This window comes from Streptomyces sp. NPDC055254 (genome assembly GCF_053606025.1).
The window spans coordinates 1-56,529 of the sequence record NZ_JBSGQV010000035.1 but is presented as its reverse complement, the minus strand read 5'-3'; the positions used below and the strand labels follow the sequence as shown (position 1 = coordinate 56,529).

Below are 56,529 nucleotides of genomic sequence, written 5' to 3'. Positions count from 1 at the left end.
CACCACCGACGCGGATGTCCTCGGCTCCCCGGCCTGGGCCCGCTCCTGGCGGCAGGCGCGGGCCGTCGCCTACCACCCGGGTGGAGCCGGCCTTACCGTCGTGGACCTCGACAACGCCGACGCCGTCACCTGGGCCCGTCAGATCCTCCCCGCCACGCTGGCCGTGGCCACGTCACGTGGGGAGCACTGGGTGTACCGGGGCGCGATGCAGTCCTCCAACGGCGTGAAGCGCGGCGTGGATATCAAGTCCCGGATGTCGTACGTCCGCTGGTACAGCACCGGCACGGGGACCATGGCCACGTTGCCGGATACGGTCCGCGCTCTCGTCATCAGGGAGGCGCGGGCCTACCGGCCCGCTGCGCACGCAATCAGCGTGCCCGCGGGGGCCGGGGGCGGGGAATGCCCCCACCGGTCCCCCGCCTACCTGGAACGCGGTATCGCCATGGCGGAGCAGTCCATTACCGGGGCTCAGGAAGCGATCCACACGAGCGTGTACCGGGTGTTCCTCGCGGTCCTGTCCAAGCACGGCAGGTGCGGCTGCCTCACCGAAGCCCACGTGAAGCGGCTTTTCACCGCCGCGCACGCCCAGGGCGAGTCGGCCCGTCACTGCACCGCGGCCTGGGCCAACGCCCGCGCCGCATTGGGGGTGTGAGCCATGACCGACGACGAGAAGACCTCGGGCCGGGAAGTCATCACCGGCTACGCGCAGGACAACTTCCGGTACTTCCGCACCGCTGACGGGACCGTGTACGCGCAGAAGAACCGGCACCCCGTCGCCCGCCCGATCCGCTCCCAGGGCACCTCCGGCAGTCACCGGCAGGAACTCATGGTCGGCCTCTACGAGAACGGACACGGCGTGTTCAACGGCACCGCGCTGAAAGAAGCCCTCGACCTCATCGAAGCCCTTGCCCTGACCAAGGAGGTCCAACCCGTGCACATCCGCGTCGCTCCCGGCTTCGACGGCGCCACGTGGCTCGACCTCGGCCGCAACGACGGGCAGTCCGTACGCATCCGCCCCACCGGATGGGACATCCTCACCCCCGAGCCGGCAGAGGTCTGCTGGCGGCGGACGCAGCTCACCGGGGAACTCCCGCTCCCGGCGAAGGACACCGATGGCAAGGGCATCGACCTGCTCTTGCGGTTGTGCAACTTCGCCACCGCGGAGACAGAGTGTCTGGCTGTGGCGTGGCTGATCGGTTGCCTCGGCCCGTCCGTTCCCGTCCCCGCCCCGTTCCTCACCGGCCCCCAGGGCGCCGGCAAGTCCACCGCGGGAAGGATGCTCGTGCGGATCATCGAAGGGATGAGCGGTGACCTGCGCCGCCCCCCGAAGGACGAAGAGAACCTGACCGCGGCCGTCGCCGCCGGATGGATCACCGCCCTCGACAACCTGTCCCACCTGGCCGCAGACCTGTCCGACCTCATGTGCTGCATCGTCACCGGAGCCGAGAACATCAAACGCGCCCTCTACACCGACGGCGACGTCGTCCGCGCCCGCTACCGCCGCCCCCTCCTCCTCACCGGCATCGACGTCGGCGTCATCCGCCCCGACCTCGCCGAACGCCTCCTTCCGCTCCGCCTGGAACGCCCCCGCGTCCGGCGGACGGAGGCGGAGCTGTGGCGGGAGTTCGAAGAGATCCTCCCCGTCATCCTCGGATCCCTCCTCGACCTCACCGTCAAGGTCCGCGCCGCCGAAGCAGACATCCCCACCGACCTGCGCATGGCCGACTTCGCCCACCTCTGCGCGCAGCTCGACGCGGCGACCGGCTTCGGCGCGCTGAACGCCTACCGGGCCAGCCTGGACGAGCTGAACGACGACGTCATCGAAGGCGACCTCCTCGCGCAGACCGTCCTCAAGCACGCCGCCACCCTCGAACCGGGCGGGGAAGCCCGGATGACGTCCTCTGAGTGGCTGCACGCGCTCACCCAGCTGTACGCCGGCGAGGACTTCCGGCCCCTGCCGAAGGGGTGGCCCACCACTGGCAAGGTCCTCTCCGACCGCCTCAAGCGGCTCCAGCCCACCCTGGCCGCCCGCGGTGTCCTCATCGACTGGGGCCGCACCAAGGCCGCCCGGTACATCGAGATGACCCGGCCCGCCGCGGCCACGTCGGAGCAGCAGCAGACCGCGTTCTAAACAGCGGGCCATTCCGGGGCGCGGGAACAAGCAAGAGGAGCACGCACCACGGGTGGGGTGCTCCTCTTGCTTGTCCGGCGGCTTGCCGCCGCTGCAAGGGTCGTGCCGCGCAGCGGCTCCGCTTACCGCTTTGAACCTGTCGCACTACAACAGACACCCCACCCTTCTTGTCCGAAGAGAAGAGACCCTGCGTCACCCACGTCACGCGACACCGAAACCGGCACTTCACCTGCTGCTTTACCGGTGACGCAGACGCCCGGGGCTCCGTCATTCCACGTCACCTGTGTCACCAGCCGATGACACAGACCGGCCGCACGATGACAGACCCGCCGACGGCTTGTGTCACCGAAATTCGCAGGTCAGACGGTATGAGCGACGCAGGTGTCGCGGTGACGCAGAATCCCGCGCCTCGGACAGCACGGCCCCCGACATGTGACAGCTCTAGCTCAACGAGACGGCTCAACCTGCCGTCACACAATCCGGTTTCCCCACAACAAGCCGCTGAACTGCGGCTTTTCGGGATGGCGGGTGCTGCGGACCCCCATCAGGATGGATCACGAGGAGAGCACGTGCCCGCCTCTTCTGACCCTCGCGCCGCCCTTCGGCGCGGGCTGCCCGACCGATACCTGACGCCCGACGACATCGCCGACCTCTTCGACGTCCCGCTGGAGACCGTCTACCAGTGGCGCAAGAAGCGCACCGGGCCGCCCGGATTCCGTGTCGGCAAGCACGTCCGATACGACCCCGGCGCCGTGCACATCTGGATCTCCGAGCGGATGGAGGCGGACATCAGTAACGCCGCCTGATCACGCACCACTACCACCGAGGGTGGGCCCCTGCGGGCCCACCCTCTCTCCGTACGCCCTGAGAGGCACTTCACATGGCAGGCCACATCCAAGACCGCTGGTACAAGGCCGAACGCGGCCCCGAAGGAAAGTCGGTCCGGGTCAAGACCGACAGGTACGGCACCGGTGCGCGGTACCGCGCCCGGTACGTCGGTCCCGACGGCACCGAGAAGAGCAAGTCCTTCCCGGACAAGCAGAAGCGCCTCGCTGAGCTGTGGTTGAACGAGACCGCGGCGGACATGTCCCGGGGCCAGTACGTGGACCCGCGCGCCAACCGAATAACCTTCCGGCAGTTCGCCGAGAAGTGGGTGAAGACCCACACGACGGAAATCAACAGCCGCGAGGCGGCGGAGCGGCGGCTGAGGCTTCACGCCTATCCGTACATCGGCACCCGCCCCATGCCGTCGTTTCAGCCGGGCCACATCCGGACCTGGCTGGGTGAGCTGGAGCAGAACGTCCCCGCCTCCTCGCACCGCCGGATCATCTTCGGCACGGTCAACGCCGCATTCGCCGCCGCCGTGGATGACGGGCTCCTCCCCAAGAATCCGTGCCGGGCCCGGTCCGTGCAGGTACCCAAGCCGACCCCACCGCGCGTCACTCCGTGGACCACCGCGCAGGTGTTGACGGTGCGGGCCGCCCTGCCCCGGCATCTGCGTACCGCCGTTGACATCGCCAGCGGCTGCGGCCTGCGACAGGGTGAAGTGTTCGGGCTGTCCGAGGAGGAGATCGACTACGAGGGCGAGTGGCTCCGTGTGGAGCACCAGCTCAAGCGCATCCGGGGGAAGTATGTCTTTGCCCCGCCGAAGGGCGCCAAGGCGCGCTCCGTGCCCCTGCCGGGGTCCGTTGCGGCGGCACTGCGCAGGCACTCCAAGCTTCACCCTGCCAAGGCGGTCACCCTGCCCTGGCGGACGCCGGACGGCCCACTCGTGACGAGGTCGCTCATCTTCCCGGGCCTGGGCGGCACGTTCGTCCGGGTCAGCCACTTCAACGACCACATGTGGAAGCCCGCCCTCGCGGTCGCAGGCATCATCCCGCCAGCCGAGGATGGCGAGCGCTACGCCTCCGCGCCTCACCACGGGATGCACGCCCTGCGGCACTTCTACGCTTCGGTCCTGCTGGACGCGGGCGAGAACATCCGGGCGCTGAGTCAGTACCTGGGGCACGCCGATCCGGGCTTCACATTGCGGACCTACACACACCTGATGCCCAGCAGCGAAGGCCGCACCCGCAAGGCAGTCGATGCACTCTTCGGGGAGACGCGGAGCGCCAACGACAGGTCCTAGCGTCAGTGGCCCCGCGGGCGGCGGGGTGGCTCTGGATCATGAGGCGACCGCATGAAGTGCCGGCCGGGCGGTACGCGATCACGGACCCTCCGCGTGGGATGTCCCTGCTGTGCTGCCTGCCGCTGCGCAATCCGGGCTGCCTTGTGCGAGGAGTAGGCGCTCCAGAGACCGCCAAGTGCTCCGACGGCCGTGATCGCCAGACCTGCCCAAGCCTTGCTGTCGCTACCTCCCCCCTCCACGGCTGTCTGCCCGTCGTACTGCACCGGCAGCGCGAGGAGTAGCAGGCCAACCAGAACCAAAATCACCGAGAGGGCCGCCACGAGGAGGACACGTCGCTTGCGCCATACGTGAGGATCCATCTTGAGCGCCTCCATGAGTAGTTCCAGTATGTCCACGCTCAGCTCCGCTCGCGATTGCGCGCGGTTCGCGCGGGGGCCAGCGGTAGTCGGACGTAGCGACCCGCGGACGGGCTCTGGCCTCCCAGGGGATGCGCCCAAACGCCACCCACACGGCCCAGAGACGGCCCAGTGGGGGTCAGGCGTTCTGGATTGGCGGGAAACCTGCTGGTCGGAGTCCCGGGCGCCCCGAAGGATGGAACTTCATCTACTTCTGGCCCATCTACACGGGCCAGACCCTCCCGATGGAATCCTGGCGCAACCGGATGTGGCTGGACACCTGGGTCTAGCGGCCCGGCCGGGGGGGGGCCGGCAGCGGGCCGTCCCGGGCGGGCTTGGCATGTCCCGGTCCGGTAACAAACTCGTGTCGGTTCCCTCGCGCAGAGTAAGGTCCGCACCAAGGGTTCTTTGAACGTGTTCAGGGACCGTGGTTCGGGGGAAGGGCACACGTGAACGGGGCAGCGAAGGGCGCCGTCGTCGGCGGGGTGTTCCTGGCGATGCTGGGCGGAGCCGGGTACGGGGTGTACACCGTGGTGGGCGGGAGCGGCGACGGCGCGAAGGGCGACGCGGGCGCCGTGAAGGCCGGCCGTCCGGAAGCGGGCAGCGGACCGGTCGGCGAGAAGGACGCGGCCGCGACGGCGAAGGCCTTCCTCGCCGCATGGGCCGCCGGGGACCACCGGACGGCCGCCGACCTGACCAACAACCCCGCCGCCGCGCAGACCGCGGTGGGGGACTTCAAGACCAAGGCGTACGTGTCGAAGGCGGTGATCACCCCGGGCACGCCGAACGGCACCGCGGTCCCCTTCCGGGTCGACGCGGAGATCACGTACGAGGGCGCCACCAAGCCCCTCGCGTACGACTCCCAGCTGACCGTGGTGCGCGGACTGACCAGCGGGAAGCCCCTGGTCGACTGGCAGGCCTCGGTGATCCATCCGCAGCTCCAGAAGGACGAGAAGCTGCGCGCGGGCGCGCCCGCCAACCCGCCGGTCAAGGCGGTCGACCGCAACGGCGAGGAGCTGAGCGCGGAGAAGTACCCGTCGCTGCGACCCGTCCTGGACCAGCTGCGCGCGGCGTACGGCGCCAAGGCGGGCGGCAGGCCCGGCGCCGAGGTGTGGATCGAACCGGCCGCCCAGGACGCGCCCAAGCGGACCCTGCTGACCCTGGTCGAGGGCGAGCCGAGCGTCCTCAGGACGTTACTGGACGCGAAGGTGCAGGCCGCGGCCGAGCAGGCGGTCGTACGGTTCCCCGAGGCCTCCGTGGTGGCCGTCCAGCCGAGCAGCGGGCACATCCTGGCCGTCGCCAACCACCGCAAGGACGGCTACAACGCGGCGATGGCGGGCAACCGGGCCCCCGGCTCCACCATGAAGATCGTGACCGCCGCCATGCTCATGGACCGGGGCCTGGTCGCGGCCGGCAAGCCGGCGGAGTGCACGAAGGAGGCGGTCTGGGGCGGCCGCACCTTCCACAACCTCAAGAACTTCGAGCTGCCGGGCGCGAACTTCGCCACTGGCTTCGCCCGTTCCTGCAACACCGCCTTCATCAAGCCGATCGACGACGTGAAGGACGACGCGGCCCTGTCGAAGGAAGCCAAAGAGGTCTTCGGCATCGACCTCGACTGGAAGACGGGCATCGCCTCCACCGACGGGAAGGTCCCGGTGGCGACGGGCGCGGAGGAGGCCGCCGGGTACATCGGGCAGGGCCGGATCACCATGAACCCGCTGAACGTCGCGTCCATCACCGCGACCGCGCGCAGCGGGGTCTTCCGCCAGCCGCTCCTGGTCCCCGCCGACCTCGACGGCCGGACGATCGCGACGGCGCAGCGCAGGATGAAGCCCTCGGTGCACCAGCAGCTGGTGTCGATGATGCGGCTGACGGCGACCGAGGGCACCGCCAAGGCGGCGATGGCCGCGGTCGGCGGCGACAAGGGCGCGAAGACCGGCTCGGCGGAGGTCGACAACGCGGGCAGCCCGGACAGCTGGTTCACGGGCTTCAGCGGCGACGTGGCCGCCGCGGCCATGGTCGAGGGCGGCGGCCACGGCGGCGACGCGGCGGGCCCGATCGTCGCGGCGGTCCTCAAGGCCGGCTGACGCAGCGGAGCGCGCCGCCGCCGGCGGCCTCAGGCGGCCGTGGCGAGCGCCGGGCGCAGCGCCCGGACCAGGGACTGCGCGCGGGGGTCCGCGGTGACCGACGTGGCCAGGGCGTTGGTGACGTAGCCGAAGCCGACGCCGGCCTCCGGGTCCGCGAAGGCCAGGGAGCCGCCGCGCCCGGGGTGGCCGAACGAGGCGGGGGAGAGCAGGGGCGAGGCGGGGCCGTGCAGCATGTAGCCGGCGCCGAAGCGGGTGTTCACCACCAGGACCCGGTCCGGTCCGGCCGACAGTTCCCGGGCGGCGAGCGCGGTGGTGGCCGGGGTGAAGATCCGGCCGCCGTCCTCCACCACCCCGATCGCGGCGGCGTAGAAGCGGGCCAGGGCGCGCGCCGTGCCGATGCCCGCCGAGGCCGGGAGTTCGGCCGCGCGGTAGGCGGGGTCGTTCTCGTCCGGCAGGGGGTCGATGGCCGCGAAAGCGCGCCGGGTGAGCGAGTCCGGGTCGGCATAGGCCTCGGAAACGTTCCTCCTCGGCCGGGTCCGCAGCAGGCCCGCGCTCTGCGGCGGCTCCACCGGGGCCACCCGGCCCACCCGGTGCGCCTCCTGGTCCGGCAGCCCGATCCAGAAGTCCAGCCCGAGGGGCTCGGCCAGGTCCTCGGCGAGGATGGCGCCCAGGCTGCGGCCGCTCACGCGCAGCACGAGCTCCGACAGCAGCCAGCTGAAGGTCTGCGCGTGGTAGCCGTGCTCCGTGCCCGGTTCCCAGAAGGCCCGCTGCCCGGCGACCGCGCGCGGGCCGGACACCCCGTCGGCGGCCTGCTCGGCGGTCAGCCCGCGGTCCAGGGCCGGTACGCCGGCCCGGTGCGCGAGCAGGTCGCGGACCAGGGTCTTCTCCTTGCCGCCCGCCTTGAACTCCGGCCAGTACGAGGCCACCGGCGCCTCCAGGTCCAGCAGCCCGCGCTGGTGCAGCAGCAGCGGCACCGCCGCCGCCACGCCCTTGGTCGCGGAGCGCACGATCTGCGCGGTGTCGGCGGCCCACGGCCGCGTACCGTCCGCGTCCTTCGTACCGCCCCACAGGTCGACGACCTTGCGGCCGTCGCGGTACACGGTCACGGCCGCGCCCCGGTCCCCGAGCACCTCGAAGTTGCGTACGAATGCATCCCGGACGGCCTCGAAGCCCTCCGCCACCTCACCCTGAACGTCCACGAGCGGTCCAACACCGGGCGGCGCCGGCTTATGCCAGGTCACGGCGGTGGGGCCGGGGGCCGGGGACCGCGGGTCACGGGGCCGCGGACACCGAGCGCGGGTCGAAGCCGAACGGCAGCTCCAACCGGTGGGACCGCATCAGCTTCTCGTCGCACAGCAGGTCGTGGGTGCGGCCGTCGGCGGCGATGACCCCCTCGCTGAGGATCACGGCCCGCGGGCACAGCTCCAGGGCGTACGGGAGGTCGTGGGTCACCATCAGCACGGTCACGTCCAGCGAGCGCAGGATGTCCGCGAGCTCCCGCCGCGAGGCCGGGTCCAGGTTGGAGGAGGGCTCGTCGAGGACCAGGATCTCGGGGCGCATGGCGAGCACGGTGGCCACCGCGACCCGGCGGCGCTGGCCGAAGGACAGGTGGTGCGGCGGCCGGCCGGCGAACTCGGCCATCCCGACCCGGTGCAGGGCCTCTTGGACCCGCGCGTCCAGCTCGGCGCCGCGCAGTCCGGCCGACGCGGGGCCGAAGGCCACGTCCTCGCGGACGGTCGGCATGAACAGCTGGTCGTCGGGGTCCTGGAAGACGATCCCGACCCGGCGCCGGATCTCGGCGAGGTTGCGCTTGCCGACGGGCAGCCCCGCGACGGTGACCGAGCCGGCGCCGCCGGCCAGGATGCCGTTGAGGTGCAGCACGAGCGTGGTCTTGCCGGCGCCGTTCGGCCCGAGCAGGGCCACCCGCTCGCCGGGTCCGACGGTCAGGTCTACCCCGAAGAGGGCCTGGTGCCCGTCGGGGTAGGCATAGGCGAGGCCGGTCACTTCCAGGGAGGGCGCTTGCGCGGGGGATGCGGTCACAGGGTCCATCCCATCAGACATACGGCGAGGGCCGTCACCGGGAGCGCGGCCGCGTACGCCCACTGGGCACGGGTGGCCGCGATGTCGTCGATCACCGGCATCGAGCCGGTGTAGCCGCGGCTGACCATCGCGAGGTAGACCCGCTCGCCGCGCTCGTAGGAGCGGATGAAGAGCGCGCCGGCCGTCTTTGCGAGCACCCCCCAGTGCCGCACACCGCGCGCCTCGAAGCCGCGCGAGCGGCGGGCGACGGACATCCGGCGCAACTCGTCGGTGATCACGTCCCCGTAGCGGATCATGAAGGTGGCGATCTGTACGAGAAGCGGCGGCAGCTTGAGCCGTTCCAGGCCGAGCAGCAGCGCCCGCAGCTCGGTCGTCGAGGCGAGCAGGACGGACGCGGCGACGCCGAGGGTGCCCTTGGCCAGCACGTTCCAGGCGCCCCAGAGGCCGGAGACGCTCAGCGACATGCCGAACACGTCCACCCGCTCGCCCTCCGCGACGAAGGGCATGAGCACGGCGAAGGCGACGAACGGCACCTCGATGAGGAGCCGGCGCAGCAGGTAGCCGGCCGGGATCCGGGCCAGGGCCGCGACGGCCGCGAGGAGGACGGCGTACAGGCCGAAGGCCCACACCGCTTCGCGCGGTGTGGACACGACGACCAGGACGAAGGCGAAGGTCGCGGCGAGCTTGCAGTGCGGTGGCAGCGCGTGGACCGGCGAGTGCCCCGGCCGGTAGAGCTTGTGGGCGTGGCCGGCTCCCACGGTCAGCTCACCGGGGGTGCGGTGGAGGCGGCGGTGGAGGCGGCGGCGCCGGCGCCGGCCGTGGAGGCGGCGGTGCAGTCGGCGGCGCGGCGGCGGCGCACGGTCCAGAAGACGCCGGTGCCGACGGCGACGGTCGCGCCGACGCCGATGATCCCGGCGAGGCCGCCGGACAGGCGTTCGTCGTCCACGTCCTTGACTCCGTAGTCGGCGAGCGGGGATTCGGCGGCCGCGTGGTCCTCGGCCTTCTGGTCGAAGCCCTGGTCCGCGGCGACCTTCTCCAGGCCGTCGGGGCTGGCGGAGGCGTAGAAGGAGACGAAGCCGGCCAGGACGAGGGCGGCGCCCAGGCCGGTGGCCCACACCTTCTTCGTCGAACGGGCGGCAGCGGGCGCGGTGATCGGCGCGGCGCCGGTCACCGGGGCGTCGACGAGCTCGCCGTCCACGCGGAGCTTGAGCGGGGTGGTGAGCCCCCGTGCCCCGTGCACCAGGTCGGGCCGGACGGCGATGACGGCGCCGACGGTCGCGGCGGTGATGAGGCCCTCGCCGATGCCGATGAGCATGTGCACGCCGACCATGGCGGTGAACACCTTGGCCAGGGCGACGTCGGTGGTGCCGCCGACCGCGAAGAGGGCGGTGAAGGCTGCGGCCGAGGCGGGCACCGAGACGAGGGCGGCCGCGAAGGCGGCCGCGGTCACGGAGCGGCGGGTCGTGGGCAGCAGCCCCAGGAGCCCGCGGAAGAGGGCGTAGGCGAGCACCACGGTCACGACACCCATGACGGTGATGTTCACACCGAGGGCGGTCAGCCCGCCGTCGGCGAAGAGCAGGCCCTGCATGAGCAAGACCACGGACACGCACAGCACCCCCGTGAAGGGGCCGACGAGTATCGCCGCGAGCGCACCGCCCAGCAGGTGGCCGCTGGTGCCGGCGGCGACCGGGAAGTTCAGCATCTGCACGGCGAAGATGAAGGCGGCGACGAGGCCGGCGAGGGGCGCCGTGCGCTCGTCGAGCTCGCGGCGCGCGCCGCGGAGGCTGACGGCCACCGCCGCCGCGGCCGCCACTCCGGCGGCCACCGAGACGGGTGCGTTGATGAAACCGTCGGGCACATGCATGGAGTGGGCTCCGCTCTTCACAAGTCTTCAACGTTCAAGAATATTGCCCAATTGCAAACCATTGGCAAGAGCGTCCGGCACACAAAAAGCGCCTCGCGCTTTCGTCGGGATGTGCGAGGCTGGACGGACAAACGGACTCATATGTGCCGATTTCGAGGAGTCTTGTCGATGTCTGCCACCGCCGAGAATCCAGCAGCGACCGCGACCGCCGTCGAGGAGCGCGTACGTGCCCGCGTGATCACCGACGACCCGCTGTACCGGACCATCCCGGTGGCCCTCCGCTTCGCCTCCGCCGAACCCCTCGCCGTACGGATCGTCTTCCCGGCGGACCTGTCCCCCGAGGGGACCGACAACGAGTGGGTCTTCCCCCGCGCGCTGCTGGAGGCCGGCCTCCAAGCGCCGACGGGGACCGGCGACGTACGCATCTGGCCCTGCGGCCGGGTCCAGGCGGTGGTCGAGTTCCACTCCCCCGAGGGAGTGGCCGTGGTCCAGTTCGACATCGCGGCCCTGCGCCGCTTCCTGCGCCGCACGTACGCCCCGACCGCCTCCGCCCGCTGACCGCGCCCGCGCCCGACCGCCTCCGCCCGCTGACCGCGCCCCGACCGCGGGGACGGGCCGGGGCCCGGTCCCGTACCGCCGGACGGGCCCGGCCCCGTACCGCCCTGTCGGGTGCAGGGGGTACGGGGCCGGGCCCGTCAGCCGTACGGAGCAGTGCCGGGTCAGGCGTCGACCAGCTCGCGGTCCTTGTCCGGGCCGTCCGAGTCGGCGCCGCCCGCCAGGTGGCGCCGCAGGCTCTCGCCCTCCACGTCCACGTTCGGCAGCAGCCGGTCCAGCCAGCCCGGCAGCCACCAGGCCTTGTGCCCGAGCAGCGCGAGCACCGCCGGGACGATGGCCATGCGGACCACGAAGGCGTCGAAGAAGACGGCGACGGCCAGACCGAAACCGATCATCTTGACCATCTGGTCACTGGCTCCCATGAAGCCCGCGAACACCGCGATCATGATGACGGCGGCGGCCACGACCACCCGGGCGCTGTACTGGAAGCCGGTCACCACGGCCTGCCCCGGGCGCTCGCCGTGGACGTACGCCTCCCGCATCCGGGTGACGAGGAAGACCTCGTAGTCCATGGCCAGACCGAAGACGACGCCCACCATGAAGATCGGCATCATCGACATGATCGGGCCGGTCTGCTCCACCCCGAAGACCGAGCCGAGCCAGCCCCACTGGAAGACCGCGACGACGGCGCCGAGGGCGGCGACCACCGAGAGCAGGAATCCGAGGGCCGCCTTGAGCGGGACCAGGACCGAGCGGAACACCAGCATCAGCAGCAGGAAGGCGAGGCCGACCACGAGCGCCAGGTACGGCAGCAGCGCGTCGTTCATCTTCTGCGAGAAGTCGATGTTCATCGCGGTGGCGCCGGTGACGAGGACGTCGTCCCCGCTGCCGTCGCGGATGTCGTGGACCAGCTGCTCGGTCCGCGCGGAGGAAGGTCGGTCATCGGGGATGACCGTGATGACGGCGGCGTCGCCCCCCTTGTTCGGGGTCGGCGGGGTGACGGCGGCGACGCCGTCCAGGCCCTTGATCCGCTCGACGGTCCGGTCGGCGAGCTCCTGGTTCCCGTCCACGACCACCATCAGCGGGCCGTTGAACCCGGGACCGAAGCCGTCCGAGAGCAGGTCGTACGCCTGCCGCTGGGTGGTGGAGACCGGCTGGGCGCCGTCGTCCGGCAGGCCCATCTCCAGCTTGCTCGCCGGGATCGCGATGACCCCGAGGCCGATCACACCGGCCAGCAGCACCATCACGGGGCGGCGGAGCACGAAGCGGGCCCAACGGGTGCCGCCGTTGGGCTTCTTCTCGGCGGTGGCGTCGGACCCGGCCTCGGCCGCGCGGCCCTTGCCGAACAGCTTGCTCTTCTCGCCGGCCGGCAGGACCTTCTTGCCCGCGAAGCCGAGGATGGCCGGGACCAGGGTCAGGGCGACGAGCACCGCGATGACGACGGTGCCGGCGGCCGCGACGCCCATCTTGGTGAGCATCGGGATGTTGACGACGGCCAGGCCCACCAGGGCGATGACCACGGTCAGACCGGCGAAGACGACGGCGGAGCCGGCGGTACCGGCGGCGCGGCCGGCGGCCTCGTCGCGCTCCCGGCCCTCGGCGAGCTCCGCGCGGTAGCGGGAGACGATGAACAGCGCGTAGTCGATGCCGACCGCGAGCCCGATCATCATCGCGAGGGTGGAGGTGGTGGATCCGAGGTCCAGCACGTTGGCGAGCGCGGTGATGGAGGAGACGCCGATACCGACGCCGATCAGCGCGGTGAGCAGCGGAAGTCCGGCCGCGATCAGCGAGCCGAAGGTGATGACCAGGACGATCGCGGCGACCAGGATGCCGATGATCTCGCCGGAGCCGGTCTCGGGGGCCGCCATCAGGGCGTCGCCGCCGATCTCGACGGTCAGCCCGGCGGCCTCGGCCGCCTTGCCGGAGTCGGTGAGCGCCTCGCGCGTGGCGTCCTGCAGCTCCATGCCGCTGACGTGGTACTTGGCGCTGATGTAGGCGGTGGAGCCGTCCTGGCTCACGGCCTGGCTCTGGTACGGGTCGGCGACCGAGGAGATCTGCTCCGCGCCGGGCCCGGTCTTCAGCTCCGAGACGATCTTCTCGACCTCGGCCTTCGGGCCGGGGTCGGTGACCTTGGCCCCTTCCGGGGCCTTGATGACGATGCGGGCCGTGGCGCCGTCGGCGGCCATGCCCGGGAAGCGCCGGTCCAGCAGGTCGAAGGCCTTCTGGGCCTCCGTGCCGGGTATCGAGAACGAGCCTGAGGTGGGCGCGGACGCCGACGCGGCGCCGAAGCCGGCGACGAACAGCAGCGCCACCCAGACGAGGGCGACGAGCCGGCGACGGCGGAAGGCGCCCCTGCCGAGTCGGTAGAGGAAGGTGGCCACGTCGTGGTTCTCCCGTTCGGGTCGTGGGATGGATGGGGGGTGCCTTACGGGTCCGGCCGGATCAGCGAGCGGCGGCGGGCGCCGTGCATCGCGAGGCGGACGGGGAGTCCATGCCGAGCACCGGCGACCGAGGACGACGCGGCGAGGCGCGGCGCCCGGTGCCGGGAGCCCGGCCGGACCCGTAGGGCACCCCCCTTGGGCACAGGAAGCCGGCCCGACGACGAGAGCGGCGTGTCAGGAGCAGCGGGGAGCTGTGGGGACGGTTTGGGGCGGGGCGGATCAGACGCCGAGGGCGGGGAAGACCACGGCGTCGATGAAGTCACCGAGGAAGGCCCGGTCCACCGGGCGGTCCTCGATCAGCGGGAGCGCGATGAACGCCCCGATGAGCATGTGCGGCACGAAGTCCAGGGCCGGGCAGCCGGGGACGATCTCGCCCCGGTCCACCGCGCGCTGCAGCATCACCTGCAGTCCGGTGATCTCCGGGTCGACGAGCAGGTCCCGCAGCGCCTTGTGGAGCTCCGGGCTCTCGTGGACCGCATGGGCCAGACCCCGCATCAGCGCGGTGTCCTTGGCCATCTGCACGTCGTCCGAGTGCTCCACCATGCGCGCGAAGTCCCCGCGCAGGCTGCCCGTGTCGATCTCCCGCAGCGAGACGGGCTGCGTACATCGCAGGGCCTTGGCGACCAGCTCCGGCTTGCTCCCCCACTGGCGGTAGAGGGTGGCCTTGCTGGACTTCGTACGGGCGGCGACCGCGTCCATGGTCAGCGCCTCGTAGCCGACGTCACGCAGCAGGTCGAGGACCGCTTCGTGCAGTTCGGCTTCCCGTTCGGGGGTGATCCGGCTGCGCCGGGCCGCCATCGCCTCGGTCATCTCCGTGCCTCCGTCCGAACGAAACTGTTCCGTACGCTTGAGACCATACCCCGCGCCCTAGCGAAACGAAACCGTACCGTTTCGCTTCGTAGAGTGGCATGGATCACCTGTACGAGTTGCCGCGCCCCCTCCGCGCGGAAAGCATTGGGGGGTGAGTCACGACGTCGCGTACCTCCGCTTCCCGCACCTGCACGACGACCTGCTGTGTTTCGCCACCGAGGACGACCTCTGGGTCGCTCCGCTGGTCCCCGACGGGCAGACGCCCGGCCGGGCCTGGCGGATCACCGTCGACCGGACCCGGGTCAGCCACCCCCGCTTCTCCCCCGACGGCCGGCACATCGCCTTCACGACCTGGCGCAGCCTCGATCCCGAGATCCACCTGGCCCCCGTCGACGGGGGGCCCGCCCGGCGCCTGAGCTACTGGGGCGCCACCGACACCCGGGTCTGCGGCTGGACCCCGCCCGACGAGGACGGGCGCAGCGACATCCTGGCCGTCTCCTCGCACGGCCAGCCCTTCTCCTACTTCGCCTGGGCCTACTGCCTGCCGACCGACGGCAGCCCCGGCGGCCGGCTCCCGTGGGGGCCCGTCTCCGACATCCAGGTGCACGCCGGCGAGGGGGGCGAGCGGCGCACCCTGCTGCTCACCGGCAAGCCCCCGCACGAGCCCGCCGCCTGGAAGCGCTACCGCGGCGGCGCCACCGGCCGGCTGTGGCTGCACGGGCAGCGGCTGCTGGAGGACATCGAGGGGCACCTGGACGCGCCGATGTTCGTCGGCGGGCGCATCGCCTTCCTCTCCGACCACGAGGGCATCGGCAACCTCTACTCCTGCCTGCCCGACGGCACCGACCTGCGCCGCCACACCGACCACGAGGAGTTCTACGCCCGGCACGCCTCCAGCGACGGCTCCCGGGTCGTCTACCAGTGCGCCGGGGACCTCTGGCTCGTCGACTCGCTGGAGCCCGGCGCCGCCCCGCGCAAGCTCCGGGTCCGCCTCGGCGGCCCGCGCGCGGGCCGCCGTGCGTACCAGGTACCGGCCGCCCACCACGTGGACTCGCTCTCCGTCGACGCGACCGGCCGGGCCAGCGCCGTCGTGGTGCGCGGCAGCCTCTACTGGCTGACCCACCGCGACGGGCCGGCGCGGACCATCGCGGACACCCCGGGCGTGCGGGTGCGGCTGCCGGAGATGCTCGGCAGCGGCGGACAGGTCGCCTACATCACGGACGCGGAGGGCGAGGACGCGATCGAGATCGCCTACCTTCCGCGGGCCTCCGGGGAACGGGAGCCGCGCCGGCTGGCCTCGGGCGAGCTGGGCCGCGTACTGGAGCTGCTGTCGGACCCGGACGGGGAACGGCTCGCCATCGCCTCCCACGACGGGCGGCTGCTGCTGATCGACGCCACCGAGGAGTCCAACGGCGAGGTCACCGAGCTGATCCGGTCGGTCAACGGTCCGGTGACCGACCTGGCGTTCTCCCCCGACGGGGCCTGGTTGACGTGGTCGCACCCGGGCGTGGGGCGGTCGCTGCGGCAGATCAAGATGGCCCGGATCGCGGGTCCCGGCGCGCGGACGGTCGTGGACGTCACCAACGGCCGCTTCGAGGACGAGAGCCCGGTCTTCACCCGCGACGGCCGCTACCTCGCCTTCCTGTCGTGGCGCGGTTTCGACCCGGTCTACGACGTGCACACCGGCGACCTGTCCTTCCCGCTGGGCTGCCGCCCCTACCTGGTCCCGCTGTCCTCCGCGACCCCCTCGCCGTTCGCGTTCTCGGCCGACGGGCGCCCGGCGGCCGGCGGCCTCGACCCCGTGGAGGGGGACACGGAGTCGGGCGACGGCGCGGTGACCGTGGAGGTGGAGGGGCTGGAGAGCCGGGTCACCCCCTTCCCCGTCTCCGCGTCCAAGTACTCGGCGCTGTACCCGGTGAGCGGCGGCGGACTGGTCTGGTTGCGCTGGCCGATCTCCGGCGCGCTCGGCGAGACCTTCGCCAACCCGGCCGACACCAGCGGCAAGCCGACGCTGGAGCACTTCGACATGACCAAGGCCCGCAAGACCGAACTGGCCTCGGGCCTCGACTGGTTCGCGGTCAGCGGGGACGGCACCCGGCTGGTGCTCAACGACGACGGGGACCTGCGGGCCGTCCCCGCCACCGAGTCCGGGGACGGCGACTCGACCGTCCACCTCGACCTGCGGCGCATCCTGCACGAAGTGGACCCGGCGGCCGAGTGGCGCCAGGCGTACGAGGAGGCCGGCCGGATCATCCGCTCCTACTTCTGGGAGCCGAACATGTGCGGCGTCGACTGGGACGCGGTGCTGCGCCAGTACCGCTCCCTGGTCGAACGGGTCGCCTCGCCGGACGAGTTCGCCGACCTGCTGCGCGAGGTCCTCGGGGAACTGGGCACCTCGCACGCCTACGTCTCCCCCGCCCGCCGCAACGAGGGCCCCCCGCACTACCAGCGGGCGATCGGCCTGCTGGGCGCCAACCTGGTCCCCCGGGACGGCTCCTGGGCGGTCGGCCGGATCCTGCCCGGCGAGTCCTCCGACTCCAAGGCCCGCTCCCCGCTGGCCGGCACCGGCATCCGCGAGGGCGCCGTGCTCACCCATGTGGACGGCCGGCCGGTGGACCCGGTGACCGGCCCCTACCCGCTGCTCGCGGCGGCCGGGGGCACCACCGTGGAGCTCACCTTCCGGCCGGCCGAGGGCGAGGGCCGGGCCCGCCGGGTCGCCGTCGTCCCGCTCGTCGACGAACGGCCGCTGCGCTACCAGGACTGGGTGGCCAAACGACGGGCCGTGGTCCGGGAGGTCAGCGGCGGCCGCTGCGGGTACCTGCACATCCCGGACATGGGCGGCTCGGGATGGGCGCAGTTCAACCGCGACCTGCGGATGGAGATGTCCCGGCCCGCGCTGCTCGTGGACGTACGCGGCAACGCGGGCGGCCACATCAGCGAGCTGGTCGTGGAGAAGCTGACCCGCTCCATCCTCGGCTGGGACCTGACGCGCAACGCCCAACCGGTCTCGTACGCCTCGAACGCGCCCCGGGGGCCGATCGTGGCACTGGCCGACGAGGCGACCGCCTCGGACGGCGACATGATCACGGCGGCCTTCAAGCTGCTGGGGCTGGGCCCGGTGGTGGGCCAGCGCACCTGGGGCGGGGTGGTCGGCATGACCGGCCGGCACACCCTCGGCGACGGCACGGTGATCACGGTGCCGATGAACGCGGCCTGGTTCCCCGAGTACGGCTGGTCGGTGGAGAACCACGGGGTCGAGCCGGACCTCGCGGTCCTGCGCACGCCGCTCGACTGGGCGGAGGGACGGCACGCCCAGCTGGACGACGCCGTGCACCTGGCGCTGGAACTGCTGGAGCAGGACCCGGCGGCGGTGCCGCCCGGCTACACGGACGTACCGGACCTGCGGCGGCCGAAGCTGCCGCCCAGGTCGTAGGGCATGCGGAAGGGGCGCCACCCGCAGGACGGCACGGGTCGCGCCCCTCGGCCGCCGGGCGCTACTTCTCGAAGTGGTCGTCGAACGTCTCGCGGGCCTTGCGCGCCCGCGCCCGCACGTCCTGCGGGACCGGGGCGGGACGCTGCCGTTCCTCGTCCTCGGCACCCCGCTCCGAGGTCTCGGCCTGCTCCGAGAGTCTCTTCGCCTTGTCCTGGAACTGGTCCTTCAGACCCATGCTGTTCCCTCCTGAAAGGGGTGTCGGGGCTCGGCCCCGACCAGCCTGGCACGGAGGGACAACTCTCGCATTTCGACTAGGTTCGCCGGGCCCGCTCCTGCTCGTCCGCGACCCCGCCGGCACCCACAAGTCCCTTGGACACGCTCGCCAGTCGCGGTTCGAACCGCTTCATCTCGCGCTGCCCGACCGTCGCGATGATCCCCGGCAGGTACCCGCGCATCCCCTGCATCCCGCGCAGCCACCACTGCGCGTACACGTGCGGCGAGCGGCGCTCGATGCCCGCCACGATCCGGTCGACGGCGGGCCCCAGCGGGTACGTCCGGTTCGACGGCCAGGGCAGCCGCCGGCGCAGCTCCCGCATCACCTCGTCCCGGTCGGCGCCGCGCACCATGTCGGTGTCGGTCCAGGAGAGGTAGCCGACGCCGACCTCGACGCCCTTGTGGCCGACCTCGGCGCGCAGGCAGTGGGCGAAGGCCTCGACCCCGGACTTGGACGCGCAGTACGCCGTCATCATCGGCGCCGGGGTGATCGCGGCGAGCGAGGCGATCTGGAGGAAGTAGCCCCGACTCTCCGTCAGCACCGGGAGGAAGGCCCGCGCGGTGACGGCCCCGCCGATCAGGTTGACCTCGATCACCCGGCGCCAGGCCCCGGGGTCGGAGTCGGCGAACGGGCCTGCGGAGGCCACGCCGGCGTTCGCGACGACGACGTCGACCTTGCCGAAACGCTGCTTGACCTCCTGGGCGACCCGGGCCATGGCCTCGTGGTCGGTCACGTCGGCGTACCAGTGGTCGCTCTCGGTGTGCAGCCGCTCGGACACCTCCTTGAGGGCCGCCGGCTCCAGGCCGACGAGCGCGACCTTGGCGCCGCGCGCGGAGAGCTTGCGGGCGAGCAGCTCGCCGACTCCCCGGGCCGCGCCGGTGACGACGGCGACCTGGCCTTCCAGACTCCTGCGAGCGCTCACGGGGTCCTCTCCTTCTCGGTGGTGGCGGGGGTGGTACCGGTCGTCGCGGGCCGGGGGTCGGGCGCGGGCCCGCTCTCGACGAGGTACCGCGCGGTCAACTCGCGCACGGCGGCGGTCACGGCCTCGGGGGCCTCGATCGGGGTCATGTGGCCGACACCGGTGAGCTCGGTCAGCCCGACGCAGTGCGGCAGCGCGGCCGCGAGCCCCCGGGCGTGCGCCACCGGGGTGAGCCGGTCGCTCCCGCCGCCGATGACGGCGGTGGGCACGGCGAGCCGGGCGACGTCCGCGTCGAGGTCCAGCTCCGCCAGCACCCGGGACCAGGCGTGCCGCACCCCGGTCGGGCAGGCGTGCACGATGCGGGCGCAGGCCTCGACCTTGTCGGGTGCGGAACCGGGGCCCATGGTGGCGTACTTGAGGACCTTCCGGGCGACGGGCGTGACCGGCCCCAGCGGGGCGCGCGAGCCGAGGACCGCGCCGGTGACCCGGGTCCGCAGCCGCCCGGCCCGCAGCGGTACGACCCGCGCCTCGGCGACCAGCCGGCCGCTGCCGGTGCTGCACAGCAGCGCGGCGGCGACGTGCTCGGTGAACTCGGGCCGCCCGGCCGCCGCCATGACCGTCATCCCGCCCATGGAGTGCCCGGCGACGACCGCCCGCTCGCCGGGGGCGAGGGCGGCCGCGAACACGGCGACCAGGTCGTCGGCGAGGGCCGCGGCGGTGCAGTCGCGGGATGCGGGACTGCGCCCGTGCCCGCGCTGGTCGTAGGCGATGACCCGGTGGTCCCGCGCGAGCTCCCTGATCTGCGCGGCCCAAAAGGCGGTGGAACAGGTCCAGCCGTGCACCAGCACCACGATCGGCGCCTCCTGCGCCCCGTGCACCTCGACGTGCAGCCGGGCCCCGTCGGCGGAGACGGCGACGAGCTCGCGCCGCGGGGCGGGAGGCGCGTACGGGCCCGCCGTGACATGCGTCAGCCGGCTCACGCGGCGCCCTCCCCGGCGGGGGCGGGCGCCTGGGCGGCGGGCCGGGCCGCGGGGGTCCCCCCAGCCTTCCCCCGCGCGGCGGCCCCGGCCGGGGCGACCGTGCGCACCTCGGCGGCGGCCGGGGCGGCGACGGCCGCCCGCTCCCGGTCCCGCAGGCGGAGGACCTCGTACTCCGCGAGGTCCACGGTCCGCGTCTCCTTGCGGAACTCCCCCGTCGTGCCGGGCCACACGGTGGTGTTGCGGCCCTGCGCGTCCAGGTACCAGCTGGTGCAGCCGCCGGTGTTCCACACCGTCCGCTCCATCCGCGCCTGCACCTGCCGGTTCCACTTGTTCACGGCCGACGGCCGGGCGGCGAGTGCGACCCGCCCTCCCGCGCCGCCGCCGTCGAGGAGGGCGAGCTGGCGCATGTAGTCGGCCATGTAGTTGAGCTGCGACTCGATCATCAGGATCATCGAGCTGTTGCCGAGCCCGGTGTTCGGGCCGATGATCGTCATCCAGTTGGGGAAGCCCGCCGCGGTCGCCCCGCGCAGCGACTGCATGCCGTCCTTCCACTGGTCGGCGAGGGTCTTGCCCTCCGCGCCCACCACCCGGTCGGCGATCGGCATGTCCGTGACGTGGAAGCCCGTCCCGAAGACGATCGCGTCGACCTCGGTCTCGGTACCGTCGGCGGCGACCAGCACCGAGCCCCGGATCTCCTTGAGCCCGGAGGCGACCAGGTCCACGTTGGGCCGGGCCAGGGCCGGGTAGTACTCGCTGGAGAGCAGGATGCGCTTGCAGCCGATCCGGTAGGACGGGGTCAGCGCGGCGCGCAGGGCCGGGTCCTTGATCGACCGGGCCATGTTGGCCTTCGCGAGCGCTTCGAGGAGTCCGAGCTGGTTCGGACGCTTGGTGAAGGCGCTGACCTGGAGCTCCCGGATGCCCCACAGCAGCCCCCGGCGCGCGGCGCGGGTGAAGGGCAGCTGCCGGTGCAGCCAGCGCTCCGCCGCGGAGATCGCCCGGTCGGTGCGCGGCATCACCCATGGCGCGGTCCGCTGGAAGAGCGTCAGGCGCTGTACCCGGGGGGCGATGGCCGGCACGATCTGGATCGCGGAGGCACCCGTACCGATCATGGCGACGCGCTTGCCGCCGAGGTCGTAGTCGTGGTCCCAGCGCGCGGAGTGGAAGACCTTGCCGGGGAACTCGGCGAGTCCCGGCACCTGCGGCAGCTTCGGGTCGGACAGCGGTCCGGTCGCCGACACCACCACGTCGGCGGTGAGCGATCCGGCGGAGGTCTCGATCTCCCAGCGCAGCCCGTCCGCGTCCCAGCGCATCATCCGCACCTCGGAGTCGAGCCGGATGTGCCGGCGCAGCCCGAAGGTGTCCGCGACGTGCTCCAGGTACTCCCGGATCGCGGGCTGGCCGGAGAAGGTCCGGGGCCAGTCCGGATTCGGCGCGAAGGAGAAGGAGTACAGGTGCGACGGGACGTCGCAGGCGCATCCCGGATAGCTGTTGTCGCGCCAGGTGCCCCCGACCGAGTCCGCGCGCTCCAGGACGACGAAGTCCGTGATCCCCTCGCGCCGCAGCCGCACGGCCGCCCCGAGTCCGCCGAATCCGGACCCGATCACCGCCACTCGTACGTGCTCGCTCCGCTCGCGCCCGTCGCGCTCGCCGATGCCGCCCATGCCCGCCGCCTTCCGCTCCGTCGCAGTCCCAGCCACGCCCACGCCCACGCCACACACCATCGAAACACTGCCAGCAATTACTGGCACAATCGGGAGGGTAGAGCAGCACCGTACTCATGGGTAGGGGTCGCGCCCGGAAAGTTACCGCTGGTACGCCATAGGCTGCGCCCGTGGCGATGGAAGAGACGCGAGCGAAGACAGTGCGCGAGTACCGCACGGAGGAACTGGCCGAGGCGGCCGGCATCCCGGTCCGCACCCTGCGCTTCTACCGCGAGCGCAAGCTGCTCCCGCCGCCGCGCCGCGAGGGCCGCATCGCGTGGTACGACGACCACCACCTGGCCCGGCTGCGGACCATCGCCGCCCTGCTGGACCGCGGCCACACCCTCGGCGGAATCGCCGAACTGACCGCCGCCTTCGAGAACGGCCGCGACGTGGGCCAGCTCGGCGAACTGCTCGGCATCGGTGGGTCGGAGGAGACCCCGGTACGGCTGACCCCGGAGGCGCTGGCCGACTACTTCGAGGGCGAGGTCACGCCCGAGAACCTGGCGGCCTCGCTCGACCTCGGCTACCTCGCCACCGACGGCGACGAGATCGTGCACGTCAGCCGGCGCCTGCTGGACGTCTCCTCGGCCCTGGTGCGCGAGGGCGTGCCGCTCTCGGCCGTGCTGGAGACGGGCCGCCGCGTCCGCGAGCACGCGGACGCGATGGCCCTGCTGTTCGCCGAGCTGACGGCCGCCCACATCGCGCCGGACGCGCTCCAGCGGCTGCGCCCGCTGGCGAAGAGCGTGGTCGAGGCGGAGCTGACGATGGCGATGGATCGGCTGCTGGCGCCCGGGGCGGCGCCTGGTTCCGCCCCGGCGCAGGCCCCGACCGGGGCCCCGGACCCGGACCCGTCCCGGTCGCCGAGCAGGGACCGGACCGCGGAGCCGGACCCGGCTGCGACTGTGGATGCGGCTTCGGACGCGGCTCCGGCCTCCGGTCAGGGAGCCAGTTCGTAGACCACGGTGACGGGGGCGTGGTCCGACCACCGCTCGGGGTGGGTCTCGGCCCGCTCCACGAACGCCTTCACGGCCTTCGCCGCCAGCCCCGGCGTCGCCACCTGGAGGTCGATCCGCCAGCCGGCGTCGTTGTCGAAGGCCCGACCGCGGTAGGACCACCAGGAGTACGGCCCCTCGGTGTCGGGGTGCAGCGCCCGGACCACGTCGACGTAGCCGGCGTCGGTGTACACCTTCCCCAGCCACTCCCGCTCCTCGGGCAGGAAGCCGGCGTTCTTGCGGTTGGTCTTCCAGTTCTTGAGGTCGGCTTCCTCGTGGCAGATGTTCCAGTCCCCGCAGACGACGACTTCGCGCCCGTCGGCGGCGGCCCGCTCCCTGAGCCCCTGGAGGTAGACCATGAACTCCGCCATGAACCGGTACTTCTCGTCCTGCTTCCCGGTACCCGCCTCCCCGGAGGGCAGGTAGAGGCTGGCGACGGTCACGCCCGGCAGGTCCACCTCCAGGTAGCGCCCGGCGGCGTCGAACTCGTCGCTCCCGAAGCCGACCCGCACCTGCTCGGGCGCGCGGCGCGTGTACAGCGCCACCCCGGCCCGGCCCTTCACGGCGGCGGGGGCGAACACGGTGTGCCATCCCTCGGGACTGCGGACCTCCTCCGGGATCTGCCCCTCCTCGGCCCGTACCTCCTGGAGGCAGACCACGTCGGCGTCGGAGCCGGCGAGCCACGCCCCGAAGCCCTTCTTGGCGGCGGCGCGGATCCCATTCACATTCACGGAGGTCACGATGAGCATCCCAGCACCTTAGCCCGAGCGTTCCGTACGATGTTCGGATGTCTCACGGGATCCAGCTCCGCGTCGTACCGTTCGATCACCCGGACGCGGTCAAGCTCAACGACCAGGTCCAGCTCGAGTACCAGGAGCGGTACGAGGGCGAGGGCGACGAAACGTTTCTCGACCCGGCCATGTTCTCCCCGCCGAACGGCCTCTACCTGCTGGCGTACGACGCCGCGGGCGCGCCGGTGGCCAGCGGCGGCTGGCGCCGCCAGGACCGCAACGAGGAGGGCTACGCGGACGGAGACGCGGAGTTGAAGCGGATGTTCGTCGTCCGCGAGGCCCGCGGCATGGGCCTCGCCCGCCGCATCCTGGCGGAGCTGGAGAAGGACGCCCGCGCGGCGGGCCGCGTCCGGATGGCCCTCGAAACGGGTGACCAGCAGCCGGAGGCGATAGCCCTCTACCTCTCCTCGGGCTACACCCCGGCCACCAAGTTCGGCTACTACCGCTTCCACGACGCCAGCCGCTGCATGGCCAAGCTCCTGACCGACTGACGCGACCGGCCCTCCCCCTCGGGCGGACCGGCGGCCTACGCCGCGAGCCGGACCCGGGCGGTCCGCGCCCCGGCGGGGCGGGCCGTCGGCCGGTCGCCGAACGGGCTCGCGGCGTGGCGCGGCGGCCCGTACCCCGACGCCGACTCCCGCAGCTCCGGCCCCGGCCCCGGACCGTACCCCGCGGCCGGGGCCCCGCCGAGGGGAGACACCTACCGGACCGGCCCCGGGCGCGCAGGTGACGCCCGCTCACGAACGCCGTCGCGACCGCACCTTCGGCCGCCGCCGGGACGGCCACGTCCCGCGGCGCCGCCGCCCACCCGCACCGGGCCGAGCTCCGCCGCCGCCGACGCGCACACCCCGGATCGCTCGCGCCCTCGCCCCTGTTCAGGCATGAGCCCGTGGTGAACACCCGCAAACGCCGAAATCCCGCCCGGTCTTTACGACCGGACGGGATTTCATGACGCCCGCGAGAGCTACTCGCGAACTGTCGTTTGTGGACCTGTGGGGATTTGAACCCCAGACCCCCTCGATGCGAACGAGGTGCGCTACCAGACTGCGCCACAGGCCCTTGCGACGTGTGAAACATTAGCATCCCCGCGCGGGTGCTCCAAAACCGGTATCCGGGAGCGTCCTCGCAGGTCACCGATCACTCGTTCGCGGCCCGGGGGCGGTCGTCGCTCTCGTACTGGTCGAACAGCGGAGTGCGGCCCCGGTCGCGGCCCCGGGGACGCGGGGTCGTCGGGGGCTTCGCGTCCGGCTCGGCCTCCGGCTTCGGGTCCGTCCTGGGCGCCGCCGGCTGGGCGCGCAGGCGCGGTTCCGTCGGCTCGGCGGTGCTGGAGCGGGTGGCGCTCCAGGCGTCCGGGGCCGCCGGCCCGGTGGCGCGCGGGGCGACCGGGGCCGTCACGTACGTCGGAAGCGGGACCGGGACGGGCTCCCAGCTGTCGCCTCGGGCGGGACCGCGTTCGCGCTCGCGCTGCTGGTCCACCCACTCGGCGTGGTCGGTCTGCTCGACCAGCGCGCGCCGTCCGGCCTCCTGCGGGGAGACCGGTGGTGCCGGGTCCGGTTCGGTGCCCGGCGCGGCTTCCGGCTCGCGGCGGCGCGGGCGGTTCTCGCGCAGGTGGCGCGCGGCCGCCTCGGCGCGCCGACGGTCCATGGTGAACTCGTAGCGCCGCCGCTCCTGGACCCTCAGGTGCACGATGTACGTACTCAGCAGCAGGGCCGGTGCGGCGGGAGCCCACAGGAACGCGAGGCCGCCCACGGCCGCGACGACCGCGCCGAGGGTGAAGACCAGGAACAGGAGCGCGGTGGTGCGCCGACGTCGGGCGAGGACCTGGAGGCGCTGCTCGCGCCGGGCCCGCTCCGCACGCTGCTCCCGGTGCTCCCGGTGCTCCCGGTCGCCGACGGCCGGTCTCGGCTCAGCCCTGGTCGGAGGCACGACGACGACCCGGACGTCGGCGTCCACGGAATTCACCGTTTCCGTCGCGGCGTCCGGGTCCGCGTGGGGCCGGGGCTGCGCCTCCTCGTCACCGCGCTCACGCAGTCCCTTGGCATAACGGCGCTCCATTCCCGCCCGGCCGGAAAGCAGCCGGATGGCGGTGGAGAAGCGTTCCGTCGGACGGGCCTCGTTCAGCTCGTCCTGCCTCCGGAGCCACATGGGCACCAAGTAGGCGGCCCAGGCCCCGACAATGACTGCGTAGATGAGGCCGCTGCTGCTCACACCTCACACCGTAGAGGGACGCGGCCGAGGGGATCGGCCAATTGGGCCGGTGTGTCGCACGATCTCGCTGATATCACGGACTTTTTTTGTGGTTCTTCGGATCAGCTTATGGACGAATCGGTTCGCCGTGCGCTCTAAATCGAACGCATATTCGCTTTTCTATTTCGACGGGGTCTCCCGGTGCCGGGCCCGGTGCCAGCGCCGCAGCAGTCCCTCCGGCACCTCCTCCACGGTCACCGCGTACACGAGGTGGTCCCGCCAGGCGCCGTCGATGTGCAGGTAGCGCGGCCGCATCCCCTCCTCGCGCAGCCCCAGCTTCTCCACCACCCGGCGGCTCGGCCCGTTCTCCGGACGGATGCACACCTCGACCCGGTGCAGCCCGACCTTCCCGAAGCAGTGGTCCACGGCGAGCGCCACGGCCGTCGGCATCACGCCCCGGCCCGCCACCTCGCGGTCCACCCAGTAGCCGACGTGCCCGGCGCACATGGAACCCCAGGTGATGCCGGCGACCGTCAGCTGGCCCACCAGCCGGCCCCGGTACTCGATGACGAACGGCAGCATCCGGCCGGCGTTCGCCTCCGCCCGCAGGTGGCGGACCATCTGGCGGTACGTGGGCCGCTGGACCACCGGCCCCCAGGGGGCGGGCGGCGGGATGGTGGCCTCCCACGGCCGGAGCCACTCGCGGTTGCGCCGGTTGACCTCGCGCCAGGCCTTCTGGTCCCGCATCCTTATCGGCCGGAGGGTCACGTCGCCGTCCGTCAGGACCGCCGGCCAGGAGGGACCGTTCAGCTCGCGCTCCCGGCAGGTCTGGTTCCCTCGCCGGGCCGGGGATGGTCTCCACCCCGGATCTGGTCCACCGCGTGCGTCAGGATGCGGGACAGCACCGCGAGGCCGTCGCGCACACCGCCCGTCGAACCGGGCAGGTTCACGATCAGGGTGCGCCCGGCCACGCCCGCCAGACCCCGCGAGAGCGCCGCGGTCGGCACCTTGGCCAGGCCCTCGGCGCGGATGGCCTGCGCGATGCCCGGGACCTCGTAGTCCAGCACCCGCGCGGTGGCCTCGGGCGTGCGGTCGGACGGCGAGATGCCGGTACCGCCGGTGGTCAGGATGACGTCGTACCCGGCGGACACGCCCTCGCGCAGCGCCCGCTCCACGGGATCGCCGTCCGGGACGACCCGCGGGCCGTCCACGGCGAACCCGAGCTCCGTCAGCGCCTCGGCCAGGAGCGGGCCGCCCTTGTCGGCGTACACGCCCTGCGAGGCCCGGTTCGACGCCGTGACCACCAGGCCGCGCAGCGCGGACCCGGGACCGGCCGGGGAAGCCGGGGACGTCAGCGGCGCCGGCTCCCCGGATGCCGCCGGGGGCACGTGGCTGTGCACCTCGCCGCCGCGCGGGGCGTTCACGAGCGCGTCCAGTCGCCGGACTTGCCGCCCGTCTTCTCCTCCACCCGGACGTCCGTGACGACCGCGCCCTTGTCGACCGCCTTGACCATGTCGATGACGGTGAGCCCGGCCACGGCCACGGCGGTCAGCGCCTCCATCTCGACCCCGGTGCGGTCCGTCGTCCGCACCGTCGCGAGGATCTCCACCGCGTCGTCGGTGACGGACAGGTCGACCGTGACCCCGGAGACGGCCAGCGGGTGGCAGAGCGGGATCAGGTCAGGGGTCTTCTTCGCCCCCATGATGCCGGCGATCCGCGCGGTCGCGAGGGCGTCGCCCTTCGGCACGCCCTCGCCCCGCAGCAGCTCGATCACCCGGGGGGAGACGAGGACGCGTCCGCTGGCGCGCGCCGTCCGGGTGGTGACGTCCTTCTCCGAGACGTCCACCATCCGGGCCGCACCGGCCTCGTCGATGTGGGTCAGCCTGCTCTGCGTACTCATACTCTGCGCGCCGCTTCCGTCCGGGCCCCTCAAGGGCCTGTGTGGTGCAACACGCTACCCGCACCGGCGGGACTTCAGCCGAGCAGGACCACTTCCAGCTCGGCCCCCGGCTCCACCGAGGTGACGTCCTCCGGTACGACGATCAGCGAGTCGGCGTGCGCCAGCGCGGCGATCAGGTGGGAGCCCGATCCGCCGACCGGGGTGACCGTCGCGGTCGCGGCGTCGTAGGTGCCGCGCAGGAACTGCCGGCGGCCGGCCGGAGAGCCCAGGGCCCGGTCCGCCTTCAGCACCGCGCGCACGGTCGGCCGGCTCACCTCGGAGTCCGGCAGCCCCATGAGCGCGCGGATCGCGGGACGCACGAACAGCTCGAAGGAGACGTACGAGGACACCGGGTTGCCGGGCAGCGCGAGCAGCGGGGTGCGGTCCGGGCCGACGGAGCCGAAGCCCTGCGGCTTGCCGGGCTGCATGGCGAGCTTGCGGAAGTCGATCCCGCCGCCGTCGACCTCGGCGTCGTCGCCCGTACCGGGGCCGGTGGACACCGAGCTCAGTGCCTCCTTGACCACGTCGTAGGCGCCGACGCTGACCCCGCCCGTGGTGACGAGGAGGTCGGCCCGGATCAGCTGGTCCTCGATGGTGGAGCGCAGGGTGTCGGCGTCGTCCGCGACGGCCCCGACCCGGTAGGCGATGGCTCCGGCGTCCCGCGCGGCGGCGGCCAGCGCGAAGCTGTTGGAGTCGTAGATCGTGCCGGCGGCCAGGGCCTCGCCGGGCTGGACCAACTCGCTGCCGGTGGACAGGACGACCACGCGCGGGCGCGGCCGGACCCGCACGGTGCCGCGTCCGATGGCGGCCAGCAGGGCGATCTGCGGTGGGCCGAGCACCGTGCCGGCGGCGAGCGCGAGGTCGCCGGCCTGGACGTCGCTGCCGCGCGCGCGGACGTGCGCCCGCGCCCCGGCGGGCCGGTGCACCCGCACCTCGCCGCCGGCGCCCTCGGGGGCGGCGCTGGCCGGGGTCATCCCGGAGGCCGCGCCACCGCCCGTACCGCCGTCGGTCCACTCGACCGGTACGACGGCCTGCGCACCCGGCGGCAGCGGGGCGCCGGTCATGATGCGGGCGGCCTGGCCGGGGCCGACGGTCGGCAGCTCGGCGCTGCCGGCCGCGACGTCCCCGACCACGGTCAGCACCGCGGGGAACTCCTCGCTCGCGCCCTGGACGTCGGCCGTACGGACGGCGTAGCCGTCCATGGAGCTGTTGTCGAAGGGAGGGAGGGCGACGGGCACGGTCACGTCCTCGACCAGGACACAGCCCTGGGCGTCCAGCAGCTGGAGCTCGATGGGCTCCAGCGGCCGGACGGCGGCGAGGATGTCCGCGAGGTGCTCGTCCACCGACCAGATGCGCTGCTCGCGCCGGAGCCGGGCGGTGTCCTGCGGTGCGGAACTGCTCAAGGTGCTACATCTCCTCCGTGACGTAACGGTGAAGCCAGGTACGGAACTCCGGGCCCAGGTCCTCCCGCTCGCAGGCGAGGCGGACGATGGCCCGCAGGTAGTCCCCGCGGTCCCCGGTGTCGTAGCGGCGGCCCCGGAAGACCACCCCGTACACCGGGCCGCCGATGGTCTCGTCGGCGGCCAGCTTCTGCAGGCCGTCGGTGAGCTGGATCTCCCCGCCGCGGCCCGGCTCGGTCTCCCGCAGTATGTCGAAGATCGCGGGGGTCAGGACGTAGCGTCCGATGACCGCGTAGTTGCTGGGCGCGTCCTGGGGCTCCGGCTTCTCGACGAGACCGGTGATGCGGACGACGTCCTCCTCGTCCGTGGCCTCTACGGCGGCGCAGCCGTAGAGGTGGACGTTGGCCGGGTCGACCTCCATGAGCGCGATGACGGTGCCGCCGGTGCGCTGGTGGATGTCGGCCATCTGGCGCAGCAGCGGGTCGCGCGGGTCGATCAGGTCGTCACCGAGCAGGACGGCGAAGGCCTCGCGGCCGACGTGCGGCTCGGCGCAGAGCACGGCGTGGCCCAGGCCCCGCGGGTCGCCCTGGCGGACGTAGTGCATGGTGGCGAGGTCGCTGGACTCCTGGACGCGCTTGAGGCGGTCGTCGTCGCCCTTGGCCGTGAGCGCCGACTCCAGCTCGTAGTTGCGGTCGAAGTGGTCTTCCAGCGCGCGCTTGTTACGCCCCGTGATCATGAGTACGTCGTCCAGGCCGGCCGAGACGGCTTCCTCGACCACGTACTGGATGGCCGGCTTGTCCACGACCGGGAGCATTTCCTTCGGGGTGGCTTTGGTCGCCGGAAGGAACCGAGTACCGAGGCCCGCGGCCGGAATGACGGCCTTCTTGATCACGGGGTGCAACATAGTCATGGCCAGAACGATAGTGGGTCCCGCCGACCGCGAGACCGGGCCCCGGTAGGTAGATAAACATATGTCCAGGTTCGCAAGGATATTTGAGGCCGCTGTGACCGAGAACGCACCGACCGTCTCCGCGAAGGCCGCGCTGCGCCGGGAACTTCTCGCCGCCCGCCGCTCCCTGACCCCCGACGCCTGCCGCGCGGCGGCCGCGGCGCTCGCCGAACGGGCCGTGGAACTGCCCGAACTGGCCCGCGCGCACACGGTCGCCGCGTACGTCTCCGTCGGCACCGAGCCCGGCACCCGTGCGCTCCTCGACGCCCTGCGCTCGGCCGGCACACGCGTCCTGCTGCCCCTGTTGCTGCCCGACAACGACCTCGACTGGGCCGTGTACGAAGGCCCGGACAGCCTCGCGGAGGCGGCCCACCCGGGCCGGATGCGGCTGTTGGAGCCCACCGGGCCCGCGCTCGGACCGGAGGCGGTGACCGGCGCCGACGCCGTACTGCTGCCCGGTCTCGCGGTGGACGGGCGCGGGATGCGGCTGGGCCGCGGCGGCGGCTCGTACGACCGGGTGCTGGAGCGGCTGGAGCGCGCGGGCGCGCATCCCGCGCTGGTCGTGCTCCTCTACGACGACGAGGTGGTCGCGCGGGTCCCGGAGGAACCGCACGACCACCCCGTCCAGGCGGTGGCCACCCCGTCCGGGGTGCGCCGCTTCGGCCCGTAGGCCCTCGGGCCCTACGGGCCGCCGGGCGTGAGGGTCAGGGTGTCGACCGTGGAGCGGTCCACGGCCTCCTTGCCGAAGGGCCACTCCAGCAGCTCGCCCTTGGCCCACATCGTCGTCTGGTCCGTGTAGTTGCCGTGGTACGCGTGACCCGATGCGCCCGTCAGGTTGATCCAGCGGGACTTGTCGAGGTCGTTGAGGTTCACGACCATCCGCATCGACGGGACCCAGGTGACCCCGTACCCGCTGGAGGCGTTCCAGCCGGTCGCGTTGACGGTGGCCTCGCCGCCGCCCAGGTTCCACGGGCCCCGGTTGAGGAGCCACTGCATGAAGCCGGGGCCCTCGGTGCCGATGGTCTGGTTCTTCAGCGTCAGCTGGTGCAGCCGGCCCCAGCTCCAGGTGGACTGGTCCTTGCCGAGCCGGGCGGTGAGCTCCCAGCGGGCGTCGTTCATGGCCCGGGCGAAGAGCTCGTCGCGGGTGGTGGTGGCCGGCTGGTTGAGCGTCCTGGGCGAGGTCCACCACTGCGACTTCTCGTCCTTGACGAGGCGGCGGACCACCTCGAACCAGCGGTCACCGCCGTCCGGCTGCGCCGAGTCGGCGTCGCGGGCACCGCATTCGCGCACCGTCTCGGCGAGGTCGTCGGCCGGGCCGGTGCTCTCGCGGACGTTCATGCAGCTGCCCTCGATGCGCAGTTCCTTCGGCATCTTGTCGCCGAAGGACAGCTTGAGGATGTTGCGCCAGACCGCGTTGAAGTACGCGGCCGCCGCGGAGTCCGGCTCTTGGGTGTAGTTCCAGCCCTCCAGGAGCTTCTGCGCGGAGCGCACGTCCGGGTCCGAGACCTCGATCTTGGCCAGCATCGGGGTGAGCAGCGCGGCGATCTCGCTGCTGTTGTCCATCTGCATGGCGCGCATGTCGTCGGTGGAGATCTTGCCGCTGTCCTTGATCTTCGCCTCGATGAGGTCGTTGATCCGCTGGCTGCGGGCGCCGTAGCCCCAGTCGGTGGTCAGCAGGTTCGGGTACTTGCCCGCGCCGGTCCCGTTCTCCGCGACGGCCTGGTTCGCGGTGACGATGTAGCCGCGCGTCGGGTTCTGGTCCCACGGCAGCGCTTCCTGCGGGATGTAGCCGCCGTTGCCGTCCTTGCCGCCCTTCCAGGCGTACTTGGAGTCCCAACCGGGGGCGGGCATCCGGCCGTCGCCCTGGCCGCGGACCGGGATGCGGCCCGGGGCCTGGTAGCCGATGTTGCCGTAGGCGCCCTTGCTGTCGGCGTAGATCAGGTTCTGCGAGGGGACCTCGAAGTCCGCGGCCGCCTGGCGGAAGGTCGGGAAGTCCTTGGCCCTGTTGAGCTTGAAGACCGCGTCCATCGACTTGCCCGGGTCCAGGGCGGTCCAGCGCAGGGCGACGGCGTAGCCGTTGCCCCGGTCGGGGGCCGAGGGGGCGACGGGCGCGCGGGCGCCGACGGAGGCGAGCTCCTCGCTGCGGTCGGAGACGAGCGGGCCGTTGTTGGTGACGCGGACGGTGATCTTCTTGCTGGTGCCGCCCGCGATCTTGATGACCTCTTCGCGGGTCTCGAAGGGGAGCACCCTGTTGTCGTAGACGTAGCCGTCGGGCCGGATCTGCTCCAGGTAGAGGTCGGTGACGTCGGCGCCGAGGTTCGTCATCCCCCAGGCGATGTCGGCGTTGTGGCCTATGACCACGCCGGGCATGCCCGAGAAGGTGTAGCCGGCCACGTCGTACTGGCACTGGGCCGAGACCGCGCGGCAGTGCAGGCCCATCTGGTACCAGACCGAGGGCAGCTGCGGGGACAGGTGCGGGTCGTTGGCGAGCAGCGGCTTGCCGGTGGTCGTGTGCTTGCCCGAGATCACCCAGGAGTTCGAACCGATGCCGCTGCCGTTGGGGCCGAGGATGGCCGGGATCTCGTCCAGGGTCTCGGCGAGCGCGCTCAGCTGGGTGCGCAGGCCCACGGTCGCGCCCTGGGCGGTGGCGTTGTCGGCGAGGCCGGAGGCGCCGGAGCCGGAGCCGGCGCCCGCGGAGACCGGGGACCCCGAGGCCGTACCGCTGCCGCTGCCGGAACCCGAACCGGAGGGCGTGGAGCCCTGCGGCGTGTACTTGCCGCCGTCGGTCCGGCCGCCCTCGACGATCGGCTTGTTCCGGTCGAAGGGGTACGGCGGGTAGAGCTCGTCGATCTGCGCCTGCGTGAGCTTGTTCGACATCAGCGCGCGGTCGATCTCGTCCTGCATGTTGCCGCGCAGGTCCCAGGCCATCGCCTTGAGCCAGGCCACCGAGTCCACGGGCGACCACTGCTCGGGCCGGTAGCCGTCGCTGAGCTTGAGCGCGGCGTGCTCGACGGAGAGGTCCTTGCCGGACTTCCCCTTCAGGTACGCGTTGACCCCGTCGGCGTAGGACTGGAGGTTCTTCTTCGTCTCTTCCGAGAGCTTCTTGTCGTACTCGGTCTGGGCGACCTGGCGCCAGCCGAGCGTGCGCAGGAAGGCGTCCGTCTCCACCTGCCCGGCGCCGAACATCTCCGAGAGCCGGCCCGAGGTCATGTGACGGCGTACGTCCATTTCCCAGAACCGGTCCTGCGCGTGCACGAAGCCCTGGGCGCGGAAGAGGTCGTCGTCGTTGTCGGCGTAGAGCTGGGGGATGCCGTGGGCATCGCGCTTGACGTCGACGGTCCCGGTCAGGCCCGGCACCTTCAGGGATCCGGTCGTCCGGGGGAAGGAGGCGCGCACGCTGTCCACGCCCCAGTACGCCCCGTAGCCGAGGCCCGCGAAGAGAGCCAGGACCAGGACGAGCACGATCAGACGGGCGCGTCGTCCCTTCTTCTTGACGGGAGGAGCGGATTCGTTGGCGGGCATCGCTGTCCTTAGAGGGGCAGGGTGGTCCTGGGTGCTGGGAGCAACCATAGGCGCAGGACCCCTCGCGTTGATCCGCCAGGGGGCCCGCCCCCTGAGGACAGGGGCGAACAGGCGTTTCACAATGTGAGGAGCACGTCAAGAAAGCGTCAAAGATTAGGTAAAGTAACGAAGTGCTTGTGATGGCGCGCCGCGGCCGGGAAGAACGATCCGCCGGGCGCTACGAGGAAAGGGCCGCCCGCTGACTGTCCACACGCTCAATGAGCTCATGCTGGTCTGCTCGCTCGTGCTGCTCGTCGCGGTAGCGGCGGTACGCGTCTCCTCGCGCAGCGGTCTGCCCAGCCTGCTCATCTACCTCGGCATAGGTATCGCGATAGGCCAGGACGGCATCGGCAACGTCGTGTTCGACAACGCCGAGCTGACCCAGGTGATCGGCTACGCGGCACTCGTCGTGATCCTCGCCGAGGGTGGTCTGGGCACCAAGTGGAAAGAGATCAAACCCGCCCTGCCGGCCGCGATCATACTGTCGCTGGTGGGCGTCGCGATCAGCGTGGGCGTGACGGCGGCGGGTGCGCACTACCTGGTCGGGCTGGAATGGCGCCAGGCCCTGCTGATCGGCGCGGTCGTCTCCTCGACCGACGCGGCGGCCGTCTTCTCGGTCCTGCGCAAGGTGCCGCTGCCGGCCCGCATCACGGGCGTCCTGGAGGCCGAGTCGGGCTTCAACGACGCCCCCGTCGTCATCCTCGTCGTCGCCTTCGCGACCGTGGGACCGGTGGACGACTGGTACGTCCTGCTCGGCAAGATCGCACTGGAGCTGGCGATCGGCGCCGCCATCGGCCTGACCGTGGGATTCCTGGGCGCGTACGGCCTGCGGCACGTGGCCCTGCCGGCCTCGGGCCTGTACCCCATCGCCGTGATGGCCATCGCGATCACCGCGTACGCGGCCGGCGCCATGGCGCACGGCTCCGGCTTCCTCGCCGTGTACCTGGCGGCCATGATGCTGGGCAACGCGAAGCTGCCGCACTGGCCGGCCACCCGCGGCTTCGCGGACGGGCTCGGTTGGATCGCCCAGATCGGCATGTTCGTCCTGCTCGGCCTGCTGGTGACCCCGCACGAGCTGGTCCACGACTTCTGGCCCGCCGTCGTCATCGGGCTGGTGCTCACGATGGTGGCGCGGCCACTGGAGGTCTTCGTCAGCCTCCTGCCCTTCCGCATCCCCTGGCAGGAGCAGGCCCTGATGTCGTGGGCGGGCCTGCGCGGCGCCGTCCCCATCATCCTGGCGACCATCCCGATGGTGTCCGGCATCGAGGGCAGCGACCGGGTCTTCAACATCGTCTTCGTGCTGGTGGTCGTCTACACCCTGGTGCAGGGACCCACCCTGCCCTGGCTGGCGCGCAAGCTGGAGCTCGGCGACCGGGACGAGGCCGCCGCCGACCTCGGCATCGAGTCCGCGCCGCTGGAGAAGCTGCGCGGGCACCTGCTCTCCTTCTCCATCCCGCCGGCCTCGCGCATGCACGGCGTCGAGGTGAGCGAGCTGCGGCTGCCGTCCGGGGCGTCGGTCACGCTGGTGGTCCGGGACGCGAAGAGCTTCGTACCGGCGCCGTCGACCGTGCTGCGGCGGGGGGACGAGCTGCTGGTGGTGGCCACGGACCCGGTACGGGACGCGGCCGAGGCCCGGCTGCGTGCGGTGGCCCGGGGCGGCAAGCTGGCCGGCTGGCTCGGCACGGGCGGCGAGAGCGCGCACTGAGGAAAAGGGGCCGATCGCGGCCGCCCCGGGCGGACTTTTCGGGACGATCTGACGGACTTTCTGATTAGAGTGGCGTTCTAATTCTCTGATTTCGGTGATGTCTGGGCTCGCTTGCCCTGATTTCCGAGCTCTCGAATGCGAAATTCCGGTTAATCGCAGGTGAGGACATGAGTTGTCACCGTAATCACAGGGCGTGGTAGCGACCTCCCCTGTATGATGAAGGCACACCAGATCGAACCAACTCTGCCTGACGCAGAGCTGGCGCGACCGCAAAGCGGCCGTGGCACCCTCCGCAGTGGGCGCCCAGGTATCACTCGGTTCTGCGCAAGAGGACAGCTCTCGGGGCTCCCACATGTACGGGTGCGGTCGCTCACAAGGCGGCGCACCGTCCGCAGACGGGGACGCTCTACCAGGCAGCGGAAAGGCCAGGCCGTGACATCCGCGGTCACGACCGACACGTCCGCCCGCCCGGGTTACGGGCAGCTCCTGCGCACGCCCGGCGCCCTCAGCTTCCTGCTCCCCGGCTTCGCCGCGCGGCAGCCCTTCGCGATGCTGACGATCAGCATCGTCCTGCTGGTCCAGCACACCACCGGTTCCTTCGGCAGCGCCGGCATCGTCGCCGCCGTCACCGGTGTCTCCATGGCGCTCTTCGCCCCCCAGATGGGCAAGCTCGCCGACCGGATCGGCCAGAGCCGCGTCCTGGTCCCGGTCGTCCTCGCGCACGCCGCCGCCGTGAGCGCCCTGACGGCGCTCGCCCTGCTCGGCGCGCCCCTGTGGGCGCTGGCGCTGGCCGCGATCCCCGCCGGCGCGTCCGTCCCGCAGGTCGGGCCGATGGTCCGCTCCCGCTGGGCCGCCAAGCTGGAGGGCTCCCCGCTGCTGCCGACCGCGGCCGCCTTCGAGTCCGTCACCGACGAGTTCACCTTCGTGGTGGGCCCGGTGCTGGCCACCTTCCTGTGCACCGCGATCCACCCCTCCGCGGGTCTGATCACCGAGGCCACGCTGACGATCGTCGGCGGTCTGCTCTTCGCCGCCCAGCGCGGCACCCAGCCCGAACCGGTCGCCCGCGCGGCGAACGGCGAGAAGCACGCCTCGGCGCTGTCCTTCCCGGGCCTGCGCGTCCTGATCGTCGCCTTCATCGGCATCGGCGCCGTCTTCGGCGGCATGCAGGTCTCGCTCGCCGCCTTCTCCGAAGAGATCGGCAACCCGGGCGCGAACGGCATCCTGTACGGCGTCTTCGCGGCCGGCAACATGATCGCGGGCATCGCCTGCGGCGCCATCGCCTGGAAGATCGGCCCGCGCCGCCGCCTGATCCTCGGCTACGTCGGCCTCACCGCCGCCGCGTCCGTGCTGTGGGCCGCGCACTCCGCGATCCTGCTCGGCGCCCTGGGCCTGGTCGTCGGCCTGTGCATCGCCCCGGCTCTGATCACCGGCTACACCATGATCGAGCAGCTGATCCCGGCCACCTCCCGCACCGAGGCCTTCACCTGGCTGACCGGCGCGGTCGCCTTCGGGCAGGCCGGCGCCGTGACCCTGGCCGGCCGCCTGACGGACGCGCACGGGTCCTCGTACGGCTTCCTGGTGCCCATGGGTGCCACCGCGCTGGCGCTGGTCACCCTGCTGGCGCTGCGCTCGAAGCTGGCCCCCAAGACCCCGAGCCGCATCGTGAACTCCTCCCCGCAGACGGCCGCCCCGGCCGCCCGCAACCGGGTGAGCGAGCGTGGGATCGGTCACCGCACGCCGGTGACGGTGGACTGATCCGCCGGAATACGTCACCATGGAGCGTCGTTAGCACTCATTGAGTGAGAGTGCCAGGAGGAAATTCGTGCCGACCTACCAGTACCAGTGCACCGAGTGCGGCGAGGGCCTTGAGGCCGTGCAGAAGTTCACCGATGACGCCCTGACCGAGTGCCCGAGCTGCGACGGACGCCTGAAGAAGGTGTTCTCCGCGGTCGGCATCGTGTTCAAGGGTTCCGGTTTCTACCGGAACGACAGCCGCGGCTCCTCGTCGAGCAGCACCCCGGCGTCGAAGCCCGCCCCGTCCACGACGTCGACGCCGGCCGCCGCGCCCGCCGCTTCGTCCTCCTCGACGTCGTCGAGCACGAGCAGCAGCTCCACCTCGGCCGCCTGACGCTCTTCCCGAGGCCCCGCCGCCGATCCGGCAGCGGGGCCTTCGGCATGCCCGGCCGCGGGACGTGCCGGGCGGCCCGGGCCGGTGATCCGCCGGAGCCCCCTTAGGGTGGGCTCCATGGCGAACGCAGAGATCGGTGTCATCGGCGGCTCGGGCTTCTACTCCTTCCTGGAGGACGTCTCCGAGGTCCGGGTGGAGACCCCGTACGGACCCCCGAGCGACTCCCTCTACGTCGGCGAGCTCGCCGGTCGGCAGGTGGCCTTCCTGCCCCGCCACGGGAGCAGCCACACCGTCCCGCCGCACAAGATCAACTACCGGGCCAACCTCTGGGCGCTGCGCTCGGTCGGCGTCCGCCAGGTGCTGGGCCCGTGCGCGGTCGGCGGCCTGCGGTCCGAGTACGGGCCGGGCACGCTGCTCGTTCCCGACCAGCTGGTCGACCGTACGAAGTCCCGCGCCCAGACCTTCTTCGACGGGGAGCCGCTGCCCGACGGCAGCGTCCCCAACGTCGTGCACACCACCTTCGCGGACCCGTACTGCCCGGTGGGGCGGTCCGTGGCGCTGGCGGCGGCGCGGGGGCGGGACTGGGAGCCGGTGGACGGCGGGACCATGGTCGTCGTCGAGGGGCCGCGCTTCTCGACGCGCGCCGAGTCGCGCTGGCACGCGGCGGCCGGCTGGTCGGTGGTCGGCATGACCGGGCACCCGGAGGCGGTCCTGGCCCGGGAGCTGGGGCTCTGCTACACCTCGATGGCGCTGGTGACCGACCTGGACGCGGGCGCGGAGACGGGTGAGGGCGTGTCCCACACGGAGGTGCTGCGGGTGTTCGGCGAGAACGTGGGGCGGCTGCGGCAGGTCCTCTTCGACGCGGTGGCGGCGCTGCCCCGAACGGAGTCCCGCGCCTGCCTGTGCACGCACGCGCACGACGGCTGGGACCTGGGCATCGAGCTGCCGTAGGCGGCGGGTGCGGGGAGGGATCCCCGGCGCGGCGCCGTCACATCCCCGGCGCGGCGCCGTCACACCCCCGGCGCGGCGCCCTCACACCTCCCGGAGCTGTCCGGTCCCGGTCGGTGAAGGGCCGCCGCGGCCCTTCGGGCTGACGGGTCAGGACTTCTCGCAGGCGCGCGCGGCGCGGCCGGGGCGCTGAGCGCACGCCTTGCGCGGGGCCCGGGGCGCGGGTCTCCCTCGTGGGGGTGACGCGGTTGTCCACAACCTGGGGATCGTCCACAGGGGCGAGCGGGAAGCCGCGGGGGGCCGGATCGTGAGGGGTGTCCGGGCGCTGGGTCCGGGCTCGGCACTCCTCGGCTGGTGGTGGTCCTCATGTCCGTGAGCCCTTCGATCCGTTCTTCCTGTGCGGCTTCTCCGTGTCCCCCCGCGCGGACGGTGCCGCAGTTCCCGCCGCTGCGCGTCGGGCGGGGCGGGGACCGGCTGCGCCGGGCGGTGCGGCGCCGGCGGCGGGCCGGGGCGGCCGGGCTGGCCGTCGTGGCGGCGGCGCTGGCGGTCGGCGGGACCGAGGCGCAGGCCTCCCGGGGCGCGGCGCCGCCCGTGGCGAAGCGGCCGCCCGCGGTGGTGCGGTTGGTCTCGGCGCCGGTGCGCATCGCGGACGCGGCGACCGTGCGGCTGCTGCGCCCCGGGGACCGCGTCGACGTGGTCGCGGCGGAGCGGTCCGGGCCGCACCGCGTGGTGGCGGCGGGGGCCCTGGTCGCCGAAGTACCCGTCTCTGAAAAGGAAGTTGGGGACGGCGGGGCGCTGGTGGTCCTGTCCGTGCCCCGGGACACCGCCCGGGCCCTCGTGGGGGCGGGCACCACGGCACGCCTGGCGGTGACACTGTGCTGAATCGCACGCGCGAGCAGGCAAGTCACCGTGTGACGGGCCCCGATTGGACATGCCGGGTCCGGACTGCCGTAGCTTTCGGAACCGTTGACTCCGAGTTCGGCACATGCAAAGAAAGGCTCATCGGTGAGCGAGAAGAAGAAGGAGAGCGTCCTGGCGGGCTTCAAGGCCTTCCTGATGCGCGGCAACGTGGTCGACCTCGCGGTCGCCGTGGTCATCGGCGCGGCGTTCACGAACATCGTGAACTCCATCGTCAAGGGGATCATCGGTCCGCTGGTCGGCGCCATCGGGACGAAGAACCTCGACGTCTACAAGTCGTGCATCAAGAACCCCTGCCGCCTCGACGCGAGCGGCCAGCCCACGGGTGTGGAGATCCTCTGGGGGTCGGTCCTCAACGCGACGCTCACCTTCCTGATCACGGCGGCCGTCGTCTACTTCCTGATGGTCCTTCCGATGGCGAAGTTCCTCGCCAAGCAGGAGGCCCGGCGCAAGGCCAAGGAAGGTGTCCAGGAGACGATGGAGATCACCGAGCTGGAGCTCCTCAAGGAGATCCGGGACGCCCTCGTGGCCCAGCAGGGTCCGGGCGGCGCGGGCGGTCAGGCCGGCTCGCGGGACGCGTTCTAGAGCGGCTCCGCGCGGCGGCCCCGGCGCGGGCCCGGGGCGGCGGCGGCGCGGCGGCGTCCGTCGGGCCGGTCAGATGTGGTGCGGGGGCTTCTCGTCGAGGAATCGGGCCAGATCGGCCGCACTCCCGCCGGCCGCCGGCCGCTCGCCCCAGCCCCGGTCGGTGTCGTCCGAGGACTGCTGGTCCAGCGGGTCGTCGAAGACCAGCCTGGGCTTCGGGCGGGGCTTCTCCCCGGGCTGCGGGGACTGCGCCGGCTGCGGGTCGGAGGCGGGGGCGGTGCTCATGCCTCCAGGGTACGGCCGCCCCCGCCCCCTGTCGGTCGGCGTCACCCTGCACACCCGCACCGCCGCGGCCGCCGCGGTCCGAGGCCTCCCCGGCAACGGCGGCGCGCCGGACCGTCACTCCCGTGCCGCCCCGGCCGTTCTCCAGCGCAGGACGTCGCGCAGCAACTGGAGGCAGACATGACACTCCCGGCACCCCGCACCGGAACCGACCCCGGAGGGGATCTGGCCGATCCGGGGTTCTGGACGGGCCCCCCCGCCGACCGTCTCGCGGCCTTCGCCCGCCTGCGCGCCCTCGGCGCCCCCGTGTTCGTCCCCGAGGGGTCCGGCCCCGGGCACTGGGCCCTCGTACGCCACGCCCAGGTCCAGGAAGCGAGCCGGCTCCCGAAGGTGTTCGCGAGCGCCCCCGGGGTGACCACGCCCGAGCCGGCCCGGTGGGTACGGGCCCTGTTCGGGGACTCGATGGTCAATCTGGACGGTCCCGACCACGCCCAGCTCCGCAAGATCGTCCAGCGGGCGTTCACACCCCGCCTGCTGGCGGCGGCGGAGGAGGACGTCCACGCCGTCGCGGCCCGCATCGTCGACGACGTACTGGCCGAGCGGCCGGACGAGTTCGTCGCGTCGGTGGCCTCCCGGCTGCCCCTGGAGGTCATCTGCAACATGATGGGCATCCCGCAGCGCTACCGGGCCGAGATCGCCGACCGCGTCAACCACGCCTCCGAGAACATCGGCGTGGAGCGGGGCCTGGCCGCCCGACTGCGGGTGCCCGGCCGCGGGCTGCGGGCCCTGGCCCGGATGCAGCGGATGGTGGCGGGGATCGGCCGGGAGCGGCGCAAGCACCCCACCGACGACCTGATCTCCGCGCTGGTGTGCGCGAACGTCGACGGGCAGGCTCTCGGTGCCCGGCAGTTGGGCGCCTTCTTCTCCCTGCTGATGGTGGCCGGGGTCGAGACCACCCGCAACGCCATCACCCACGGGCTGACCCTGCTGACCGACCACCCGGACCAACGGGACCTGCTGCTCTCGGACTTCGAGGCGTACGCCGACGGCGCGGTGGACGAGATGATCCGGCACTCGACGCCGATCATCCAGTTCCGCCGGACGGTCGCCGCCGAGCACACCATGGACGGGCACCTCTTCCGCCCGGGCGACAAGGTGGTTTTGTACTACGCGTCCGCCAACCGCGACGAGGCGGTCTTCCCGGACCCCGACGCCTTCGACATCACCCGCTCGCCCAATCCCCACCTCGGCTTCGGCGGCGGCGGCCCGCACTACTGCCTGGGCGCGCACCTGGCCCGGGTCGAGATGAAGGCGCTGTTCCGCGAGCTGCTGACCCGGCCGGTCGGGCTCCGCGCGGTGGGGCTGCCGGACCTGGCCGGGTCGAACTTCGACAACCGGGTCCGCTCGCTCGCGTTCACCTTCGAGCGGCCCTGACCCGACCGGCGCCCACGGGGACGGCAGGGGGACCGGCCACCGGGCGGGCTGGGAGCCCGGCGGCCGGGGCGGGTGGTGTGGCGGACACCCGCGGCCCCCGGACGGGTCCGGGGGCGTGCGGCTACTTCTGCAGGCGCCGCACGGACAGGACGCAGTGCGCGCTGCCGGTCAGGACGGCCTCGTCGCCGGCGAAGTCCTGCAGGGTCTTCGCGTCCACCGGCCGGCCCGGAACGGCTTCGGGCCAGGCCCGCGTGGCGAAGAGGAAGTACGCCTGGCCGCTCTCGTCCGCCGCGGCGACCCACTCGTCGGGCGCGGTGCACTGGGCGTTCATACCGGGCAGCGTGAGCGCGATCTGGTTGCCTTCCAGCAGGACCTGCACCGGGAAGGCGGCCGGGTTGCGAGTGCCGTCCATGACGACGTCCCCGATGGGCAGGCCGATCTCCTCCAACAGCCCGCGGGCCGCCGCCTCGCCGGCCTCCCTGCCCTGCGGGCCGTCACCGAGGGTGTAGGCGAGGAGGTACGGGATGTCGTGGGCCTCGGAGGGGTCGCCGATCCAGGCGAGCACCGAAAGGGTGCCGAGCTGGGACCGGTCGATTTCGGCTTGAGTAGAAGTCATGCGCCGCACCCTAGTGGTCTCTCCCCGGGGCCCTTCACGGCCTTTCACCCGCGCGGGCTAGACGGTCCAGAATCCCTCTCCGGAATTCGCTTGCACGTTCGCGTCACTGTACTGGAGCCGTTCGATGCGAGCGTTTTCCGGGATTTCGAACACCACCCATCCCTCGGCCCGCTCACCGACCTCCAGCGAATCGAAGACGAGCGCTTTGCCGGTCGTGAGTTCACCCGTGGACGCCACCTCGTGGCGCTGCCCCGCACTGTCGTGCGCCCACATGCGCCCGAGTTCCCCGTACGGGGCCCCGCCCACGTTGACGAACGACATCGAGGCGGCCACCCACCGCGTACCGGCGGACGGGGCGAAGTCCTTCTCGACGCCGACCGCCGGGTCCACGTACGCGTTCAACACGATCTGGAGGTGCCGGCCGACCTGGCGGCCGCGCACCCGTACGGCCTCACCCACATGGGCGTACTTCGCGCCCGCCCGCGCCGGAGCCCCCTCGGACGCCGGCGCCGCCCCGGCCCCGGGAGCGCCGTCGTCCACGACGACGGCGGGCGCGGCGGCGGGCGCGAGCGCCGCGCCCTCGGGGGTGTTCTGGCAGGCCGTGGCACCGAGCAGGAGGAGCGGCAGGAGAGCGGCGGCGAGGGCGGGGAGGCGGCCGGGGGCGGCGTGCTGGCGCATGGGGGGAACCCTTCGGAATGTATTTCGGCCAGTCTCACGCGCCCGAGCGGGCAATTGCACACACCGACACGAGCGCGCGGAGCGAGTTGCCCGTCGTGTGCCAGCACAATGCGTTCCGGCGGAATCCCGCCGCCCGCACTCACCCGGAGGAACGATGGGTATTCACGGAAGCCGTATCGCCCTTGCAGCGCTCTCGGCACTGGCCGCCGCGGCGGTATTCCCCAATCCCGCCCAGGCCACCGTCTTCGACCAGGGGATCTCCGTACAGTCGCACGGTCACTTCGACGAGGACGGCACGGTCACCCTCTCCGGCACGTACCACTGCACCAACCCGTCACCCGTCGGAGCGAAGCTCCAGATCGCGGCGGCCGTCGAGCAGGGCGGCACCCGGCTCGCCTTCGGTGGCGGGGAGGCTCGGTGCGACGGGAAGGAGCACGCGTGGAAGGCCACCGGCTCGCTCAGGTTCACCCCGCGGATCCACCCGGGCGAGGCCCTGGCCGAGGCCCAACTCAACGAGATCCACTTCTCGGGCCTGATGCCGCGTTCTGTCGACACGGTCGCGGAGGACCGCAAGAAGATCCGGCTGATCACCCGGGGCTAGGTGTACTGCCCTGTGAGCTTGGGGGCGGCCGGTCGGACCGGACCCGTCGAGCCCGGCCGGTAGCCGCCGCTACCGGCATTCGGGCGACACGTCCGTCATCGACATGAACGCCACCGCCTGGCACCCGGGGTCCGCGTGCGGGCGGCCCGTCGTCCAGTCCACGACCGTCGGTACTCCGGCAGCCAGGAGGAGCACGGCCAGGATGCCCGTCGCGGCGCGTCCGCTCAGTCTGCGCACAGCACGATCCGTTCCATAGCCCGCATCATCACCCCGCCCGGGCCCGGCCACAATTCGGCGTGAGCGGGTGGTCACCCGACGCTCCGCGGCCAGCTCCTGGCGTCGAACTCGCACCACACGGCCTTGCCGTCGCCCCGGGACTCCACCCCCCAGTGGCTGGCGAGCGCGTCCACCAGCAGCAGTCCGCGGCCCGTCGTGGCCGACTCGCCCGGGGTGCGGCGGCGCGGCCACACGCTGGAGCGGTCCTTGACCCACAGCCGGATCCGCCGCACCGGCTCGGGCAGCACCTCCATGGTCAGCACCGCCCCGCCGTCGGTGTGCAGCAGGGCGTTGACCAGCAGTTCCCCGGCCGCCAGCTCGATGTCGTCGGCCAGCTCCGGCATCCCCCAGTCGCGCAGCGCCTGCCGCAGCGCGTACCGGGCCTCCGAGAGGCCCTCCGGGTCCGCCTGGTGGACGTACTGGTGGATGCGCGGGGCCCGGTGGGTTCCCGGGTCGGGCGCCCGGCGCAGCACCAGCAGGGCCACGTCGTCCCCGGAGCCCCAGCGCTCCCACAGCCGGTCCAAGAGGTGGTCGGCGAGCTCCCCCGCCCCCTGCGGGCCGCTGCGCACGGCCTGGGCGAGCGCCTCCATGCCCTGGGTGATGGCCGTGCCCGGCTCCTCCACCAGGCCGTCCGTGCACAGCACCAGCGTCTCCCCCGGCACCAGGTCGAGACGGGTCTCCGGGAACTCCTCCCGTTCGAAGAGCGTGGCCAGACCGAGCGGCAGTCCGCCGCGCACGTTGGGCCAGCCGGTACGCCCGTCCGTGTGCCGGATCAGCGGGCCGAGATGGCCGGCGCGGACCGCCCGTACCCCTCCGGTCTCCAGGTCCACCTGCGCGTACATGCAGGTGGCGAAGCGCTCGGTGTCCAGCTCGGCGAGGAAGCGGGAGGCCCGGGCGAGGACGGTGGACGGCGGGTGCCCCTCCCCCGCGTACGCCCGCAGCGCGATGCGCAGTTGGCCCATGATGGCCGCCGCGTGCGTGTCGTGGCCCTGGACGTCGCCCACCACGATCCCGACGCGGCCGCGCGGCAGCGAGATCACGTCGTACCAGTCCCCGCCGACCTCCCGCCCGCTCCAGGCGGAGTGGTAGCGGACCGCGATCTCGCCGCCGGTGATGTCCGGGATCCGGCGCGGCAGCATGGCGGCCTGCAGGCCCGTCGCGAACTCCCGCTCCTGGTCGAACAGCAGCGCCCGCTGGAGCGACTGGGCCACGATGCCCGCCAGGCCCAGGCAGAGGTTGCGCTCCTCCGGGCTGAACTCGCTGCGCCGCCGGTAGAACAGGACCAGCCCGCCGATGGCCTGGGCCTGCGCGATCAACGGCAGGTAGGCGGCCGCGTCGTACTGGATGCGGTCGAGGTAGTCGCTGAGCAGCGGGAACTCGTCGCCGAGCGCGGCGAGCGAGGTGACGAAGCGCGCCTGCCTGCTGATCACTGCCTGCGACAGCGGCAGCGAACCGTCCAGCCGGGTGAAGCGCCGCTCGCTGAGGATGTCCAGCGACTCCCCGCTCAGCGCGATGATCTTCATGGTGCCGCCCTCGACCAGCCCGAGCGCCAGCCCGTCCGCGCCGAGCCGCTCCAGCGCGCCGGCCCCGGTGAGCGTGGCCGTGACGTCGTCGACCGTCACCGCCCGCGACAGGGCCTCCGTGGTCCGCTGCACGATCGTCGTCTGCTGGGCGCGGGCCGTCTCCAGCTTGCGCAGCAGCGTGGCCTGCGCGAGTTCCGCCGTCGCGTCCCGGACGATACCCACGATCCGCCGGGCCTGTCCCGTCCCCTCCCGCAGCACCCGGCCCTGGGTGTGCGTCCACTGGTCGCGGCCGTCGCGCCGGTGCACGGTGAAGTACGAGCCGTACGTCTCCTCGCCGCTGTTCAGGACCGTCGCCACGGCCTCGCCGAGGCGCGCGCTGTCCTCGGGAGGGATCCGCAGCCCCAGGCCCTCGGGGGTGCCGTCGAACTCCTCCGGCTCCAGGTCGAACACGCTCATTCCGGCCGCGTCCAGGGTCAGTGTCCCGGCGAGCAGGTCCCACTCGAAGCTGCCCATGCCGTTCAGGGCGAGCCGCTCCGCGGCCCCGGTCACGGGGGCCCGCCGGTCCTGCTCGGGTCTGTCGTGCTCCGCCGCTGCCAAGACACACCACCTATCGGCCGGGCCAGCACGGCTGGGAGACCAGCCGCTCCCACTCCTCGTCAGGATGCCCCGGAAGGGTGCGACCGGCCTCCCGCCAGCGCCTGACGAGGGAGAGGTAGATCGCGGGCTGCGCGGAGTGCGGGGCGCCCGCGTACGGGGCGTGGTCGTACGCGGCCGTCCTGACCGGGGCGGGCTGCTCCGTGCGGCTGGCGGGAATGCGTACCCAGCCGCGGCCCTGTGCTCGCTCCGCGCTCATCCCGGACCCCTCTCGCCGCGGATCTCGCCGCGGATCTCGTCACGGATCTCACCGCAGATACGTCTTCGGATGCCCGGCCGCGGCCCGGAGGCACCGGGTCGCCCCGGTGGAACCCGGCCCCGGGCCCCGGGCGCGGAGGCGCTTGCGGACTCCTGCCACCAGTCTCCCCGCCGTGAAGCCCGCGCCGTGCACGAATCGCATGGAAGGGCCGAATGAGGGAGCCGCCAGCAGCCCCGCGAAGAACAGTCCGGGCCACGAGGACTCGAAACCAAGGCTGAGCTCCGGTGCGCCGGTGCTCCCCACGGTCGCCAGCCCGTCCCGCAGCCCGGCGTCGAGCAGCTCCAACCGGGCCAGGTCCGGCGCGAAGCCGGTGGCCGCGATGACGTGCGCGGTGTCCAGGACCACGGACTCACCGGCCGGTGCCCTCAGCCCGAGCCGGATCCGCCCGCCGACCGCCACCGCCCGGTGCAGCCGGTGCCCGAGCAGCGCGGGGACCTGCCGTTCGAAGCGGTCCCGCAGCCACCAGGCGCCGGCCGGGCCCAGCGCGGTCGCCACGATGCGCTCCCGGGTGGGGGCGGGCAGCCGCCGCACCGCCCCGGGCAGCTCCGACCAGGCCCAGCTACGCCAGCCGGTGCCGAGCCCGCTGTGCGGTGCGCGCAGGGACCGCAGCGCGGGCCGGGCCAGGGGCTCCGGGACGGTGTTCCAGTTCAACCGGGAGCTCCGGGCCACCAGGCTGGGCAGGGCGCCCGCCTCCGCCAGCAGCACGGCGGTCTCCAGGGCCGCCTGCCCGGCGCCGAGCACGGCCACCTCGCGGCCTGCGAAGCGGGACAGGTCCTGGTGGCCGGTGCTGTGCGAGGAGTGGTCGGGGGGCAGGTCGCGCAGCGCCCGGGGGATGTGCACGAACGGCATCACCCCGACCGCGAGGGCCACCGTCCGGGCGAGCAGCGGCGGTCCCTCGGCGGTGCGGATGCGAAATCCCTCGCCCTGCGGGGTCACGTCCGTGACGGTCACCTCCTCCACCTCCGGCGCTGCGTGCCGGGCGAACCACGTCCCGTACGCGCTGAACGTGCCGATCGGCAACGGAGTGCCGTGTTCCGCCGCCAGTCCGCGGGTGGCGCAGTACTCGGCCAGGGTGTGCCGGCCGTCGGGCGCCGAGAGGTTGGAGGACCAGGGCTCCGACTTCAGGAACATGCCGCGGGGCATGTGGTCCCGCCAGGAGGCCATGGGCCGCCCCAGGACCCGTACGTCGAGCCCCGCGCCCGCCGCGTGCGCGGCGATCGACAGCCCGTACGGGCCCGCACCGACCACCACGAGGTCGTCCATCCGGGTCACACCACTCCTTCCGCTCCGACGGTCAACGGGTCACCAACTCGTCCGGCTCCGCCGGCGTCTCCGGCGCAGCCGCCGACGCGAGCGCGGCGGACCGCGGTTCGGGCCGGGGCTGGTCCCGCCCGCGCTGCCGGGGCGCCCGGACCACCGCGCGGGCGGTGCGCCGCCCGCGCGCCGGGACGCCGCGCAGGATGCGCAGCCCCTTGCCGAGCCCGCGCAGCAGGAAGGCCCCGAGCATGGCCAGGAAAGGCAGCGGATCGTCGGCCGCGAACCACGCCGCCTCGACGCCGGCGCGGCGCCGACCGGCCGCCCCGCCGCCCCGGCTCCGCCCCTCGGCGTCCCCCGGCCCCGGCCCGGCCACCGCAGGGCGGGGCGCCGCAGGGCCGGGCGCCGGGGCCGCGCCGGCGGTGGGACGCACCCGGTCCGCCGCGAGGCGCACGGCGGCCAGCAGCGCGTAGTTCTCCGCGACGAACACCCGGCCCGGACCGCCCGAGGGCTCGGGGACCCGCTGGCCCGTCAGATCCAGGTACAGCGCCTGGACCACGTCCAGTCCGGCCGTGTCCGTGAACAGCCTGAACTGCGCGCCCGGCCGGGGATTGAAGTCGACCAGCCGGAACACCCCGCGCTCGTCCCGGCGGAAGTCGAGGTCCAGGATCCCCTGGTAGCCCAGCCGTTCGGCGAGGCGCAGCCCGGCCTCCTCCACCGCCGGGTCCGGCAGCCAGCGCCCCATCGCCGTCAGCCCCGTGCGCACCGGCCAGGACAGCTCCTTGCGGCCCGACCCCGCGAGCAGCGGACGGCCGCCCCGCCCGAAGGCGCCGTGGAAGAACCAGTCGGTGTCGGTCCCGGCCGGCAGGAACCGCTGGAGCAGCAGCCGGCTCCCCGCCTCGGCGGAACGCTCGTGGAGCCGGCGCGCCTCGGCCGGGGTGTGCACCAGCATGGTGCTGCGCAGCCCGTCGGCCGCGGGCAGCAGCCAGGGGCGGCTCCACTTGGCGACCAACGGCAGGCCCAGCCGCCACGCGGCCTGCGCCGCCTCGGCCCCGCTCGCCGGGATCGCGGTCTCGGGGTGCGGGACGTCCCACCGCGCACACAGCCGCGCCAGCTCGGCCTTGTCCGCCACCCGGGCCGGCAGGTCGTCGGGCTGATGGGGAATCCGGAAACGGTCCGTCAGCATCGGTGCGGCCCGGGACACGGCGATGGCGCTCAGGTCGTCCATGGCGACGAGCACGGCGGGCCGGCCGATCCGCTCCGACACCCCGGTCAGGCACTCCAGCAGCGTGTCGGGCGCCTCCGGGTCGATGCCGCCGACCGGACCGGGATGCACGGCGCGCAGATGGCGCGACCGCCCCATGGGACCTCCCCCGGCCTCGACGACGGCATGGACCTCCACGCCCCTGCGCCCGAGGGATCTGACGGCGCCGAGGGTTCCGTGGTGGAACGGGTTGCGATCGAGTCTGAGCAGAACGGCGGGCACGTGGTTGGCGAACGCGTGCATGGCATCGGGTTCTTTCACCTAGTCGGACCAAGCGGGGTAGATACGCACCTGCGAATGGCCTACGCGGCGGTCACCGAACAGGCCATTCGTCAGATCTGATGCGTAACGTCTCTGATAAGCACGCCGATTCAGGAGAGCTCGGGAGACGCCATGCCCAGACCACGCCGCCGACTGGCGCGCACCTGCATCGGTACGGTCGCGGCCGGACTGCTCGCGACCGGGGCCGCGCTCGCGGCCCCGGAGGAGGACCGGCCCCACGACTCCGACATCGCCGTGGGCGCCTACCTCGACTTCGGGCCGGCCGGGGTCTCCGGGATCCCGCACCTCTCGCACTGGCTGGGTGGCAAGGAGATCCGGGTCGGCCACACCTACCTGCCCGGCGACCAGTGGGCCGGCATCGAGGGGAACGTCGACTTCCTGGCGGACTGGGCCGCGTGGCGCCGGGCCCAGGACGACCGGATGTTCGTCCTCAACGTGCCCATGCAGGCGCGCAACGAGGGCCGGGTGCCCGACCGCCAGGTCGCGCGGCTGATCCGGGCGGGCGCGCGGGGGCAGTTCGACCTGCACTTCGAGCGGCTCGCCGAGCGGCTGGTGTCGCTGGGCGTCCCGGACACGGTGATCGTGCTCGGCTGGGAGATGAACGGCACCACGTACACCCACCGGTGCGCCCCCGACCCGGAGAACTGGAAGGTGTACTGGAGACGCGTCGTCACCGCGATGCGCTCCGTGCCCGGCCAGGCGTTCACGTTCGACTTCGCCCCGAACAGGGGTACGGACGCGATCGGCTGGAGCCGGTGCTACCCCGGCGACGACGTGGTCGACGTCATCGGGATGGACTCGTACGACCAGAGCCCGGGCCGGACCTTCGACGACCAGATCACCCAGCCCTTCGGGCTCCAGTACCACGTCGACTTCGCGAAGGCACACGGCAAGCGGATCTCGTACCCGGAGTGGGGGCTGTTCCGGCGCGGGGACAATCCGGAGTACGTGCGGCGCATGCTGGGATGGATCGCGGAGCACAAGCCGCTGTACCACACCATCACCGACTACTGCCCGCACGGCGTGTGGCAGTGCAAGCAGAACCCGCAGTCCTCGAAGGTGTTCCGCGACGCCCTGACGCCGGAGGGGCCCGGCCCCGTGATCCCGACGCCGGTGGTCCCCACGCCGGTGGTGCCCACCCCCGTGGTCCCGACGCCGGTGGTGCCGACCCCGGTCCTCCCGACGCCCGTCGTGCCGACCCCGCAGATCCCCACGCCCGCCGTACCCACGCCGGTCGTACCCACACCGGCCGTACCCACGCCCGCCCTGCCCACGCCCGAGGTCCCGACACCTGCCGTCCCGACCCCGCAGGTGTCGACGCCCGTGATCCCCGTGCCCACGATCCCCGTGCCCACGCCCGTGATCCCCGTGCCCACGCCCGTGGTCCCGTTCCCGGTCACCCCGAGCCGCACGCCCGACGCCTCCGGACCCGTACCGGTCCCGGTGCCCGTGCCTTCGCCGGCGGTCCCGACACCCTCGCCCGTGGCGCCGAGCCCGCTCGTGCCCACGCCGGTGCCCACCCCGAAGCCCCCACCGCAGCGGCCGCCGGCCAACAGCAAGCAGTGGTGCGTACCGCTCAGCTTCGGCGAGTGGCTCTCCGAGCTCGTCGGCAACCAGTCCGTCTGCTTCACCTTCGACTGGACCAAGGGCGACGGCATCTGGCCCTTCTAGACGCCTCATCTCACCCGCAGTTCGTTGAGCCGCGCCCGCCAGTCCCTGGCGGCCGGCAGCGCCTCCCGCAGCGCGTCCACGGCCCGCTCGCGCCCCGCCACCTGCGACTCGTGCAGTCGCAGCAGGGGCGCGAGCGCGGTCGTGGCCAGCAGGAACCGCCGGTTGACGACCGTCTCCGGCCGCCAGTGGTTCTTGTACGGCTCGCTGCCCCGCAGGAAGCTCACCACCGGGCGGCCCTCCGCGAGCGCGCGGCCGGCCTCGTAGCGCAGCAGCAGCGTCGCCACGTCCACCTTGCGCGTGCGCAGGTCCGGGTCGGCCCCGTACAGGTACCCGCCGCTCAGTCCCGCCGACAGCAGGGTGACGTTGGCCGCGACCACGTTCCCGTCCAGCCGGAACTCCGTCAGCCGCCCCTCGCCCGTCCGCACCATCCGCCGGGTGGCCCGGGTCAGGTGTTCGGCGAAGCGGGGCCGCAGGTGCTCGGGGGTCACCCCGCGCCCGCGCCACTGCTTCTCGTGCAGCCGCAGCAGGGTCCGCACGGCGCGCGGCACCTCCTGCTCGGTGACCTCGTGCTCCTCGATCCCGGCCGCGTCGCTCTTGCGGAGCTTGGCCCGGACGCGCTGGGCGCCCGAGGACGGCATCCGCTTGACCAGCTCGTCGAAGGGCAGTGCGGGCAGCTCCATGCACGTGGAGTCCGTAAGGGTGCTGGCGACGCCCGGCCAGTACGTGACCAGCCCCTCCGCGGCGGCCCCGGGGCGCACCTCGCGCAGATCGACGACCGCGCCCCGGGCGGCCCGGTGCAGCCCTCGGGCCAGTGCCGGGACGACCCGGTCCGCGTACTGGGCGTCCACGAGCACGTCGAAGTAGTCGGTGATGCCTCCGCCCAGCGGCACCAGCAGCGGCAGCGGCCGGTGTACGAGCATCAGCGCGGCCGCGCCGACCAGTTCCCCGCCGCGCCGCACGAGGACGAGCCGGAGCCTGCCGTCCTTGCCGTACGACAGCCACCAGGAGTGCAGCCAGGCGTGGCTCTGGAAGGGTGTGGCGGTGGGGCAACCGCGGAAGAGCCGGTTCCACGACTCCTCCAGCGCGGCGAACTGCCGGGGATCGCGGCACAGCGTCACCGACAGGGCCCCGGCGGAGCCCGAGGTCATCGCGCGGACTCCTTCTCCTTGGTCTCGATGGGCTCACCCTGCGCCGGGAGCGAGGCGTACTCCTCGGCCGCGGGCTCCTGGGCCGCCCCGGGCAACCGCCCGGAGGCCGGCGCGGCGGTGGACTCCTGGCGGCGGCCCCGGGCCGGCCGGGCCAGCAGCCACAGGCCGCCGAGCAGACCGCCCGCGCACATCCCGACGGCGCCGCTGATCGCCGGGGAGGGGGAGACCGGGTCCGCGGGAGCCACGGCCTGGTTGAACAGCAGCAGCTGGACGCCGGTGTTCTTGGCCGCCTGATTGCTGCTCAGGGAAAGGGCGTCGGCCACGGCGTTGGCGATGTCGGCGGCCTCCGCCGGGCTCGTGGAGGTGCCGGTGACGGCGATCATCGGCGACTCGGGGGAGGTCTCGGCGCGCACCTGGGTCCGCAGCTCGCGGACGCCGACGCCCGCGCGGGGCTGGGCGTAGGCGAGGGTGGAACTGCTGGTGGCGATGCGGGCGTAGGCCTGTGCGAAGCCGAGCGCGGTGGCCGGTTCGGTGGTGTCGTCCGGGACGGCGACGACATAGCTGGTGGCGGCGTACTCGGGGGCCTTGAGCACCCCGTAGGCGCCGCCCGCGGCCAGCCCCAGCAGGGCGCAGGCGGGCAGCGGCCACCACAGGGGCGGGAAGGGCCTGCGCCGCCGGTTCCTGGCGGAGCGGCGGTCGGACGTGGGCTCCGGCGTCGGGCCCGGCCGGGCGTCCGTGCTCCGGTCGGTGCTCCGGTCGGACTTCTTGTGGTCGGCGGTGTCGGCCATCACGTGCTCACTTCCTGCGTGGAGGGGAGTTCCTTCGGTTCCCGGCCGGTCCGCCGCGGGCGGCCGCCGGGGTGGGACTGATCAGCCGGGCCCGCCCGCTGCCGCCCGGCTCGCGCCCGTACCGGACGCACCGGACGTGCCCGACGTGCCGGACGCACCAGATGTGCCCGACGTGCCGGACGTGCCGGACGTGCCCGACGTGCCGGACGTGCCGGACGGCCCGGACCGGTGGCCGGCGCGGGACGCGCCGGGTGCGGGCACGGACACCCCGCCCGCGCCGGGGGCCCCGTCCGCGCCGGCCCCCCCGGCGTCCGGGCCCGCCAGGGCCAGGGCGTACACGTCCAGGAGTTGCCGCGCGCTCTGCGAGATGTCGTAGCGGCGGACCACCGGCGGCGCCGGCAGCCGGCGCGCACCCGCCTCCATATGGCCGCGCAGCGCCGCGACCAGTTCCTCCGTGCCCGTACCGATCCGGCGGGCGCCGGGGGCCTGGATCGCGGGCAGGTCGTCGATGGCCGGGCAGGTCACGTGCAGCACCGGCAGTCCGGCGGCCAGCGCTTCGACCACGGCCAGTCCGAACGCCTCCTCCCGCGACGGCGAGACGAAGACGTCCATGGCGGCCAGCAGGGCCGGGATACCGGGGGTGCGGCCGTCCGGGCTGTCGCCCAAGGGGTCCCGCTCCCCCAGCAGGTGGATCCGGTTCTGCGCGCCGAGCTCGGCCGCGAGCCGGCGCAGCGCCGCCCGCTCGGGTCCGTCCCCGGCCAGCAGCAGGTGCGCCCCCGGCAGCGCGGCCACGGCCCGGACCAGCACGTCGAACCGCTTGCCCGGCACGAGCCGGCCCACCCCACCGACCACGAAGGCCCGCTCGGGCAGCCCGGTCCGGGCCCGGGTGGCCCGCCGTACGCCCTCGTCGAAGCGGAAGCGGACGGCTTCGATCCCGTTGGGTACGACGTGCACCCGCTCGGGCGGCACCCCCCACCCCTCCAGCCGCGCGGCCACGGTGTCGGACACGGCCACGGTCGCCGCTCCGAGCCGTTCGCTCGCCAGGTACAGCCTCCGCACCCCGCGCGACAGGGGGCGGCCCTCGATCTCGTGCTCGCCGAGGGAGTGCTCGGTGGCCACGGTCGCCCGGACGCCCGCGAGGCGCGCCGCGAGGCGCCCGTAGACGCACGCCCGGTAGAGATGCGTGTGCACGAGGTCGTAGCCGCCGGCCCGGACGAAGCGCGCCAGCCGGGGCAGCGCCCCCAGGTCCCGGTTCCCGCGCATCCCCAGGTGCACGACCCGGACCCCGTCGGTGCGCAGCCCCTCGGCCACCGGGCCGGGGTTGGTCAGGGTCAGCACGTCGCAGCGCATCGGCATGTGTCGCAGCAGCAGGCGCAGTTGCTGTTCGGCGCCGCCGACACCGAGGCCGGTGATGATGTGCAGCACCTTGGCGGCTTCGACGGCCTCGGTGGGCGCATCGACCTGGATGTCCTTCACCGGACCACCGTCCGGCGCAGCTCCCGCATCTGGTGGCGCAGCTGCTTGGTCCGCAGCCGGGCCCCGCCGTCGGCCTGGCTGACGTGCGTACGGGGCAGGGCGTGCGGGCCCGCGAGCCGCCCCGGGTCGATGGCGCAGGCGTAGCCGTACCCGGCGGCCCGGGTCGCCTCGACGACCCGGGCGTCGAGGTGCCCGTACGGGTAGCAGAAGCCCTGGGGCAGGGTGCCGGTCAGCTCGCGCAGCAGGTCGCGGCTACCGCGCAGCTCCTGCTGGAGGACGTCGTCGGAGGCCGCCGTGAGGTCCTGGTGGAGCAGGCCGTGCGAGCCGATCTCCTGCCCGGCGCCTGCGACTTCGCGGATCCCCTCGGCGGTGAGCAGGGACTTGCGCGGCCCCAGCGGGTCCCACACGTTGTCCACGCCGAGCCGCCCGGGCAGGACGAAGAGGGTCGCCGTGCAGTCGTAGCGGCGCAGCAGGGGCAGCGCCCGGGTCAGGAAGTCGGTGTAGCCGTCGTCGAAGGTGAGCCCGACCAGGCCCGCGCCGCGACCGGCCGCGCGGGCCCGGAGCAGCTCCCCGACCGACACCCCGCGCAGCCTGCGGGCGCGCAGCCACAGCAGCTGCGCCTCCAGGGCACGGGGGGTCACGGTGATCCCGTACGGGTCCTCGGCGGGATCGGTGAACTCGGCGACCGAGTGGTACATCAGGACCCACGGGGACGCGGTCCCCCGGGTGGGGGCCGCCATGGCGGCGGGCGCCGTGTCGGTGTCAGCGGACATTGCGGAACCTCTGCGTGAGCTGGGAGATCTGACCGGGCAGGGCGGTGACTTCGAGAGTGCGTATGGCCATGCCGGTGGCTCCGAACATGGCCGGGACGAGCAGGCAGCCGAGGGCGGCGCTGAGCATCGGGTCGGGGATCATCGGGCCGGCGATCCAGCCGGTGGCGCAGGCGGCCGCGGCGGCCACGGCCAGCCGTCCGACGCTGACGGCGACCCGGCGGACGTGGATGGCGATGATCCGGGAGCCGAGGCCGGTGAGCAGCAGCACGGCGGTGGTGGAGATGCCGGCGGCGTTGGCGCCGGCGATGCCGTACGTGCCCCACCGGCCGACGGCGAGGGCTCCGGCCACGACGTTGACGAGCAGTCCGGCGCCCATCGCGAACGCCGGGAACCAGGTGGGCCGGGCGGTCGAGAAGAAGGGCCGGGACAGTGCCCCGACGAGGCAGTGGCCGAGCAGTCCGAGTCCGTAGACCCGCATGATCGAGGCGGTGGCGAGGGTGTCCCGGTGGCTGAAGGCACCGCGTTCGAAGAGGACCTCGATGATCTGGGGCGCGTACCCGATGACGAGTGCCGCGCCCATGAGGACGGCGAGGGAGGCCAGCGCGAGGTCCTGCTCGACGCGGCGCCGGGCCTTCTCCCGCTCCCCGCCGGCCATGGCCTGGGCGACGACGGGGAAGGTGACGGTGCAGATCATCAGCGAGAGGACCATCGGCATCTGCGCGACCTTCTGCGCGTAGTTGAGGTGCGAGATGGCCCCGGGGGGCAGGGAGGCCGCGAGGAACCGCTCGACCAGCACCTGCGACTGCCGGAAGACGGCGAAGAAGATGACCGGGGCGATCAACCCGAAGGCGAGGAGGGTGGGCCGGTCCCGGTCGCGCCGGACGCGCGGCGCGCCCTTGGCGCGGGACGGTCCGAAGCCGACGTTGCGCACGAAGGCGGGCAGTTGGACCAGGACCATCAGCAGTCCGCCGGCCGCGACCCCGGCGGCGGCGGCCCGCACCCCCCACAGGGTGTGGAGGGCGACCATGGTGGCGATGATGCCGACGTTGTACGAGACGTAGATCGCGGCGGGCGGTACGAAGGACCGGTGCGCGCGCAGCGCCGCGCTGAAGTACCCGGCGATCCCGAAGGAGACCACGGTCAGGGCCGTCAGCCGGGTGCACTGGACGGCCAGTTCCGGGTCGGGCAGGCCGGGCGCGAGCATGCCGACGACCAGCGGTGCGGCCAGGACGAGCACGGTCGCGACGGCGGCCAGGAGGACGGCGAGCCGCGGCAGGGTGGCCGCGACCAGCAGTCGTACGGGTTCCTGCGCGCGGGCCTCCTTGCGGGTGAGGCCGGCTCGGCTGGCGGCCCGCCGGGCCAGGGCGTGGCTGAAGGCGGGCACCATCAGCAGTGCCATGGCGTCCTCGATGAGGAGCGTCGAGGCCATCTCGGGCACGGTCCAGGCGATCAGGAAGGCATCGCTGTCGTGCCCGGCCCCGAAGAGGTGCGCGATGGTCTGGTCGCGCACCAGCCCGAACACCGCGCCGGCGGCGGTCAGCCCGGCCGTGACGGCGGCGGCCTTGGCCAGGAACCGTCCCAGCGGAGCCGGTCCGTTCCCGCTCGGGCCGGCGGGCGGCCCGGGGGCGGCGCCTGTGCGGGGCCCCGGCCGCGCCGGCTGCGGCGGTCGGGGCCCCGCACCGGCCGGCGG

Annotated in this window: 50 protein-coding genes and 1 tRNA gene (1 of these 51 only partly in view); 19 read left to right on the top strand and 32 right to left on the bottom strand. The window is 73.0% G+C overall.

Features of this window, described 5'->3' with window-relative positions:
- From ACWFQ8_RS26180 to ACWFQ8_RS26160, 5 genes are all read left to right on the top strand, one after another.
- On the top strand, positions 1–652 hold the 3' portion of the coding sequence (locus ACWFQ8_RS26180; RefSeq protein WP_453788720.1) for a bifunctional DNA primase/polymerase. It extends 197 nt beyond the left edge of the window; 652 of the gene's 849 nt are visible here — the last part of the coding sequence; the start codon falls outside the window, past its left edge; its stop codon occupies positions 650–652.
- 3 nt (positions 653–655) lie between these two features.
- Complete coding sequence (locus tag ACWFQ8_RS26175) at positions 656–2,131, top strand: ATP-binding protein (RefSeq protein ID WP_453788719.1); 1,476 nt, start codon at positions 656–658, stop codon at positions 2,129–2,131.
- A gap of 569 nt (positions 2,132–2,700) precedes the next feature.
- Positions 2,701–2,937, top strand: coding sequence for a helix-turn-helix transcriptional regulator (locus ACWFQ8_RS26170; protein WP_453788718.1), 237 nt, complete (start codon positions 2,701–2,703; stop codon positions 2,935–2,937).
- A 74-nt stretch (positions 2,938–3,011) separates the two neighbouring features.
- A complete protein-coding gene (locus ACWFQ8_RS26165; protein WP_453788717.1) occupies positions 3,012–4,259 on the top strand; it encodes a tyrosine-type recombinase/integrase in 1,248 nt (415 codons plus the stop codon).
- A gap of 844 nt (positions 4,260–5,103) precedes the next feature.
- Complete coding sequence (locus tag ACWFQ8_RS26160; protein WP_453788716.1) at positions 5,104–6,741, top strand: penicillin-binding transpeptidase domain-containing protein; 1,638 nt, start codon at positions 5,104–5,106, stop codon at positions 6,739–6,741.
- A gap of 29 nt (positions 6,742–6,770) precedes the next feature.
- Here the strand turns inward: ACWFQ8_RS26160 and ACWFQ8_RS26155 are convergent, their stop codons facing one another.
- The 4 genes from ACWFQ8_RS26155 to ACWFQ8_RS26140 all read right to left on the bottom strand — a co-directional run bounded on the left by ACWFQ8_RS26155 (position 6,771) and on the right by ACWFQ8_RS26140 (position 10,645).
- The gene (locus ACWFQ8_RS26155; protein WP_453788715.1) at positions 6,771–7,940 is read right to left on the bottom strand and encodes a serine hydrolase domain-containing protein; all 1,170 of its coding nucleotides are present in this window, start codon (positions 7,938–7,940) and stop codon (positions 6,771–6,773) included.
- A gap of 73 nt (positions 7,941–8,013) precedes the next feature.
- Complete coding sequence (locus ACWFQ8_RS26150) at positions 8,014–8,790, bottom strand: energy-coupling factor ABC transporter ATP-binding protein (RefSeq protein ID WP_453788714.1); 777 nt, start codon at positions 8,788–8,790, stop codon at positions 8,014–8,016.
- Complete coding sequence (cbiQ, locus tag ACWFQ8_RS26145; protein WP_453788713.1) at positions 8,778–9,539, bottom strand: cobalt ECF transporter T component CbiQ; 762 nt, start codon at positions 9,537–9,539, stop codon at positions 8,778–8,780. Before cbiQ ends, ACWFQ8_RS26150 begins: the two co-directional genes overlap by 13 nt.
- Positions 9,540–9,541: 2 nt before the next feature.
- Positions 9,542–10,645, bottom strand: a complete 1,104-nt coding sequence (locus ACWFQ8_RS26140; protein WP_453788712.1) for an energy-coupling factor ABC transporter permease — start codon at positions 10,643–10,645, stop codon at positions 9,542–9,544.
- Between the two features lie 168 nt (positions 10,646–10,813).
- Here ACWFQ8_RS26140 and ACWFQ8_RS26135 point away from each other — a divergent pair, with 168 nt between their 5' ends.
- The gene (locus ACWFQ8_RS26135; protein WP_453788711.1) at positions 10,814–11,203 is read left to right on the top strand and encodes an SsgA family sporulation/cell division regulator; all 390 of its coding nucleotides are present in this window, start codon (positions 10,814–10,816) and stop codon (positions 11,201–11,203) included.
- A gap of 161 nt (positions 11,204–11,364) precedes the next feature.
- Here the strand turns inward: ACWFQ8_RS26135 and ACWFQ8_RS26130 are convergent, their stop codons facing one another.
- Entirely contained in the window at positions 11,365–13,581 is a 2,217-nt protein-coding gene (locus tag ACWFQ8_RS26130) for an MMPL family transporter (protein WP_453788710.1), read from the bottom strand.
- 279 nt (positions 13,582–13,860) lie between these two features.
- A complete protein-coding gene (locus ACWFQ8_RS26125) occupies positions 13,861–14,451 on the bottom strand; it encodes a TetR/AcrR family transcriptional regulator (protein WP_453788709.1) in 591 nt (196 codons plus the stop codon).
- A gap of 151 nt (positions 14,452–14,602) precedes the next feature.
- On the opposite strand from ACWFQ8_RS26125, the gene ACWFQ8_RS26120 reads away from it, so the two are divergent.
- Positions 14,603–17,884 carry a S41 family peptidase gene (locus ACWFQ8_RS26120; RefSeq protein ID WP_453788708.1) on the top strand — a complete coding sequence of 1,094 codons (3,282 nt, stop codon included), beginning with the start codon at positions 14,603–14,605 and terminating at the stop codon, positions 17,882–17,884.
- Positions 17,885–17,945: 61 nt separating this feature from the next.
- Here ACWFQ8_RS26120 and ACWFQ8_RS26115 read toward each other — a convergent pair whose 3' ends face one another.
- The 4 genes from ACWFQ8_RS26115 to ACWFQ8_RS26100 all read right to left on the bottom strand — a co-directional run bounded on the left by ACWFQ8_RS26115 (position 17,946) and on the right by ACWFQ8_RS26100 (position 21,718).
- Complete coding sequence (locus tag ACWFQ8_RS26115) at positions 17,946–18,119, bottom strand: hypothetical protein (RefSeq protein WP_453788707.1); 174 nt, start codon at positions 18,117–18,119, stop codon at positions 17,946–17,948.
- 76 nt (positions 18,120–18,195) lie between these two features.
- Positions 18,196–19,080 (bottom strand): SDR family oxidoreductase, encoded by an 885-nt coding sequence (locus ACWFQ8_RS26110; protein WP_453788706.1) that lies wholly within the window; start codon positions 19,078–19,080, stop codon positions 18,196–18,198.
- Entirely contained in the window at positions 19,077–20,057 is a 981-nt protein-coding gene (locus tag ACWFQ8_RS26105; protein WP_453788705.1) for an alpha/beta fold hydrolase, read from the bottom strand. The genes ACWFQ8_RS26110 and ACWFQ8_RS26105 overlap by 4 nt, the downstream gene beginning before the upstream one ends.
- A complete protein-coding gene (locus ACWFQ8_RS26100) occupies positions 20,054–21,718 on the bottom strand; it encodes a flavin-containing monooxygenase (RefSeq protein WP_453788742.1) in 1,665 nt (554 codons plus the stop codon). Before ACWFQ8_RS26100 ends, ACWFQ8_RS26105 begins: the two co-directional genes overlap by 4 nt.
- A gap of 176 nt (positions 21,719–21,894) precedes the next feature.
- Here ACWFQ8_RS26100 and ACWFQ8_RS26095 point away from each other — a divergent pair, with 176 nt between their 5' ends.
- Complete coding sequence (locus ACWFQ8_RS26095; protein ID WP_453788741.1) at positions 21,895–22,716, top strand: MerR family transcriptional regulator; 822 nt, start codon at positions 21,895–21,897, stop codon at positions 22,714–22,716.
- On the opposite strand, the gene ACWFQ8_RS26090 is transcribed toward ACWFQ8_RS26095, so the two are convergent.
- A complete protein-coding gene (locus ACWFQ8_RS26090; protein WP_453788704.1) occupies positions 22,698–23,501 on the bottom strand; it encodes an exodeoxyribonuclease III in 804 nt (267 codons plus the stop codon). The two genes, ACWFQ8_RS26095 and ACWFQ8_RS26090, sit on opposite strands and share 19 nt — an antisense overlap.
- A gap of 38 nt (positions 23,502–23,539) precedes the next feature.
- Between ACWFQ8_RS26090 and ACWFQ8_RS26085 the strand changes: the two genes are divergently transcribed.
- Complete coding sequence (locus tag ACWFQ8_RS26085) at positions 23,540–24,034, top strand: GNAT family N-acetyltransferase (protein WP_453788703.1); 495 nt, start codon at positions 23,540–23,542, stop codon at positions 24,032–24,034.
- A gap of 494 nt (positions 24,035–24,528) precedes the next feature.
- Here the strand turns inward: ACWFQ8_RS26085 and ACWFQ8_RS26080 are convergent.
- The 7 genes from ACWFQ8_RS26080 to galU form a co-directional block, all read right to left on the bottom strand.
- Positions 24,529–24,602: transfer RNA gene (locus ACWFQ8_RS26080), tRNA-Ala, on the bottom strand.
- A 78-nt stretch (positions 24,603–24,680) separates the two neighbouring features.
- On the bottom strand, positions 24,681–25,751 hold the full coding sequence (gene sepX, locus ACWFQ8_RS26075; RefSeq protein WP_453788702.1) for a divisome protein SepX/GlpR: 1,071 nt from the start codon (positions 25,749–25,751) through the stop codon (positions 24,681–24,683).
- A gap of 159 nt (positions 25,752–25,910) precedes the next feature.
- Entirely contained in the window at positions 25,911–26,540 is a 630-nt protein-coding gene (locus ACWFQ8_RS26070) for a GNAT family N-acetyltransferase (RefSeq protein WP_453788740.1), read from the bottom strand.
- On the bottom strand, positions 26,537–27,085 hold the full coding sequence (locus ACWFQ8_RS26065; protein ID WP_453788739.1) for a MogA/MoaB family molybdenum cofactor biosynthesis protein: 549 nt from the start codon (positions 27,083–27,085) through the stop codon (positions 26,537–26,539). Before ACWFQ8_RS26065 ends, ACWFQ8_RS26070 begins: the two co-directional genes overlap by 4 nt.
- Positions 27,086–27,150: 65 nt before the next feature.
- A complete protein-coding gene (gene moaC, locus ACWFQ8_RS26060; protein ID WP_453788701.1) occupies positions 27,151–27,630 on the bottom strand; it encodes a cyclic pyranopterin monophosphate synthase MoaC in 480 nt (159 codons plus the stop codon).
- A 74-nt stretch (positions 27,631–27,704) separates the two neighbouring features.
- On the bottom strand, positions 27,705–29,072 hold the full coding sequence (gene glp, locus ACWFQ8_RS26055) for a molybdotransferase-like divisome protein Glp (protein WP_453788700.1): 1,368 nt from the start codon (positions 29,070–29,072) through the stop codon (positions 27,705–27,707).
- Positions 29,073–29,076: 4 nt separating this feature from the next.
- Positions 29,077–29,979 carry a UTP--glucose-1-phosphate uridylyltransferase GalU gene (galU, locus tag ACWFQ8_RS26050; protein WP_453788699.1) on the bottom strand — a complete coding sequence of 301 codons (903 nt, stop codon included), beginning with the start codon at positions 29,977–29,979 and terminating at the stop codon, positions 29,077–29,079.
- 94 nt (positions 29,980–30,073) lie between these two features.
- On the opposite strand from galU, the gene ACWFQ8_RS26045 reads away from it, so the two are divergent.
- Positions 30,074–30,688: a 5-formyltetrahydrofolate cyclo-ligase gene (locus ACWFQ8_RS26045; RefSeq protein ID WP_453788698.1), complete on the top strand. Its 615-nt coding sequence runs from the start codon at positions 30,074–30,076 to the stop codon at positions 30,686–30,688.
- Between the two features lie 11 nt (positions 30,689–30,699).
- On the opposite strand, the gene ACWFQ8_RS26040 is transcribed toward ACWFQ8_RS26045, so the two are convergent.
- A complete protein-coding gene (locus tag ACWFQ8_RS26040; protein ID WP_453788697.1) occupies positions 30,700–33,540 on the bottom strand; it encodes a penicillin acylase family protein in 2,841 nt (946 codons plus the stop codon).
- Between the two features lie 265 nt (positions 33,541–33,805).
- Between ACWFQ8_RS26040 and ACWFQ8_RS26035 the strand changes: the two genes are divergently transcribed.
- From ACWFQ8_RS26035 to ACWFQ8_RS26010, 6 genes are all read left to right on the top strand, one after another.
- Positions 33,806–35,284 carry a potassium/proton antiporter gene (locus tag ACWFQ8_RS26035; RefSeq protein WP_453788696.1) on the top strand — a complete coding sequence of 493 codons (1,479 nt, stop codon included), beginning with the start codon at positions 33,806–33,808 and terminating at the stop codon, positions 35,282–35,284.
- A 432-nt stretch (positions 35,285–35,716) separates the two neighbouring features.
- On the top strand, positions 35,717–37,039 hold the full coding sequence (locus ACWFQ8_RS26030) for an MFS transporter (protein WP_453788695.1): 1,323 nt from the start codon (positions 35,717–35,719) through the stop codon (positions 37,037–37,039).
- Between the two features lie 67 nt (positions 37,040–37,106).
- Complete coding sequence (locus tag ACWFQ8_RS26025) at positions 37,107–37,412, top strand: FmdB family zinc ribbon protein (protein WP_453788694.1); 306 nt, start codon at positions 37,107–37,109, stop codon at positions 37,410–37,412.
- Between the two features lie 117 nt (positions 37,413–37,529).
- Positions 37,530–38,363 (top strand): S-methyl-5'-thioadenosine phosphorylase, encoded by an 834-nt coding sequence (locus tag ACWFQ8_RS26020; protein ID WP_453788693.1) that lies wholly within the window; start codon positions 37,530–37,532, stop codon positions 38,361–38,363.
- Between the two features lie 426 nt (positions 38,364–38,789).
- Positions 38,790–39,242, top strand: a complete 453-nt coding sequence (locus tag ACWFQ8_RS26015; RefSeq protein WP_453788692.1) for a hypothetical protein — start codon at positions 38,790–38,792, stop codon at positions 39,240–39,242.
- Positions 39,243–39,416: 174 nt separating this feature from the next.
- Positions 39,417–39,863 (top strand): large conductance mechanosensitive channel protein MscL, encoded by a 447-nt coding sequence (locus ACWFQ8_RS26010; RefSeq protein ID WP_453788738.1) that lies wholly within the window; start codon positions 39,417–39,419, stop codon positions 39,861–39,863.
- A gap of 69 nt (positions 39,864–39,932) precedes the next feature.
- Here ACWFQ8_RS26010 and ACWFQ8_RS26005 read toward each other — a convergent pair whose 3' ends face one another.
- Positions 39,933–40,145, bottom strand: coding sequence for a hypothetical protein (locus ACWFQ8_RS26005; protein WP_453788691.1), 213 nt, complete (start codon positions 40,143–40,145; stop codon positions 39,933–39,935).
- 177 nt (positions 40,146–40,322) lie between these two features.
- On the opposite strand from ACWFQ8_RS26005, the gene ACWFQ8_RS26000 reads away from it, so the two are divergent.
- Positions 40,323–41,576 (top strand): cytochrome P450, encoded by a 1,254-nt coding sequence (locus ACWFQ8_RS26000; RefSeq protein ID WP_453788690.1) that lies wholly within the window; start codon positions 40,323–40,325, stop codon positions 41,574–41,576.
- A gap of 121 nt (positions 41,577–41,697) precedes the next feature.
- Here the strand turns inward: ACWFQ8_RS26000 and ACWFQ8_RS25995 are convergent, their stop codons facing one another.
- A complete protein-coding gene (locus tag ACWFQ8_RS25995) occupies positions 41,698–42,192 on the bottom strand; it encodes a DUF5949 family protein (RefSeq protein ID WP_453788689.1) in 495 nt (164 codons plus the stop codon).
- Positions 42,193–42,249: 57 nt separating this feature from the next.
- The gene (locus tag ACWFQ8_RS25990) at positions 42,250–42,870 is read right to left on the bottom strand and encodes a DUF4352 domain-containing protein (RefSeq protein WP_453788688.1); all 621 of its coding nucleotides are present in this window, start codon (positions 42,868–42,870) and stop codon (positions 42,250–42,252) included.
- Positions 42,871–43,024: 154 nt separating this feature from the next.
- Between ACWFQ8_RS25990 and ACWFQ8_RS25985 the strand changes: the two genes are divergently transcribed.
- The gene (locus ACWFQ8_RS25985) at positions 43,025–43,471 is read left to right on the top strand and encodes a DUF6299 family protein (protein ID WP_453788687.1); all 447 of its coding nucleotides are present in this window, start codon (positions 43,025–43,027) and stop codon (positions 43,469–43,471) included.
- 69 nt (positions 43,472–43,540) lie between these two features.
- Here the strand turns inward: ACWFQ8_RS25985 and ACWFQ8_RS25980 are convergent, their stop codons facing one another.
- The 5 genes from ACWFQ8_RS25980 to ACWFQ8_RS25960 form a co-directional block, all read right to left on the bottom strand.
- Positions 43,541–43,708 carry a hypothetical protein gene (locus tag ACWFQ8_RS25980; RefSeq protein ID WP_453788686.1) on the bottom strand — a complete coding sequence of 56 codons (168 nt, stop codon included), beginning with the start codon at positions 43,706–43,708 and terminating at the stop codon, positions 43,541–43,543.
- A gap of 71 nt (positions 43,709–43,779) precedes the next feature.
- Positions 43,780–45,867: a SpoIIE family protein phosphatase gene (locus tag ACWFQ8_RS25975; RefSeq protein WP_453788685.1), complete on the bottom strand. Its 2,088-nt coding sequence runs from the start codon at positions 45,865–45,867 to the stop codon at positions 43,780–43,782.
- 10 nt (positions 45,868–45,877) lie between these two features.
- On the bottom strand, positions 45,878–46,123 hold the full coding sequence (locus ACWFQ8_RS25970) for a hypothetical protein (protein WP_453788684.1): 246 nt from the start codon (positions 46,121–46,123) through the stop codon (positions 45,878–45,880).
- A 48-nt stretch (positions 46,124–46,171) separates the two neighbouring features.
- The gene (locus ACWFQ8_RS25965) at positions 46,172–47,446 is read right to left on the bottom strand and encodes an NAD(P)-binding domain-containing protein (RefSeq protein ID WP_453788737.1); all 1,275 of its coding nucleotides are present in this window, start codon (positions 47,444–47,446) and stop codon (positions 46,172–46,174) included.
- 31 nt (positions 47,447–47,477) lie between these two features.
- Positions 47,478–48,944 (bottom strand): carboxylate--amine ligase, encoded by a 1,467-nt coding sequence (locus ACWFQ8_RS25960; protein ID WP_453788683.1) that lies wholly within the window; start codon positions 48,942–48,944, stop codon positions 47,478–47,480.
- Positions 48,945–49,094: 150 nt separating this feature from the next.
- On the opposite strand from ACWFQ8_RS25960, the gene ACWFQ8_RS25955 reads away from it, so the two are divergent.
- Entirely contained in the window at positions 49,095–50,654 is a 1,560-nt protein-coding gene (locus ACWFQ8_RS25955) for a glycosyl hydrolase (RefSeq protein WP_453788682.1), read from the top strand.
- A 5-nt stretch (positions 50,655–50,659) separates the two neighbouring features.
- Here ACWFQ8_RS25955 and ACWFQ8_RS25950 read toward each other — a convergent pair whose 3' ends face one another.
- The 5 genes from ACWFQ8_RS25950 to murJ all read right to left on the bottom strand — a co-directional run.
- Positions 50,660–51,802: a GNAT family N-acetyltransferase gene (locus tag ACWFQ8_RS25950; protein ID WP_453788681.1), complete on the bottom strand. Its 1,143-nt coding sequence runs from the start codon at positions 51,800–51,802 to the stop codon at positions 50,660–50,662.
- Positions 51,799–52,590 carry a lipopolysaccharide biosynthesis protein gene (locus ACWFQ8_RS25945; RefSeq protein ID WP_453788680.1) on the bottom strand — a complete coding sequence of 264 codons (792 nt, stop codon included), beginning with the start codon at positions 52,588–52,590 and terminating at the stop codon, positions 51,799–51,801. Before ACWFQ8_RS25945 ends, ACWFQ8_RS25950 begins: the two co-directional genes overlap by 4 nt.
- Before the next feature lie 81 nt (positions 52,591–52,671).
- Positions 52,672–54,066 (bottom strand): glycosyltransferase, encoded by a 1,395-nt coding sequence (locus ACWFQ8_RS25940; RefSeq protein ID WP_453788679.1) that lies wholly within the window; start codon positions 54,064–54,066, stop codon positions 52,672–52,674.
- Entirely contained in the window at positions 54,063–54,839 is a 777-nt protein-coding gene (locus ACWFQ8_RS25935; RefSeq protein WP_453788678.1) for a polysaccharide deacetylase family protein, read from the bottom strand. Before ACWFQ8_RS25935 ends, ACWFQ8_RS25940 begins: the two co-directional genes overlap by 4 nt.
- On the bottom strand, positions 54,829–56,529 hold a 1,701-nt coding region (gene murJ / locus ACWFQ8_RS25930), incomplete at its 5' end, for a murein biosynthesis integral membrane protein MurJ (protein WP_453788677.1). The genes ACWFQ8_RS25935 and murJ, both read right to left, overlap by 11 nt.

What these genes read in the sequence shown, in the direction of transcription:
- ACWFQ8_RS26175 (WP_453788719.1), top strand. Translation starts at nt 656, where the DNA reads ATGACCGACGACGAGAAGACCTCGGGCCGGGAAGTCATCACCGGCTAC.
- ACWFQ8_RS26165 (WP_453788717.1), top strand. Translation starts at nt 3,012, where the DNA reads ATGGCAGGCCACATCCAAGACCGCTGGTACAAGGCCGAACGCGGCCCC.
- ACWFQ8_RS26150 (WP_453788714.1), bottom strand. Translation starts at nt 8,790, where the DNA reads ATGGACCCTGTGACCGCATCCCCCGCGCAAGCGCCCTCCCTGGAAGTG.
- ACWFQ8_RS26140 (WP_453788712.1), bottom strand. Translation starts at nt 10,645, where the DNA reads ATGCATGTGCCCGACGGTTTCATCAACGCACCCGTCTCGGTGGCCGCC.
- ACWFQ8_RS26135 (WP_453788711.1), top strand. Translation starts at nt 10,814, where the DNA reads ATGTCTGCCACCGCCGAGAATCCAGCAGCGACCGCGACCGCCGTCGAG.
- ACWFQ8_RS26125 (WP_453788709.1), bottom strand. Translation starts at nt 14,451, where the DNA reads ATGACCGAGGCGATGGCGGCCCGGCGCAGCCGGATCACCCCCGAACGG.
- ACWFQ8_RS26115 (WP_453788707.1), bottom strand. Translation starts at nt 18,119, where the DNA reads ATGGGTCTGAAGGACCAGTTCCAGGACAAGGCGAAGAGACTCTCGGAG.
- ACWFQ8_RS26100 (WP_453788742.1), bottom strand. Translation starts at nt 21,718, where the DNA reads ATGGGCGGCATCGGCGAGCGCGACGGGCGCGAGCGGAGCGAGCACGTA.
- ACWFQ8_RS26095 (WP_453788741.1), top strand. Translation starts at nt 21,895, where the DNA reads ATGGAAGAGACGCGAGCGAAGACAGTGCGCGAGTACCGCACGGAGGAA.
- ACWFQ8_RS26090 (WP_453788704.1), bottom strand. Translation starts at nt 23,501, where the DNA reads ATGCTCATCGTGACCTCCGTGAATGTGAATGGGATCCGCGCCGCCGCC.
- ACWFQ8_RS26085 (WP_453788703.1), top strand. Translation starts at nt 23,540, where the DNA reads ATGTCTCACGGGATCCAGCTCCGCGTCGTACCGTTCGATCACCCGGAC.
- moaC (WP_453788701.1), bottom strand. Translation starts at nt 27,630, where the DNA reads ATGAGTACGCAGAGCAGGCTGACCCACATCGACGAGGCCGGTGCGGCC.
- galU (WP_453788699.1), bottom strand. Translation starts at nt 29,979, where the DNA reads ATGACTATGTTGCACCCCGTGATCAAGAAGGCCGTCATTCCGGCCGCG.
- ACWFQ8_RS26040 (WP_453788697.1), bottom strand. Translation starts at nt 33,540, where the DNA reads ATGCCCGCCAACGAATCCGCTCCTCCCGTCAAGAAGAAGGGACGACGC.
- ACWFQ8_RS26035 (WP_453788696.1), top strand. Translation starts at nt 33,806, where the DNA reads ATGCTGGTCTGCTCGCTCGTGCTGCTCGTCGCGGTAGCGGCGGTACGC.
- ACWFQ8_RS26020 (WP_453788693.1), top strand. Translation starts at nt 37,530, where the DNA reads ATGGCGAACGCAGAGATCGGTGTCATCGGCGGCTCGGGCTTCTACTCC.
- ACWFQ8_RS26010 (WP_453788738.1), top strand. Translation starts at nt 39,417, where the DNA reads ATGCGCGGCAACGTGGTCGACCTCGCGGTCGCCGTGGTCATCGGCGCG.
- ACWFQ8_RS26005 (WP_453788691.1), bottom strand. Translation starts at nt 40,145, where the DNA reads ATGAGCACCGCCCCCGCCTCCGACCCGCAGCCGGCGCAGTCCCCGCAG.
- ACWFQ8_RS26000 (WP_453788690.1), top strand. Translation starts at nt 40,323, where the DNA reads ATGACACTCCCGGCACCCCGCACCGGAACCGACCCCGGAGGGGATCTG.
- ACWFQ8_RS25995 (WP_453788689.1), bottom strand. Translation starts at nt 42,192, where the DNA reads ATGACTTCTACTCAAGCCGAAATCGACCGGTCCCAGCTCGGCACCCTT.
- ACWFQ8_RS25990 (WP_453788688.1), bottom strand. Translation starts at nt 42,870, where the DNA reads ATGCGCCAGCACGCCGCCCCCGGCCGCCTCCCCGCCCTCGCCGCCGCT.
- ACWFQ8_RS25985 (WP_453788687.1), top strand. Translation starts at nt 43,025, where the DNA reads ATGGGTATTCACGGAAGCCGTATCGCCCTTGCAGCGCTCTCGGCACTG.
- ACWFQ8_RS25970 (WP_453788684.1), bottom strand. Translation starts at nt 46,123, where the DNA reads ATGAGCGCGGAGCGAGCACAGGGCCGCGGCTGGGTACGCATTCCCGCC.
- ACWFQ8_RS25965 (WP_453788737.1), bottom strand. Translation starts at nt 47,446, where the DNA reads ATGGACGACCTCGTGGTGGTCGGTGCGGGCCCGTACGGGCTGTCGATC.
- ACWFQ8_RS25960 (WP_453788683.1), bottom strand. Translation starts at nt 48,944, where the DNA reads ATGCACGCGTTCGCCAACCACGTGCCCGCCGTTCTGCTCAGACTCGAT.
- ACWFQ8_RS25955 (WP_453788682.1), top strand. Translation starts at nt 49,095, where the DNA reads ATGCCCAGACCACGCCGCCGACTGGCGCGCACCTGCATCGGTACGGTC.
- ACWFQ8_RS25950 (WP_453788681.1), bottom strand. Translation starts at nt 51,802, where the DNA reads ATGACCTCGGGCTCCGCCGGGGCCCTGTCGGTGACGCTGTGCCGCGAT.
- ACWFQ8_RS25945 (WP_453788680.1), bottom strand. Translation starts at nt 52,590, where the DNA reads ATGGCCGACACCGCCGACCACAAGAAGTCCGACCGGAGCACCGACCGG.
- ACWFQ8_RS25935 (WP_453788678.1), bottom strand. Translation starts at nt 54,839, where the DNA reads ATGTCCGCTGACACCGACACGGCGCCCGCCGCCATGGCGGCCCCCACC.